The organism is Delftia sp., from assembly GCF_059499305.1.
The window spans coordinates 57,432-111,748 of sequence record NZ_JCABYI010000005.1 but is presented as its reverse complement, the minus strand read 5'-3'; the positions used below and the strand labels follow the sequence as shown (position 1 = coordinate 111,748).

The window sequence follows — 54,317 nt, the reverse complement described above, 5'->3', positions numbered from 1 at the left end:
AGCGACCGCTGCGCGCTGGAGCTGAGCGACGCGCGCGTGGACGTGCTGGGCTATGCCTGCCTGGTGGCCATCATGGCCATGGGCAAGGGCTACCACCGCGTCTCGCAGCAGCGCCTGACCGAGCGCACGGCCAGCAATGGCGCCACCGCCCCGGTGATCACCAGCGCCGGCGCGCTGGTGGAAGCGCTCAAGGTCATGGGCGCCAGGAAGATCGCCCTGGTGGCGCCCTACATGATTCCGCTGACCCAGCTGGTCATGGACTACGTGGCCGCCGAAGGCTTCGAGATCGTGGACTGGCGTGCGCTGGAGATCCCCGACAACCTGGACGTGGGCCGCCACGACCCCGCCAAGCTGCCCGGCATCGTGGCCGGCATGAACTACGCCGACGCCGACGTGATCGTGCTGTCGGCCTGCGTGCAGATGCCCTCGCTGCCGGCCGTGGCCCAGGTCGAGGCCCAGACCGGCAAGCCCGTGCTGACCGCCTCCATCGCCACCACCTATGCCATCCTCAAGGAACTGGGGCTGGACCCCGTGGTGCCGGGCGCGGGCGCGCTGCTGTCGGGCGCCTACCCCTACGACACCGGCAACAGCGCAGCCAAGGCCTGAGGAACACACGCATGACCAGCACCTCCAGCACCCCCAGCACATTCCGCTACGGCGGCAACGTCCATGCCAACGGCATCCGCCAGCACTACCTGCGCTACGGCGGCGCCGAGGGCGAACGCGCGCAGCGCGACGCCGTCATCCTGATCCCCGGCATCACCAGCCCGGCCGTGACCTGGGGCTTCGTGGCCGAGCACCTGGGCCGCCAGTTCGACACCTATGTGCTGGACGTGCGCGGGCGCGGCCTGTCGTCCTCCGGCCCGGGCCTGGACTACAGCCTCGATGCCCAGGCCGCCGACGTGGCCGCCTTCGCCCAGGCCCTGGGCCTGCAGCGCTGGGCGCTGGTCGGCCACTCCATGGGCGGGCGCATCGCCGTGCGCGCCGCGCGCAGCCAGCCGGTGGGGCTCACGCGCCTGGTCATCGTCGATCCGCCGGTCTCCGGCCCCGGCCGCCGCGCCTACCCGGCCGCCCTGCCCTGGTATGTGGACTCCATCCGCCAGGCCACGCTGGGCATGGATGCCGAGGCCATGCGCGCCTTCTGCCCCACCTGGACCGAAGAGCAGCGCCAGCTGCGCGCCCAGTGGCTGCACACCTGCCACGAGCCGGCCATCGTGCAGAGCTTCGAGGACTTCGGCCGTGACGACATCCATGCCGACCTGCCCCGCATCCAGCACCCGCTGCTGCTGGTCACGGCCGAGCGCGGCGACGTGGTGCGCAGCGAGGACGTGGCCGAGTGGCAAGGCCTGGCACCCCAGACCGAGCATGTGCGCGTGCCCAACGCCGGCCACATGATCCCCTGGGACAACGAGGCCGGGTTCTACGTGGCCTTGGGCGATTTCCTCGGCGCGCGGGTGGACTGAATGTCCAACCGCAGCCCACTCCCATCCATCGCGACACCAAGGAGCCGACCATGTCCGTCAGCGATATCGATCTGATCCACGCCTGGAAGCAGGTGCTCACGCTGTCCCGGCTCGAAGCCGGCCAGACCGTCACCGTGCTCACGGGCGCCGACACGCACCCGCAGACGCTGCGCTGCGCCATTGCCGCCTCCAGCGAAATGGGGGCGCGCGTCAACCGCCTGGACCTGCCGCCCGTCAATGCCGAAAAATCACTGAGCCGCGACTCGCTGGCCTACCTGGGAACCACGCCACTGACCGGCAACCCCGCCGCCATCGCCGCGCTCAAGGCCAGCGACCTGGTGCTGGACCTGATGACGCTGCTGTTCTCGCCCGAGCAGCACGAGATCCTGCAGACCGGCACCAAGATCCTGCTGGCCGTGGAGCCGCCCGAGGTGCTGTGCCGCCTGGTGCCCACCGAGGGCGACCGCGCACGCGTGCAGGCCGCATCCAAGCTGATCGAGGCGGCCGGGCAGATGCACATCACCTCGGCCGCGGGCACCGACCTGCGCTGCCGCCTGGGCAGCTTCCCGGCCATCTGCGAATACGGCTTCGTGGACCAGCCCGGCCGCTGGGACCACTGGCCCAGCGGCTTCGTGCTGACCTGGCCCGACGAGGGCGAGAGCAACGGCCGCGTGGTGCTGGACCGGGGCGACATCCTGCTGCCCATGAAGGACTACGTGACCGAGCCCATCGAACTCGTCATCGAAAAGGGCTACGTCACGCGCATCAGCGGCGGCCTGCAGGCCGACATCCTCAAGGAGTACATGGCCTCCTACGAGGACCCCGAGGCCTATGCCGTCTCCCACATCGGCTGGGGGCTGCAGCCGCGCGCCCACTGGTCCATGCTGGCCCACTACAACAAGGAAACCCACATCGGCATGGACGCCCGTGCCTTCGAGGGCAACTTCCTGTGGTCCATGGGCCCCAACAACGAGGCCGGGGGCAGCCGCACCACGGCCTGCCACATCGACATCCCCATGCGCCACTGCTCGGTGGCGCTGGATGGCAAGCCCACGGTCATCGACGGCGTGGTGCAGGACGAGGAAGGACTGGCGCGCGCCGCCAAAAGGTCCAAGCAAGGAAAGGACATCGCATGACAACCGCCACCACCAGCACGCAGAGCGTTCCCACCGAGGGCGTGCAGGGCGACATCTCTGCCTACGCACGCCAGGGCTTCGGCACGCCGCTGCCGCTCAAGGCCCCGTTCGGCCTGCTCATCATCGACTTCGTCAACGGCTTTGCCGACCCGGCCGTCTTCGGCGGCGGCAACATCCCCGAAGCCATCGCGCAGACGCAGCACCTGCTGGCCCATGCGCGCGAGCGCGGCTGGCCCGTGGCGCACAGCCGCATCGTGTTCTCGGACGACGATGCCGACCACAACATCTTCTGCCTGAAGGTGCCCGGCATGCTGACCCTGAAGGAAGACAGCCCCAACAGCGCCATCGTGCCCCAGCTGGCCCCGGCCGCTGGCGAATACGTGGTGCGCAAGAGCACGCCCTCGGCCTTCTTCGGCACCATGCTCGCACCCTGGCTGGCCCAGCGCGGCGTGCAGACCCTGCTGGTGGCCGGCTGCGTGACCAGCGGCTGCGTGCGCGCCAGCGTGGTCGATGCCATGCAGTCGGGCTTTCGCCCGCTGGTCGTGGCCGACTGCTGCGGCGACCGCGCCCTGGGCCCGCACGAGGCCAACCTGTTCGACATGGCCCAGAAGTACGCGGCCGTGATGCCGCTGAGCCAGGCCATCGCCGACACCGACGCCCTCGCCGCAGGTTGATCCCACCGCGCCAACGCGCCTATGGGGCCGGCCCTGCGCAGCCGGCCCCGGAGTGCATAACATGCACAGGGCACGCCTGAAGGCGTGCCCGCGAAGAACACCGCCCCATGAACCTGCCCCAGCCCCAAGCCCTGCACGCACAGCTGCTCGCGCGCGCCGACACCCTGCTCGTGGTGCGCCAGCCCGTGGCGCCGCCGCGCCCTGCGCCCGGCCAGCCCGGCACGGCCACCGACTATGTGCAATCCACGCCCGAGGTCTTCGTGGCCGTGCTGGCCGACGAAGCCGCGCCCCAGGGCTGGCGCGCCCTGGCCTTCAACGGCCATGTGGACCTGGGCACGGGCATACGCACGGCCCTGGCGCAGATCGTGGCGGAAGAACTCGAAGTGCCTTTGGCGCGCCTGGACATGGTGCTGGGCCACACGGCCGCCGCGCCCAACCAGGGCCCGACCATTGCCAGCGCCAGCATCCAGATCTCGGCCGTGCCGCTGCGCCGCGCCGCCGCCCAGGCGCGCGAGCAGTTGCTGGCGCTGGCCGCGCAGCAATGGAATGTGGCGGCGGACCGGCTCCAGGCACGGGAAGGCGTGGTGCGCTTTGCCGATGGCCGCGATGCCCGTGAACTCGGCTATGGCGATCTGCTGCGCGGCCAGCAACTGCAGCTGACGCTGGCCCCGCCGGATCAGGAAGTGAAGCTCAAGCCCGCCAGCGAATACCGGCTCGTCGGCCACGGCGCTGCGCGCGTGGACATCCCTGCCAAGGCCACGGGCGAGCTGAGCTTTGTGCACGATGTGCGCGTGCCCGGCATGCGCCATGGCCGCGTCATCCGCCCTCCACACCCGGGCCGCGACGGCGGCGATTTCATCGGCCGCTGCCTGGTGGCCGTGGAGCGCGACTCCGTGGCCCACCTGCCCGGCAACGTGCAGGTGGTCACCGAGGGCGACTTCGTCGGCGTGGTCGCCGACCGCGAGGAACAGGCCATTGCCGCCATGCGCGCGCTGCGCGTGCAATGGCAGGCCGTGCCGCCGGCGCCCGATCTGTCTGACTTGGCCGCAGCCATCCGCGCCAATCCTGCCCAACACCGTGCGCTGGTGGACCAGGGCACTGTGGACGATGCCTTCGCGGGCGTCGGCACGGGTGCGGCCACCGAACTGCGCCGCAGCTACGTCTGGCCCTACCAGATGCATGCCTCCCTCGGCCCGTCCTGCGCCGTGGCCGATTTCAGCGTGGGCCGTCTCAAGCTCTGGGCCGGCACGCAGAACCCCCACATGCTGCGCACCGACCTGGACCGCCTGCTGCAACTGGGCGAGGACCGCATCGAGATCGTGCGCCTAGAGGCGGCCGGCTGCTACGGCCGCAACTGCGCCGACGATGTCTGCGCCGACGCCGCACTGCTGTCCATGGCCGTGGGCGCGCCCGTGCGCGTGCAGCTCACGCGCGAGCAGGAACACCAGTGGGAGCCCAAGGGCACGGCCCAGCTCATGGACGTGAGCGCGGCCATCGATGCCCGGGGAGAACTGCTGGCCTACGACTTTGCCGTGCGCTACCCCTCCAACGACGCGCCGCTGCTGGCCCTGCTGCTCACGGGCCGCATCCCGGGCGAGCCGCGCACGCTGGAGATGGGCGACCGCACCGCCGTGCCGCCCTACCGCTACGCCAGCCAGCGCATCACCTGCCATGACATGGCGCCCATCGTGCGCTCATCCTGGCTGCGCGGCGTCTCGGCCCTGCCCAATTCCTTTGCCCACGATTGCATGATCGACGAGCTGGCCCATGCGGCCGGTGCCGACCCCGTGGACTACCGTGTTCGCCACCTCGATGACCCGCGCGCCGTCGAGCTGATCGAGGCCACGGCCCGCCACGCGGGCTGGCAGCAAAACCAGCCGGGAAGCCGGGGCCGCCCCGGCGCCGACGGCCTGCTGCACGGGCGCGGCGTGGCCTATGCGCGCTATATCCACAGCCGCTTTCCCGGCTTCGGCGCGGCGTGGGCCGCCTGGGTCATCGACATCGACGTGGACCCCGCCAGCGGCCGCATCGCCGTGCGGCGACTGGTCGTGGGCCAGGACACGGGAATGATGGTCAACCCCGACGGCGTGCGCCACCAGATCCACGGCAATGTCATCCAGACCCTGAGCCGCAGCCTGATGGAGAAGGTCGCCTTCAACGAGCAAGGCGTGGCCAGCCGCGAATGGGGCAGCTACCCCATCATCGGCTTCCGCGACCTGCCACCCATCGAAGTGGTGCTGATGCCGCGCCAGGACGAGCCCCCCATGGGCGCTGGCGAATCGGCCTCGGTCCCCGGCCCGGCCGCGCTGGCCAATGCGCTGTTCGACGCCACCGGCCGGCGCTTCTACGCCGCGCCCTTCACGCCCGACGTGGTGCGCGCCGCACTGAATGCCGCGCCGAACGCCACGCCAGAGACTGCACAACCCGCCTAGTCTTTCAGCGCCCCCGCATGCCGCAGGCACTGCGCGCGCCAACCGGCGTCGTCCTGCAGTTGCAGCGCGGCCTGCAGCGCGCGCGTGGGCGCCACGCCCTGCTGGGCCATGAAGCCTATGGGGGTGACCAATTCGGGCGAGCGCAGTGGCCGGGCCACCAGGCCCGGCATGTGGCGCACCGTTGCCACCATGGCGCCCGGCAGCACGGTGGTCATGCCATCCGTTCCTTGCGCCACGGCCATCACCAGGGTCAGCACGGAGTTGGTTTCCATGGCGGGCTGCACGGAAATGTCCACGGCGGCGAAGGCCTCGTCGATCACCGTGCGGTTGTGCATGTCGGGGGTGAGCAGGCACAGCGGCATGCCGGCCACTTCGCGCCAGGCGATGTCGGCACCAAAGGCAAAGGGCCGGCCCTCGCCCTGCCCATCGCGGCACTCGGGGCACTCGCGGCACAGCAGGTAGTAGTGCTCCTCGTACTGGGGCCAGGACTGCAGGCGCGGTCCGCGCGGCGGCATGCGCGCGCTGTAGCCCAGGGCCAGGTCCAGGGACAGGTCTTCGAGCCCGCTCTCGATCTCGGCCGAGCTCATGGACAGCACCACGGGCGTGATGCCCGGATGGTGCTCGCGCAGCAGGGCCGCAAAGCGCGTGAGCATGGGCATGGCCGTGGGCACGGCCGCCATGCGCAGCTGCCCGCGCAGCGCGCCGGCGGCGGCGCTCAGTTCCTGGCGCAGGCCTTCCTCGGCCCGCAGCATGGCCAGGGCCGTGGCCAGCACCTGATCGCCCTCGGGCGTGAAGCCCGCGAACGAGCGGCCCCGGCGCACGATGACCGTGCCGAACTCCTCCTCCAGCGCGCGCAGCGCATTGGACAGCGCCGGCTGGGTGATGTGGCATGCCAGCGCCGCGCGGCCGAAATGGCGGTGCTCGTTGAGCGCCGCCAGATACCGCATCGAGGTCAGCAGGTTCATGCCGGCGGCGCCAGAAGGGTCAGGTTCCCTGGCTCACCGTGATGGTGGGGAACTTGCTCGTGAAATCGCGCGCCTTGAGCGCCACCTTCACGGCCAGGTCGCGCGCCACCTTCTTGTAGATCTGCGCGGCTTCGCTGTCGGGCTCGGCCACCACGGTGGGCTTGCCGCTGTCGGCCTGCAGGCGGATCTGCAGCGACAGGGGCAGGGCGCCCAGGTAGTCGATGCCGTACTCGGCCGCCATCTGCTTGCCGCCCTCGGCGCCGAAGATGTGCTCCACATGGCCGCAGTTGGTGCAGACGTGGGCCGCCATGTTCTCCACCAGGCCCAGGATGGGCACGCCCACCTTCTCGAACATCTTCACGCCCTTCTTGGCGTCGATCAGGGCGATGTCCTGGGGCGTGGTGACGACCACGGCGCCCGTCATGGGCACGCGCTGGGCCAGCGTCAGCTGGATGTCGCCGGTGCCGGGCGGCATGTCCACCAGCAGGTAGTCCAGATCCTTCCAGTTGGTCTGGCGCAGCATCTGCTCCAGCGCCTGCGTGGCCATGGGGCCGCGCCAGATCATGGCCTGGTCGTTGTTGACCAGGAAGCCGATGGACATGACCTGCACGCCATGGCTTTCCATGGGCTCCATGGTCTTGCCGTCGGGGCTTTCGGGGCGGCCCGAGATGCCCATCATCATGGGCTGGCTGGGGCCGTAGATGTCGGCGTCCAGGATGCCCACGCGCGCGCCCTCGGCGGCCAGCGCCAGCGCCAGGTTGGCCGTGGTCGTGCTCTTGCCCACGCCGCCCTTGCCGGACGAGATGGCGATGATGTTCTTGACGCCCGGCAGCAACTGCACGCCGCGCTGCACCGCATGCGCGGCGACCTTGGACGTGATGTTGACCGAGACATTGCCCACGCCCTCGACGGTCTTGGCCGCCGCGACGAACTGGCCGCGCAGCGCCGGCACCAGGCTTTGCGCCGGATAGCCCATCTCCACGTCGAAGGCCACGTCGGCCCCCGTGACCTGCAGGTTGCGCAGGGCGCGGGTGCTCACATAGTCCTTGCCGGTGTGGGGGTCGAGCACGCTGGAGAGCGCGGCCAAGAGCGCTTGTTCTGTGACTGCCATTGCTTTGATTACTCCTAGAGCCGGATAGTCTATCCAAGGCCCCAAGCCCTCGCCCGCGCGAGACAATGCAGGCCCCGCTGGCTTTGTTCCCATTTCTCCCGCCTTTTTCCGCGAAAGATCCGCCCCGTGAAATTCAAGATGGCCCACAACTCCCTGTTCGCGATCCTGCTGCGCTCGCGCTGGTGGATCAGCATCGCGCTGGCCGCGCTGGTGACCCTGGTGTCCACGGCGCTGCTGCCCAAGGACATCGCGCCGTTCGCCGCCATCACCGCCCTGCCCTTCTTCGGCATAGGCTGCGTTGCCGCCTGGCGCCAGCTGCGCGCGCCCAGCCCCGCCAAGGTGGAGCAGGCCCTGGAGATCGCCGCCCAGCAAAGCTGGCGCGAGTTCGCCGATCGGCTCGATCGCGCCTGGCAGGCCGAGGGCTACACCGTCACCCGCCTGTCCGACAAGGACGGCGCCGACTTCGTGCTGGAACGCGAAGGCCGCACCACCGTGGCCAGCGCCAGGCGCTGGAAGGCCGGCGTGCACGGCATGGAGCCGCTGCGCGCCCTGCTGGCCGCAGGCCAGGCGCGCGATGCGGCCACGGTCTGCTACCTGTCGCTGCAGCCGCCGGCCGAGAATGCAGCCGCCTGGGCCAAGCAGCAGGGCATCGCCCTGATCTCCGGCAAGGACCTGGGCTCCCTGCTGGCCAAGGCCTGATCCCTTCGGGGTCATCCCCTGATCTGATGACGGCCGGCGCGCGGCACACTCCAGGCATGCCCGATGCCGCGCCCTCACCCGACTCCAGCCTCCCTCCCCCCAGCACCGGACTGCTGCTCAGCGGCGGCGGCGCCCGCGCCGCCTACCAGGCCGGCGTGCTGGAGGCCATTGCCGAGATACGCCGCGCCTGCGGCCAGCAGCATGGCCCCAATCCCTTCCCCATCCTGGTCGGCACTTCTGCCGGCGCCATCAACGCGGCCGCCCTGGCCTGCGGCAGCGACCATTTCGACCGGGCCGTGCGCCGCATGTCGCGCATCTGGCGCAACCTGCGGCCCGAGGACATCTACCTGTCCGACTCGCTGAGCGTGCTGCGCAGCGGCGCGCGCTGGCTGACCCTGCTGTCCCTGGGCTGGGCCCTGGCGCGCTGGGGCCGCATGCGCCCGCGCTCGCTGCTGGACAACCAGCCGCTGGGCCGCCTGCTGTCGTGTGGCCTGGTTCCGCTGGAACGCCTGCCGCAATTGATCGCGGACGGCCACCTGCGTGCGCTGGCGGTCTCGGCCTCCAGCTACACCACCAGCGAGCATGTGACTTTCTGCCAGGCGCAGGACCAGCTCCAGCCCTGGGTGCGCAACCAGCGCAAGGCCGCCGCCGCCCAGATCACGCACGCGCACCTGCTGGCCTCCTCGGCCATCCCCTTCATCTTTCCGGCCACGCCGCTGCCGCTGGACGGCGCCACCGAATACTTCGGCGACGGCTCCATGCGCCAGACCGCGCCGCTGGCGCCCGCCATCCACCTGGGCGCCGAGCGCATCCTCGTCGTGGGCGCGGGCCGGCGCACCGAGCCGCCGGCCAGGCCGCCGCCAGAAGGCGCAAGCTACCCGTCGCTGGCCCACATCGCGGGCCACACGCTGTCCAGCATCTTCCTGGACGCCCTGTCCCTGGACGTGGAGCGCGCCGAGCGCATCAACCAGACGCTGGCCCTGATCCCGCCCGCCGACCGCGAACGCAGCCGGCTGCGCCCGCTGCAGTTGCTGGTCATCTCGCCGTCCGAACGCATAGACGCCATCGCCGCGCGCCATGTGGGCCAGCTGCCGCTGCCCATGCGCACCCTGCTGGGCGCCCTGGGCGTGCGCCAGGACGCCAGCGACCCGCGCGGCGCCGCCCTGGCCAGCTACCTGCTGTTCGAGCGCAGCTTCACCCGCGAACTCATGGCCCTGGGCCGGCGCGACGCGCTGGCGCGGCGCAGCGACATAGAGCAGTTCCTGGGCTGGCAGCGCCCGCTGGTCGCCAGCTGACGCCTGCAGCCAACAGGCCTGGCGCAGCGAAGGCCCTCAACAACTCCCCGTATGTCCGCCTGCACGGAAAAGCCATCGCCGCCCCACAACCGCCCAGCCCTTCTAGAATGTCAGGTTCCCCCGAGAAAGCCGCCATCCATGACCGCACGCAAACTCTTTGTCACCACCGCCCTGCCGTACGCCAACGGCAATTTCCACATCGGCCACATCATGGAATACATCCAGGCCGACACCTGGGTGCGTGCGCAGCGAATGCAGGGCAACGCGGTCAACTTCGTGGGCGCCGATGACGCCCACGGCGCGCCCATCATGATTGCGGCCGAGAAGGCCGGCAAGACGCCCCAGCAGTTCGTGGCCGACATCGCCGCAGGCCGCAAGCAGTACCTGGACGGCTTCCACATCGCCTTCGACAACTGGCACAACACCGACGCGCCAGAGAACCACGCGCTGGCCCAGCAGATCTACAGGGACCTGAAGGCTGCCGGCTTCATCGAGACGCGCACCATCGAGCAGTTCTTCGACCCCGAGAAGAACATGTTCCTGCCCGACCGCTTCATCAAGGGCGAATGCCCGCGCTGCCACGCCAAGGACCAGTACGGCGACAACTGCGAGGTCTGCAGCGCCGTCTACGCGCCCACCGACCTGATCAACCCCTACTCGGCGCTGTCCGGCGCCAAGCCCGTGCTCAAGAGCTCGGAGCATTTCTTCTTCAAGCTGTCGGACCCGCGCTGCGTGGAATTCCTGACCGAATGGACCCAGGACGGCCAGCACGTGCAGCCCGAGGTGGCCAACAAGATCAAGGAATGGTTCAGCGTGCGCACCAATCCGGACGGCACGACCAGCGAGGGCCTGGGCGACTGGGACATCTCGCGCGACGCGCCCTACTTCGGCATCGAGATCCCCGATGCGCCGGGCAAGTACTTCTACGTCTGGCTGGACGCGCCCGTGGGCTACCTGGCCTCGCTCAAGAACCTGCTGGACCGCCGTGGCGAGGACTACGAGGCCTACATGGCCGACCCCGCGCTGGAGCAGTACCACTTCATCGGCAAGGACATCATCACCTTCCACACGCTGTTCTGGCCCGCCATGCTCAAGTTCAGCGGCCGCAAGACGCCCACCAAGATCTGCGTGCACGGCTTCATGACCGTGAACAACGGCGAGAAGATGAGCAAGAGCCGCGGCACCGGCCTGGACCCGCTCAAGTACCTGGGCCTGCAGATGAACCCCGAGTGGCTGCGCTACTACCTGGGCGCCAAGCTCAACGGCAAGAATGAAGACATCGACTTCAACCCCGATGACTTCATGGCCCGCGTCAACTCCGACCTGATCGGCAAGTACGTGAACATCGCCTCGCGCGCGGCCGGCTTCATCGCCAAGCGCTTCGACGGCAAGCTGGGCACGGTCAGCGAAGACGGCCAGGCCCTGCTGGCCCAGCTGCGCGGCCAGAGCGAGGCCGTTGTCCAGGCCTTCGAGAACCGCGACACGGCCCGCGCCGTGCGCGAAATCATGCAGCTGTGCGACCGCGTCAACGAATACGTGGACGCCAACAAGCCCTGGGAGCTGGCCAAGCAGGAAGGCATGGACGCCCGCCTGCAGGACGTGTGCACCACCTGCATCGAGGCCTTCCGCCTGCTGACCATCTACCTGAAGCCCATCCTGCCGGCCGTGGCCGAACAGGTGGAAGGCTTCCTGAACGTGGCGCCGCTGCAGTTCGCCGACGCACAGAACCTGCTGGGCGCCGGCCATGCCATCGGCCTGTACAAGCACCTGATGCAGCGCGTGGACGTCAAGCAGCTGGAGGCCCTGTTCGAGGCCCCCGAGCCCGTGGTCGAGAAGGTCCTGCCCGGCGGCGAGGAAATTGCCGAAACCATCAGCATCGACGACTTCGCCAAGGTGGACCTGCGCATCGCCAAGATCGTGGAATGCAAGCCCGTGGAAGGCTCGACCAAGCTGCTGCAGCTCACGCTGGACGTGGGCGAAGGCAAGACACGCAACGTGTTCTCCGGCATCTCCAGCATGTACCAGCCCGAGCAGCTGCAGGGCAAGCTCACCGTGATGGTGGCCAACCTGGCGCCGCGCAAGATGAAGTTCGGCATCTCCGAAGGCATGGTGCTGGCCGCCAGCCACGCCGATGAGAAAAGCAATCCCGGCATCTATGTGCTGGAGCCTTTCCCAGGCGCCACCCCCGGCATGCGTATCCACTGAAGCAAGCCATCCATGTCCCGCAAGCCCTCACGGTCCCCGGCCCTGGGGGCTTTTCTTTGCCTGTGCGCCAGCGCCCTGCTGTCCGGCTGCACCGTGGTGGCCGTGACGGCCACGGCGGTCAGCGTCACGGCCTCGGCCGTAGGGCTGGCCGCGGATGCGGCCGTGGGCACGGCAAAAATCGTCGGCAAGGGAGTGGGCAAGGCCGTCGATGCGATGAGCGATGACGGGGCAGCCGCAGACAACAGCGGCATCACGGTCCGCTACCGCACGCCCGATGGGCAGCCTCTGACGCCCTGAGGCTACTGCCCGGCGTAGCGCCCGGGCCGGTGGCTCACGGCCAGGAACACGCCCATGATCACGGCCGCCAGCACCGACCAGGCCACGCGCTCGAAGGGCACGACCCACAGCGCCAGCAGCACCACGCAGCAGTCGATGGCCATCTGCACTTTGCCGGCGCGGATGCCGTAGCGGTCCTGCAGGTAGAGCGAGGCGATGGTGGCGCCGCCCAGGCTGGAGCGGTGGCGCGCCAGGAACAGCAGGCCCGAGCCCATGAGCAGGCCGCCCGCAATGGCGGCAAAGGCCGGGTGCAGGTAGTCGATGTGGATGAGGCGCGGCCCCATTTCGGTGATCAGCGACAGCGCGCCCACGCAGATGAAGGTCTTGACCGTGAAGGTGCGGCCCACGCGCGTCCAGGCAAACCAGTAGAACGGGATGTTGATCGCGAAGAAGATGAGGCCGAACGGCCAGCCCGTGGCGTAGTGCAGCACGAAGGCCAGGCCCGCCGTGCTGCCCGTCAAAAGCCCCGCCTGGGCGAACATCATCATGGCGATGCCCACGAACAGGGTTCCGGTGAAGAGGGCCTGGACATCCTCGAAGAGGCCATGGCGCAGCGAAGCGGTGGCCGAAACAGGCGCAGCGGGCGCGGCAGCGGGTAGGGAGGGCGTGGACATTGTCGGGGTGATGACAGATCTATCGTCGCAAAGGCCCCGGTTCGGGGCCTTCACCGTACCCATGGGGTGTCATAGGTACAAACCCGGATTCTAGAGACTGTTGCCCCGGCGCGCTGTGGCGTGCAGGGTACAGCGCGCCGCAGGGGCTTGCAGGAGCTTGCAAGGGCCTGTTGTCAGGCTCCGCCGTGCAGTTTCTCGCGGCCGGCGCTGCGCAGCACGCGGCCGTCGGGGCCGAAGGTCACGGTGAACTCCATGTCGCGCGTGGGGGGATCGATGTAGTTCCAGTCCCAGTCGGTTTCCTGCTTGAGCTGGTAGGTGGTGACCTTGGCAGGCTTGCCCAGCATGCGGCGCACCTGCTCCTCGTCCATGCCGGGGCGGATTTTCTCGAAGTTGTGCGGCGCCAGCACCTGGCGCAGCGCGCTCATGCGGCCATCGGTGCCGATGGTGATCATGTAGTTGCGGCTGCCGGCGGGCTGGCGGTTGTACTCGAAGGTGCGCGAGCCGTCCGGCTCCGTCCAGATGCGTTCGGGCTCGCCAAAGCGGGCGCGGACGTCGGCCTCGGTGGACAGGCCTTCTTCGAGTTCCTTGATGTTTTGGGGATCGCAGCCGGGCAGCCCAAGCATGCCCATCACGGCCACGGCAACGCCCAGAAGACGGGAGACTAGGTTCATCGGCGGTGTCCCGGTAAAATCACGCGATTCAAGAGGTTATCAGACTATGTCATTCTTTCGCCGCCCCGATTACCGTTCCGACGCCACGAACTTCATCAACGAGCTGAAGAAGCAAAAGCCCGAGCTGCCCAGCCAGCAGCTGGCCGGCCGCTCGCTGCTGTGGGACAAGGACGTGAACCACGAAGTCTGGGAAGACCTGCGCGCCGGCCGCGTGGACCAGAAGCCCTACGTCTACCAGACGAACTCCTGATTTCGGCTGCAATGACACATCAGCCTGTTTCGCTGTGGCACCGTGCGCATGCAGCTGATGCCTGCGCAGCAAGGCATGGCCGAGGCTGAGTCCGCACTGGCGCCTGCGGGCGCCGGCGCCGCATCCCCCGCTCCTAGCGACGATTCACCGGTCGTGATCGACCAGGTGGCTTTGGCGCGCCTGTACGGCGAGCCGCTGTTCGCCCTGCCGCAGGACCTGTACATCCCGCCCGATGCGCTGGAGGTCTTCCTCGAAGCCTTCGAAGGGCCGCTGGACCTGTTGCTGTACCTGATCCGCAAGCAGAACTTCAACATCCTCGACATTCCCATGCTGGACGTGACGCGCCAGTACATGCGCTATGTCGACGAAATCCGCAGCCGCAACCTCGAGCTGGCGGCCGAGTACCTGCTGATGGCGGCCATGCTCATCGAGATCAAGTCGCGCATGCTGCTGCCGCCCAAGAAGCAGGACGATGGCGAGGAAGCCGAGGACCCGCGCGCCGAACTGGTGCGCCGCCTGCTGGAGTACGAGCAGATCAAGCTGGCCGCCCAACAGCTGGGCCAGGTGCCGCACTACGGGCGCGACTTCCTCCGGGCCCAGGTCCATATCGAGCAGAGCCTGCAGCCGCGTTTCCCCGATGTGGACGTGGCCGAGCTGCAATCGGCCTGGCGCGACATTCTCAAGCGTGCCAAGCTTGTGCAAAGCCACAAGATCACGCGCGAGGAACTCTCGGTGCGCGAGTACATGAGCCAGGTGCTCAAGGCCCTGCAGGGCCGGCGCTTTGTCGAGTTCGAGACCCTGTTCCAGCCAGAGAAGGGATCGACCGTGCTGGTCGTGACCTTCATCGCCCTGCTGGAGCTGGCCAAGGAAACGCTGATCGAGATCACCCAGGCCGAAGCCTTTGCGCCCATCTACGTGCGCCTGGCCTATACGCCCGTCTAGCGGGCACGGATACAGGCACGCGCACACCGACAGGCCGGCACCACCGGCCTCCATGCACCATGACTTACAGCGTCAAAGAAATCTTCTACACCCTGCAGGGCGAGGGCGGCCAGGCCGGCACGCCGGCCGTGTTCTGCCGCTTTGCAGGCTGCAACCTCTGGACCGGCCGCGAGCAGGACCGCGCCAGCGCCATCTGCCAGTTCTGCGACACCGACTTCGTGGGCACCGACGGCACGCTGGGCGGCAAGTTCGCCACGGCCGACGCCCTGGCAGAACGCATCCTGTCTCAGTGGCCGACCGGCGACAGCCGGCACCGCATGGTGGTGCTGACCGGGGGGGAGCCCCTGCTGCAGGTGGACGAGCCCCTGATCGCGGCCCTGCATGCGCGCGGCTTTCGCATTTCCGTGGAAAGCAATGGCACCGTGGCCGCACCCGAGGGCATCGACTGGCTGTGCATCAGCCCCAAGGCGGGCGCCGACTGGGTGCAGCGCAGCGGCCAGGAGCTCAAGCTGGTCTGGCCGCAGCCCGGCTTCGATCTGCAGGCCATCGAGGCCGGCACCCGTTTCGACCACTATTTCCTGCAGCCCATGGACAACGTCCTGCAGGCCGACAACACGGCCGCCTGCATAGCGCAATGCCTGCAGCACCCGGCCTGGCGCCTGAGCCTGCAGACCCACAAGCTCACCGGCATCCGCTGATTTTTGCCATGCAGTTCACCGTTCACCAGCGCTTTTTCTTCGACGCCGCCCACACGCTGGAGCGTGCCATCGAGACCGAGAGCAGCCGCCGCATCCACGGCCACACCTACTATGCCGAGGTCAGCGTCACCGGCCCGCGCAACCCGGACAACGGCATGGTGATCGACCTGGGCTACCTGCGCTCGCGCCTGAAGACCCTGGGCGACGCGCTGGACCACCGCTTCCTCGACGAAATCCCCGGCCTGGGCAAGCCCACGCTGGAAAACCTGTGCCTGTTCATTGCCGATTCCCTGGCCGACCTGCAGCCCGCTCCCAGCCGCATCCGCGTATGGCGCGACAGCATCGGCGATGGCTGCGTGCTGGATCTGGGCTGACCTCAAGCCAGGCCTGCCAGAGAGCCGCCCCCGAAGAGCAACTCCACGGCCATCATGGGTTTGGCGGTTCGCAGATAGACTTGGTGGCTTTTTTTTGCCAGTCCCCGCCACCGTCAAGATCGCGCCCAAGCGCCCCCTCGAGAGACAAAACATGTTCCGCACCCTGCTCAAATCCAAGATCCACCGCGTCAAGACCACGCAATGCGAGCTGCACTATGAAGGCTCCTGCGCGATCGACGAGGACTTGCTGGACGCCGCCAACATCGTCGAGAACGAGCAGGTGCACATCTGGAACATCGACAACGGCGAGCGCTTCGTCACCTATGCCATCAAGGGCCAGCGCGGCAGCGGCATGATCTCGGTCAACGGCTCGGCCGCGCGCCGTGCTGCCGTGGGTGATCTGCTGATCATTGCGTCCTTTGCCCAGGTGCATGAGACCGACGTGGCCGAGCACCGGCCCCAGCTGGTCTTCGTGGACGATGCCAACCGCCAGGTCGAGCTGCGCCACCACGTGCCCACGCAGCAGCTGTGAGCTGCGCTGCGGTGTGACAATCGCGCGATGACTCAATCGCTTGCCGCCCGCAGCCTTGCGGCTGTGTGGCACCCCTGCACCCAGATGAAGCGGCACGAGGCCGCGCCCCCCATCGCCATCGCGCGTGCCCAGGGCCCCTGGCTCCACGACACCGAAGGACGCCGCTACCTGGATGGCGTCAGCTCCTGGTGGGTCAACCTCTTCGGCCACAGCCATCCGCACATCCAGGCCGCGCTCACCGACCAGCTCGCCCGGCTGGACCATGTGATGCTGGCCGGCTTCACGCACGCGCCCGTGGTGGAGCTGTCCGAACGACTGGCCACGCTCACCGGCCTGGGCCATGCCTTCTACGGCAGCGACGGCGCATCGGCCACCGAGATCGCCCTCAAGATGAGCGCGCACTACTGGCGCAACCTGGGCCGCCCCGCCAAGAGCCGTTTTGCCGGCCTGGCCGGCGGCTACCACGGCGAAACCGTGGGCGCGCTGGCCGTGACCGATATTCCCATCTTCCGCGAAGCCTATGCCCCCCTGGTGCGCCTGGCCGACACCGTGCCCAGCCCCGATGCACGCGGCGCGCAAGGCGGCGAAAGCCCGGTCGATGTGGCACGGCGCGCCGCCGAAGGCCTGCGCCAGTGGCTGGAGCAGCACCACGAGACCACGGCCGCCCTCATCGTCGAGCCGCTGGTGCAGTGCGCGGCCGGCATGGCCATGCACGACCCCGAATACCTGCGCCTGGCGCGCGCCCTGTGCGACCGCTACGAGGTGCACCTGGTGGTGGACGAGATCGCCGTGGGCTTCGGCCGCACGGGCAGCATGTTCGCCCACCAGCAGGCCGGCATCCGGCCGGATTTCATCTGCCTGTCCAAGGGCCTGACGGGCGGCACGCTGGCCCTGTCGGCCGTGCTGACCACCGAGGCCGTCTACGCCGCCTTCTACGACGATTCCGTGGCGCGCGGCTTCCTGCACTCGCACTCGTACACCGGCAACCCGCTGGCCTGCCGCGCGGCCCTGGCCACGCTGGAGCTGTTCGAGCAGACCGATGCCATCAACGCCAACCTCGCGCTGGCGCAAACGCTGGACGGCGCCTTCGCCCCTTTGAACCAGCACGCCCGCGTGCGCCACGCACGGCGCCAGGGAATGATCTGGGCCTGGGATGTGCAGACCTCCCTGCCCGACTTCTCGCGTCGCTACAGCGCAGCCGCGCTGGAGCGCGGGCTGCTGCTGCGCCCTATCAGCAACACCCTCTACGCCATGCCTCCCTATTTGCTGGACGAAGAAGCCGTGCAGCACCTGGCCGCCAGCGCGCTGACGGCCCTTGAAGACACCCTGGCCCAGGAGAACCATTCGTGAACGCCCACCGCACCATTGGCTGCTTTGTCACCGGCACCGACACGGGCGTGGGCAAGACCCTGGCCTCCTGCGGGCTGCTGCATGCGCTGGCCCGCCACCATGCCCGCGTGGTGGGCATGAAGGCCGTGGCCGCAGGCGCCGAGCCCGACGGCCACGGCGGCTGGGCCAACGAGGACACGCTGGCGCTGCGCGCCGCCTCCACCCTGGCCGTGCCGCCCGAACTCGACAACCCCGTGCTGCTGCCCGATCCCATGTCGCCGCACATCGCCGCGCAGCGCGCGGGCCGCTCCATAGAGATCGCACACATCGTGGACAGCTACCGGCGCCTGGCCGAACAGGCCGACGCCGTGGTGGTGGAAGGCGCGGGCGGCTTTCTCGTGCCGCTGTCCGACCAGCTCTCGGGCGCCGACCTGGCCTGCGCGCTGGACCTGCCCGTGGTCATGGTCGTGGGCCTGCGGCTGGGCTGCCTGAACCACGCCGCCCTCACGGCCGAGGCCATCCGCGCACGCGGCCTGCGCCTGGCCGGCTGGATTGCCAGCCGCGTGGACCCCGCCATGCTGGTGCCCGAGGAAAACATGGCCTGGCTGCGCCAGCACCTGGACCGGCAACTGCAGGCGCCGCTGCTGGCCGACATCCCCTTCCAGCAGCACCCCGACCCGCGCGCCACCACCTACACCCTGCCGGAGCAATGGCAATGAGCGGCTCCTGGCTGGACGACATCCCCGCGCGCATCGCCGAGCTCGACGCAGCCCACCTGCGCCGCCGCCGCCGCGCCACGGCGCCGCTGCAGGGCGCCGCCAGCGGCGCCCACATGGAGGTGGACGGCCACCCCATGCTGGCCTTTTGCAGCAACGACTACCTGGGCCTGGCCGGCCACCCCACCCTGGTGCGCGCCGCCTGCGCGGGCGCCCAGGCCTTTGGCGTGGGCTCGGGCGGCTCGCCCCTGGTCAGCGGCCACAGCACGGCCAACGCCGCGCTGGAGGAACAGCTGGCGCACTTCGTGCAACTGCCGCGTGCGCTCTACTTCTATGCGGGCTACGCCACCAATGCCGGCATCGTGCCGGCCCTGGTGGGCGCGGGCGATGCCCTGTTCTCCGATGCGCTCAACCACGCCTGCCTGATCGACGGCGCACGCCTGTCGCGCGCCCAGGTCCACCGCTATGCCCATGCCGACCTGGGCGACCTGGCCGCGCAACTGGCCGCCAGCACGGCCCGGCGCAAGCTGGTCATCAGCGATGCCGTGTTCAGCATGGACGGCAATGTGGCCGACATCCGCGGCCTGCTGGCGCTGTGCGAGCAGTACGACGCGCTGCTGCTGCTTGACGACGCGCATGGCTTCGGCGTGCTCGGCCCACAAGGCCGGGGCAGCCTGGCCGAGGCGGGACTGACGGGCGCAAATGCCTCGCCGCGCGTGCTCTACATGGCCACCCTGGGCAAGGCCGCTGGCGTGGCCGGCGCCTTTGTCGCGGGCAGCGACATGCTGGTCGAGTGGCTGCTGCAAAAGACGCGCAGCTACATCTTCGCCACGGCCGCGCCGCCCATGCTGGCCAGCGCGCTGCAGGCCAGCGTGGCCCTGATCGAGGCCGAGGACGAGCGCCGCGAGGCCCTGGCCGAACGCATTGCCGAGCTGCGCGCCGGCCTCACGCCGCTGCTGGCGCGCACGGGCTGGCAGTTGCTGCCTTCGCGCACCGCCGTGCAGGCCCTGGTCATAGGCTCCAACGCCACGGCCCTGGCGGTGATGGAAGGCCTGCGCGAGCGCGGCCTGTGGGTGCCCGCCATCCGCCCGCCCACCGTGCCCGAAGGCACGGCGCGGCTGCGCATCGCGCTGTCGGCCTCCCACACGCGCATCGACGTGCAGCTGCTGCTGACGGCGCTGGACGAGGTCTCGCGCCTGGCCCCACCCCTGCCCTGAATCCCTCTTCACCACCGGAACGGAGACATCCATGCCCCATCTCTACGTCGAATACACCGACAACCTCGCCGGCCTGCCCGGCCAGCAACTGCTGACCGAACTCAACGCCTTCGTCTGCGGCCACCCCAGCATCCTGGACGAGGCCGACGTCAAGGCCCGCCTGCTGCCGGTCAGCCAGTTCGAGATCGGCTCGGCACCGGCCAATCGCGGCTTCGTCCACGTGCAGCTGCGCCTGCTGGCGGGCCGTACCGACACGGCCAAGAAGGAACTGTCCGAAGGCATTGCCGCGGTGCTGCGCCGCCTCACGCCCCAGCCGGCCGGCATGATGGTCCAGCTCAGCGTGGAAATCGCCGACATGGACAAGCCCAGCTACTACAAGGGTCGCCTGTAAGGCAGGCGCCAGGCCTTGTCCGCCGTGAGCACCCGCGCACGCTGCGCACAATGCCTGCGCCCTGAGCGCACCTGCCTGTGCCCCCTGGTGCAGCCGGTGCCGCATGCGGTGCAGTTGCTGGTGCTCCAGCATCCCGAGGAAGAACTGCAGGCCAAGGGCACGGGCCGGCTGCTGCACCTGTGCCTGCCCGCCAGCCGCCTGGCGGTGGGCGAGGCCTTCGAGCCAGCGCAGTTGCAGGCACTGCTGCACGCGCCCTGGCAGGCCGGCGACGCCCCGCGGCAGGCCGTACTGCTCTATCCGGAAACACCGCACGGCGACCAGCTGGGCCTGGCCAGGCAAGCGCCCTGGCCGCAGCCCGCGCCATGCCCCGAGGCCCTGCGCCTGGTGGTGCTGGACGCCACCTGGCGCAAGAGCCGCAAGATGCTCTACCTCAACCCCGGCCTGCAGGGCCTGCCGCGCCTGGCACTGCAGGGCGACCTTCCCGCGTCGCGCTACGGCGCGCTGCGCAAGGCCCATGCGCCGGGCCAGCTGTCCACGCTGGAGGCAGCATCCTGCGCGCTGCAACGGCTGGCGCCTGCCGGCCCGTCGCTGCAGCCGCTGCGCGATGCGTTCGAGGGGCTGCTGTCCCTGCATGCCCGGCACAGGCCCGAATGAAAAAACGCCTCGGGGAACGAGGCGTTTTTCATGGCGGCCGGCCCTGCTTCAGTTTTCCGGCGTGATCTTGGCGAACTTGACCAGTTCGGCGTACTTGCCCATGTCGGTACGGATGATCTGGGCCAGGTTTTCGTCGCCCGTGGGGGCAATGATGCCCGCGCCTTCCAGGCGCGCGCGCATCGCCGGATCGGCCAGGCCCGCCTTCAAGGCCTTCTGCAGGCTGGCCACCACATCGGCAGGCAGGTCCTTGGGACCCGCCAGCCCGAACCAGCCGCTCAGCGCGTAGCCCTTGAGCGCTGCGTTCTCGCCCAGTGCGGGCACGTCCTTCATCATGGCGATGCGGTGGGCCGTGGTCACGCCCAGGGCCTTGATCTTGCCGCTCTGGATGAACGGAGCCGCCACCGAGGGAGAGACGATGGCGAAGTCCAGGTTGCCGCCCGCCAGGTCGCTGGTCATCGCGGCCGAGCCCTTGTAGGGCACATGGACGATGTCCACCCCGGCCATCTTCTTGATCAGCTCGCCCGAGAAATGCGGCGTGGACCCGATGCCCGGGCTGCCGTAGCTGTACTTGCCGGGATGGGCCTTGGCCAGGGCGATGAACTCGTCGAGGGTCTTGGCCGGCATCTTGGTGCCGGCCACCCACAGGTTGGGCAGCACGCCGGTCAGCGCGATGCCGGTCAGGTCCGTGGCCGGATCGTACTTCTGCGCGGCGTTGACGAACTTCGTGCCCGCCAATTCGTTGCTGGAGCCTGCGAGCAGGGTATAGCCGTCGGCCTTGGCACCGACCACGCGCTGCGCGCCCACCACGCCGGCGGCACCGGGCACGTTGTCGACCACGACGGTCGCATTGAGGTGCTTGGCCAGGATGTCACCCACCACGCGCCCCACCAGGTCGACCGAGCCGCCTGCCGCGTAGCCGACGACGACGCGAATGGGCTTGTTGGGATAGGTGGTCTGGGCGCACAGCGGGCCCGCCGCCAGGACAGCCGCGGCGCTGATCAGCGCGCGGCGGGAAATATGGAATTCATGCATGGATCGATCTCAGGGGAGGCAGGCATCAGCCAACAATCAAAATGATATTGCTCAACAATATTCACCGATTGTCTGACATTGCCTTGTGGAATCCATCCCTGAAAACCATGAGTTCCGCCCGTGGCCCTGGCCTGCAATTCAGCGCAGGACCGCCGGCAGCCAGCCGCGCAGGCTGTTGACGAAGGCCCAGGCCTGCACGCGCGGCAGGTCGTCCAGCCGTACCGGGTGCTCCACCACGCGGCCCTCGTCCAGCGCCACCGCGCGGCCCACGCCGGGCAGCAGGCCGCTGGACAGCGGCGGGGTCACCCACCGGCCCGCCAGCAGCACGGCGATGTTGCCGCGCGTACCCTCGGTGATCTCGCCGTCCTCGTTGTGGAGCACGGTGTCGAACACCGAGGCATCGGTGGGCTGCAGGCTGTCGTAGTGCGCGCGGCGCGAGGTCTTGAAACGCACCCAGTCGCCACGCGCCACCGCATTGGCGATGGGCCGGTCTGCCAGCGCCAGCCGAACAGGCGTGGCGGAAGGCGGCAGCGGCGCCGCCTGGGTCTGTATCCGCCCCGTGGCATCCAGCGCCAGGCGCACGCGCCAGTGGCCGCTGGCGTGCGCCTGGCGCAGTTGCTGCAATGTCTGCTCCAGCACGGCATCCGTGCAGGGCCGGCCGAAATGCCGCGCCGCGTCCTGCATGCGCGTCACATGGCGCTGCAGGTGGATGAAACCGCCATCCCGCAGGGCCAGGGTTTCCAGAATGTCGAAATCCAAGTCCGTATCCGCCATGGCTGCACGCCCTTTCACACCTTGTCCAGAAAAGCTCTCTTGTGGCGCCATTCCTGCCATTCGGCAGGCGCCTCGGCGCCCGAGGTGATGCCGCTGCCGATGCCGCAGCGCAGTTCCGTGCCACGCGCCACCACCGTGCGTATGGGCACATTGAAGGTGGCGTGCACGCGCCCCGCGGTGGTGCCGGGCCGCACCACGCCCACGGCCCCGCAGTAGACGCCGCGCGGACCCGATTCCAGCTCGTGGATGAGCCGCATGGCCTGGCGCTTGGGCGCGCCCGTGATGGAGCCGCAGGGAAACAGCGCCGCAAACACGTCCGCCAGGCCGGTGCCGGGCCGCGTGCGCGCCTGCACGTCGGACGTCATCTGCCACACGGTGGGCAGGGGTTCGGCATGGAACAGGCGCGGCACCTGGACGCTGAAAGGCTCGGCAATGCGCGAGACATCGTTGCGCAGCAGGTCCACGATCATCACGTTCTCGGCCCGCTCCTTGGGCGAGGACCGCATGGCCTGGACATTCGCCTCGTCCTGTGCAGGCGTGGCGCCACGCGGCGCCGTGCCCTTCATGGGGCGCGTGAGGATGCGCTCGCCATCCCAGTCGAAGAACAGCTCGGGCGAGACGGACAGCACCTGCTCGTCGCCGCTGTCCATGCAGGCCACGTAGCCGCCGGGCTGGGCACGTCGCAGCGCGGCGAACAGCGATGGGATGTCGCCCAGCAGCCGGCCCATGAACTGGGCCGTGTAATTGATCTGATAGCAGTCACCGGCCGCAATCGCCTCGTGGATGCGCGCAATGGCGGCATCGAAATCGGCACGCTCCAGGCCGGGCTGCCATTGCACCTGAGATTGCACCTGAGGGCCGGTCTCGACCGCGTCCGCGTCTTCAGGCCAGGGCCGGGGGCCGTCGAAGACGGCAAACCAGGCCAGCGGCTCGCCTGGCGGCGTGGCATGCAGGGCGCCGGCGTAGGCCGCGTCAAACGCCGCCGCCGCCTCGTAGCGCACCCAGCCCAGGCACCACAGGCCGGCCTGGGCAGCCTGCTGCACGGCGTCAAGCACACCGCGCACCTGCTCGGGCGCATGGGCTGCCAGGCTGCGCAGCGGCGGCCCGAAGCCATGGCGCAGCCGGGCGGCCGAGCCGTCATGGGGGTTGGGAAAATCGATCAGAAACTTCACAAAACGGCCGTCAACGCATGCTGTACTTGCATCAGCAGCTTCGCTATCGATAGCAGCCACTGACACGGGGCCGCCCAGTGTAGAGCGAGGGAAACAAAAAAGCGCCCCGAAGGGCGCCAAACCAAGCGTCCCGAAAGGACGCTTTCCACCAACAGGCCCGGCACCATGCCGGACCCATATCCATTCACATCACTTCTGGGTGACGGTGTGCTGGCCTTCCAGGCGGGCCACGGCCTCGCGGTAGGCGGGGCCGCTGCGCAGTTGCTGGTAGCGGGCCAGGCCGCGCTGGTATTCGGCCGAGTTGTAGCCGATTTCGCGGTCAGCCGAGGGCGAGGGCAGGTAGGTCATGCCTGCCTGGTGCCACATCTCGAGGTCGGCCAGCACTTCGGCGCGGCTCAGGCCTGCGGTGGCGGAGGACGAGGGGGAAACGGCTTCTTGGGCCATTGCAGTGCCGGCGAGGCCCAGGGTCAGGGCGGCCAGTGCAGCGGAGAGGGTACGCATGTCAGATCCTTTCAAAAGGCCGCTCGGCATTCATTTCCTCACGGCATGGACGTACTATGCGGCGCTGCAGCATTCTTCGTCTGTGCGTTTTCTCACGTGTTTTGGCATCCAGCCCGGGCGGCCCGCTGCCTTTTCACCCGTGCTCCCCTCGACAGAAGGCCGATTCACGCGTTCTAGAAACAGTGTTTTTCGCGGCTTGAAACAGCCGCGACAGACAAGGCTCAGCGCGCTTCCTCGAGCAGCACGCGCAGGCCTTCGACATGGCAGATGCGCAGGTTGCGGCCTTCGCGCCGCAGCAGGCCCAGGCGCACCAGGCGCGACATCTCGCGCGCCACTTCCTCGCGGCTGGAGCCCAGCATCAGCGCCAGGTCGGTCTGCCGGGGTGCGGGCGCCAGCAGGGCCTGCCCCTGGTCGATGCCCGCGCGCTCGGCACGTTCCAGCAACTGGGTATGCAGGCGGCTGCGCACCGACAGCGTTCCCAGATCCACCATGCGGCGCGCCAGCGCCACGGCCAGATCGCTGAGCCGGCCGATGAAGGCGCGCAGGACCTGGGGCTCGTTCATGAGCAAGGCTTCCACATCCTCATGGGCCAGCGAGGCAATCAGGCTGGGGACGCCTGCCTCGACCACCAGGGGCATGGCCGTGCAGCCCGCCTGCTGCTGCGGCAGACCGCCGAAGAACACGCCCTGGGCAATCTCGCCCAGCGTGAGCCCGCGCCCGTTGGGGGCATAGCTGCTGACGCGCAAGCCGCCCTGCACGAGCATGTAGAGACGCTGATCGGTGTACGCGCCCTCCAGCGTCTGGTGCAGCGCCAGATGCTGCCAGCGGCACTGCGCGGCCAGTTCGGCCAGGCGCTCGTCGGACAGGCTTTGCAGCACATGGACCTGGCGCAGGCCCTGCCAGGCCACGGCGGGAAGAAGCGGAGATGTCTGTAAGGAACCGGACATGGTGCAACACCGTTGAAGCGCATCCGCAGGGCCTGTGCGGGCCCTGTCGTCCGTCGCGGGAAGTACAGCATAGCGGGATCGCATAGACTCGTCGCGCGCCGGGAATCGCACTGTCCGGCTCCCCGGATGGCCGCACCGCGCAGCACAGAAAAAAGGGAGGGCTTCATGGAAGCGAGCATCGAATCGGCACGACCACCCGCGCGCCCGCAGGCCACCGTGGCGGCCTGGGCGCAATCCGTGGAACAGGCGATCGCCAGCCAGCAATGGCATGGGGCCTGGCGTGCACTCATAGACGCCGCCCTGCCGGCCGAAACCGCCGTGCAGCAGAGCCTGCTGACTGCGCTGGACGCCTGGGATGGCCTCGCTGCTGATTCCGGCGCAGAGCCCCGCCGCGCGCTGGTGCAGCAGGTTTTCGACGCCCTGCATGCCGCCCATGCCCCGGGCCAGGCGCTGCAGGCCGATTCCGCACCTCCCAGCGCGCACCGTGCATACCGTGCGCACCGCATACTGGGACGGCAACTGGTCAAGCGCTACCGGCGCGGCGGCTTTGCGCTGGGGCCGGTGGATGTGGCCGTGGAGCCCGGCACCATCCTCGGACTGGTGGGCGAGAACGGCAACGGCAAGACCACGTTGCTGCGCCTGCTGGCCGCCGATCTGGCGCCCGACGCGGGGCAGCTGGACTGGGGCGTTCCCGCCGCCGATGCCTACCTGCTGCGCACACAGCTCGCCTATATCCGCCAGCGCCCGGCCGTCTGGAGCGGGCGCCTGATGGACCATCTGCAATTCGCCGCGCGCAGCCATGGCGCCGTGGGCCCACGCAACATCTGCCTGGTACAGCTGGTCATCGCGCAGCTGGGGCTGCGCGCCTTCCGGGGCCACCAGTGGAAACAGCTGTCCTCGGGCTACAAGATGCGCTTCGAGCTGGCGCGCGCCCTGCTGTGCCGGCCGCGCGTGCTGCTGCTGGACGAGCCGCTGGCCAACCTGGACATCAACGCCCAGCAGACCCTGTTGACCGATCTGCAGTCGCTGGCGCGCTCGCCCTGGCAACCCATGGCCCTGGTGCTGAGTTCACAGCAGCTGTACGAGGTGGAAAAGGTGGCCGACCAGGTGCTGTTCCTGGAGCAAGGCCAGCCGCGCAGCGTTCAGCAGAGCTTTGCCGCCATGCAAGGCTGCGCCATCGAGTTCGAGACCGGCTGGGCCATGGCGCAACTGAAACCCTGGCTGGACCAGCTGCCATCCCATACGCACCAGCTCAGCGGCCAGACCCACATCGTGAGTTTTCACGTGCCCTTCACGGCAGCGCAGTTCCTGGCGCAGGCCGTGCAGGCACAGATGCCCGTGCGCTATTTCCGCGACATCACCGCATCCACCCGCCGCCTGTTCGTGAGGGACTGAGCCATGCCACGTTTTTCCGATATGACGAACCGCTGGGACCAATGGGTGCTGATGCGCTGCCCCCTGCTGTGGCAGTTGCGGCTGCACTGGTATCTGCCGCTGGCGCTGCTGTGGTGCGTGCTGGTGCTGGGCATCTGGATGCAATGGATGGCCGAACCCGCGCGCTGGATGGGCTCCCTGCCTGGCGTTGCGTCCACGGCACAGCAAACGCCCGAGCAATTGGCACTGGACATCGGCTCCGTCGTGGCCTGGATCGTGGCGATCGGCCTGGCGCTGTGGTGGTTGCTGCGCGTGCGCATCCACAACCGCTGGCGCGAACACGCCCCCGTGGGCCGCTGGGGCCTGTGGTGGGAGTACCTGTGGGGAGCCTTGTTCCTATCGCTATTGTTCGCGCCTGCGATCGCCTTTTCGCCCATCTATGAAATGCGGATTCAGCGCCAATGGTCGGACACGGATGTCAATGCACAGATCCAGACTGTCGAGCAAGTCGCCGCCCTGGAGGCGCTTGCCGCGCCACGCCAGGCGGCCATGCTCGTGGAATGGATACGTGTGCTGCGCGAGGAAGAGGTCGATCCGGCGAAGTACCCGGGCATCCAGGCCCTGGTCTGGTTGATGCGCGGAGACCAGGCCGCGATTGCCCAGACACTCGAGCGCTACGGCCAGCCATTGCAGGCCAGAGGCTATGTGCGCCAGTCTGCCAGCTCCGCGCAGGACCAGGCTGAGCACCTGCTGGCCAGCTACCGCAGCGCGCTGCAATCCCCCCTGGCCCAGGAATGGCGCGCCTACCTGGCAGCGAACCCGCAACCAGAGACTGGCGAGAAGGTATCCAGAGCGCAGAACTCCAACTGCAAACCAGCCCTGGGTCGCAGCAGGCCTTTGGATCTGGAGCCGGATCCGCGCAAATGCTTCGGTACCTATCTGGCCCAGAGCAACCGTGAGTGGCTCATGCTGCTGGAGAGGTTCGACAGCCGGTGGAGCCCGCCGCAGCATGTGCAATGGCAGCACCCGCGCTACGGCCTGGCCCTGCCGGCCTACCAGGAAAGCCATCTGCGGCGCGCTGACAGGTCCCGCGACGACGAATGGCCAAGGATGTCCCAGTTGCTGGCGGCAGTCAGCGCTGGCTTCTTCCTCGCCTTGGCCCTGGTGCTGGTGCGCCTGATGCCCGCCATGCAGCTGGTGGCCTGGGGCGCATGCCTGGTCCTGACCTTGCTTGGCAGCGTGCTGGCCGGGATGCTGGGAATCACCAACCTCTATGTGCGGGGGCTGTTTCCCGCCGCGCTGATATCGGTCGCCTGGATGCGCATCCGTCTGCTCAAGCGCCCCTGGGCCGGCGCGGTGCTGCTGGCCCTGGGCATGTCGCTGGCCCTGATATGGCTCGCCGCCGCCTGGTCTGAGTGGTCCAGACTGCTGTTGCCACGCCCTACCGGCAGCGCAGGCCCTTGGACGGATACCCAGCACTGGCTGGACCTGCTGATGGGAGCGCCTGCCGTGGCAGCCAGCACGGCCCTGCTCGTGGCCCTGCTGTCTCCGCTGTGGCGCCGATGGCGTGGCCTGCCCGAAAGGTGACGGAACAGCAAAGGACAGCTCAGGGACAGGTGCCCCCCGGCGCGCATCGCATAGACTCGCGGCAATTCCATCCCCCTCCGAGCGCCCCATGACCCAAGCCCCCGTCACCGCCGGCACGCCCTACGGCACCATCCCTCCCGCCTCGCCGCTGCCCCAGCGCCGCCCCGTGAGCCTTCCGCGCCTGGCGCAGATGCGCGAGGCCGGCGAGAAGATCACCATGGTCACCGCCTACGACGCCACCTTCGCGGCCGTGGCCGATGCGGCCGGCGTGGAGTGCATCCTGGTCGGCGATTCGCTGGGCATGGTCTGCCAGGGCCTGCACAGCACCGTGGGCGTGTCGCTGCAGGACATGTGCTACCACACGGCCAGCGTGGCGCGCGGCCTGCACCGCGTGCAGGGCACGGCCTGGCTGATCGCCGACATGCCCTATGGCAGCTACGCCGAAAGCCGCGAGCAGGCCATGCGCAGCGCCTGCGAGCTGATGCAGGCCGGCGCCCACATGGTCAAGCTCGAAGGCGGCGGCTGGACCGCGCCCACCGTGCAATTCCTGGTCGAGCGCGGCGTGCCCGTCTGCGCCCACCTGGGCCTGACGCCGCAGACCGTGCATGCGCTGGGCGGCTACCGCGTCCAGGGCAAGAGCGACGAGGGCGCGGCCACGCTGCGCCGCCATGCGCTGGAACTGCAGGATGCAGGCGCCTCCATGCTGGTGCTGGAGATGGTGCCGGCACAGCTGTCGCGCGAACTCACGGCCGAGCTGCCGCACTGCCACACCATCGGCATCGGCGCGGGCAGCGGCACGGCCGGACAGGTCCTGGTGCTGCACGACATGCTGGGCGTGAACCTGGGCAAGATGGCCCGCTTCGTGCACAACTTCATGGCCGATGCGGGCAGCGTCAAGGGCGCCTTCGAGGCCTATGTGCATGCCGTGAAGAACGGCAGCTTCCCCGACGACAGCAAGCACGCCTGGTAGTCCGGCAGGCTGCACGGTCCGTTTTTCCGCTTCCCGCTTCCCGTTCCCCCGCTTTCCCGCTTCCCCGCTTTCCCATGCAAATCGTCCACTCCATCGCCGACCTGCGCGCCATCCTGGCCAGCAAGGGCCGCCCTGCCTTCGTGCCCACCATGGGCAACCTGCACGATGGCCACCTGTCCCTGGTGCGCGCCGCGCGCCAGCACGGCGACATCGTCGTGGCCAGCATCTTCGTGAACCGCCTGCAGTTCCTGCCGCACGAGGATTTCGACAGCTATCCGCGCACCTGGGCGCAGGACTGCGCCAAGCTGGAGAGCGAAGGCTGCGACCTGCTGTTCGCCCCGCGCGAAGCCGATCTCTACCCCGAGCCGCAGACCTTCAAGATCCAGCCCGACGCGCAGCTGGCCGACATCCTCGAAGGCCATTTCCGCCCCGGCTTCTTCACGGGCGTGTGCACCGTGGTGATGAAGCTGTTCTCGGCCGTGTTCTTCGCCAGCGGCGGCGGCACGGCCGTGTTCGGCAAGAAGGACTACCAGCAGCTGCTGGTGATCCGCCGCATGGTCGAGCAGTTCGCCCTGCCCGTGAACATCGTGGCCGGCGACACGGCGCGCGCCGACGACGGCCTGGCGCTGAGTTCGCGCAACGGCTACCTGAGCCCCGATGAACGCCAGCAGGCCATGGCGCTGTCGCAGGCACTCAAGCAACTGGCCGACGCCACGCGCGCAGGCCAGGCTCCGCTGGCCGAACTGGAGGCATGGGCCATGCAGTCCCTGGCCGCACAGGGCTGGGAGCCCGATTACCTGACCGTGCGCCTGCGCCGTGACCTGCAGCCGCCGGCCGAGGGCGCGCAACTGGCCGGTGCACCCCTGGTGGCCCTGGGCGCCGCGCGCCTGGGCAAGACGCGCCTGATCGACAACCTGGAATTCTGATCCAGCGCAAAACCCTGGCGGCCATGGCGGTCCAAGCTGGATGCCATGGCCAGGAAATTCCCCATCCACCCCGCCCATCCCGAGCGCACCTGCTGGGGTTGCGACCGCTACTGCGCCCGCGACGAGCTGGCCTGCGGCAACGGATCGGACCGCACACAGCACCCGGTGGAGATCTTTGGCGACGACTGGATGGAGTGGGGCCTGCCGCCCGAGCCGGCGGCAGACAACGCAGCCAGCCTGAAGGACGCGGCGCGCTGAAGTCGCCCACCCCACTTCAAGCGACCGCGGCCACCTCGGCGGCGAGCGCGTCCACCAGCCACTGCACCTCGGCCACGGCCGGCCGGTGCAGCGGCAGCAGCGCATGGACCTGGAAGGGAATGGAAAACGCCAGCGGCCGCACCACCAGCTGCGGCCCGGCGCAGGCACGCGCCGTCAGCGGATTGACGATGGCCACGCCCAGGCCATGCTGGACCATGGCGCAGACCGCCACGGCGCTGTGGGTCTCCAGGTGCAGCTGGCGCTGCACGCCGGCCTGCTCGAACACGGCATCGATCTGCTGGCGATAGGGGTCGTCTCGCGCCAGGCTGATGAAGCCCTCCCCCGCAAAGTCGCCCGCCTCCAGCACCGGGCGGGCCGCCAGCGCATGCCCTGCCGGCAGCACGGCCACCTCGTCCATGGCGGGCAAAGCCAGAGCACGCGTGCCGGGCGGCGCCTCGGCCAGTTCGGCCAGGCCCAGGTCGTAGCGCTGGGCGGCCATCCACTCCTGCAGCAGCGGCGCCTCCTGCGTGGCCACGCTGACGGCCACGGGGCCATGCTCCGCATGCAGCCGCGCCAGCGCTGCGGGCAGCAGCGCATGGCTGAGCGCGGGCAGGCACAGCACGTTGATGCGCGCCTGGTGCGGACGCCCCAGGGCCAGCGCATGCTCCACCACCCGATCCAGCCCCTGCCAGCTGCGCTGCACCTCGGCCCACAGCGACAGGGCGCGTGCCGTGGGCCGCAGCCGGCCCTGGGCGCGCTCGAACAGCGCATAGCCCAGCAGGCTTTCCAGGCGCGCCAGTTCGCGGCTGACGGTGGGCTGGGAGCTGTACAGCATCTGCGCCGCCGCCGTGGCGCTGCCGCTGAGCATGAGCGCGCGAAACACCTCCAGGTGGCGATGGGAGATGCGGGGCTCGGGGGACGTGTGCGGCAGCGCGGGGTCTTGCATGGGCAGAGCATATCCAAATCAAATAGACACCATAAGAACAAGCATTGGACTGAATGACCCCCATCCGCCATCATGCGCGGCAGTTCCCCTGAAAGAGACACCATGTCCAATCCCTTCTCGCCCGCCCAGCTCTGGGCCCTGGCCGACCAGCACGGCACGCCGCTGTGGGTCTATGACGCCGCCACCATCCGCGCGCGCATCGCCCAGCTCAAGGCCTTCGACACCATCCGCTTTGCGCAGAAGGCCTGCTCCAACATCCACATCCTGCGGCTGATGCGCGAGCAGGGCGTGAAGGTGGACGCCGTCTCGCGCGGCGAAATCCTGCGTGCGCTAGCCGCCGGCTACGCGGCCGGCCATGGCGACGACCTGCACAGCGACATCGTGTTCACCGCCGACGTGATGGACGAGGCCACGCTGGCCTGCGTGGCCGAGCACAAGGTGCCCGTGAACGCCGGCTCCATCGACATGCTGCACCAGCTGGCCCAGGCCTCGCCCGGCCATCCCGTGTGGCTGCGCATCAACCCCGGCTTCGGCCACGGCCACAGCAACAAGACCAACACGGGCGGCGAGCACAGCAAGCACGGCATCTGGCACAGCGACCTGCTGGCGGCGCTGCAGGCCATCCGCGACGGCGGCCTGAAGCTGGCCGGCCTGCACATGCACATCGGCTCGGGCGTGGACTACGGCCACCTGCAGCAGGTCTGCGGCGCCATGGTCGAGCTGGTGCGCGCCACCCGCCAGGCAGGCCATGACCTGCAGGCCATCTCGGCCGGCGGCGGCCTGTCCATTCCCTACCGCGATGGCGACGCCACCATCGACACCGCCCACTACCACGGCCTGTGGGATGCGGCACGCAAGGACGCCGAGGCCATCGTGGGCCATGCGCTGGGCCTGGAGATCGAACCCGGCCGCTTCCTGGTGGCCGAGTCGGGCGTGCTGCTGGGCCAGGTGCGCGCCACCAAGAATGCGGGCAGCAACCATTTCGTGCTGGTCGATACGGGCTTCAACGAGCTGATGCGCCCCTCCATGTACGGCAGCTGGCACGGCATGGAAGTGCTGCGCCGCGACGGCCAGGCCATGCCCCTGCGCGATGCCGTGGTCGCCGGCCCGCTGTGCGAATCGGGCGACGTGTTCACCCAGGGCGACGGCGGCGTGGTGCTGCCGCGCGCGCTGGCAGGCGCCTCGGTGGGCGACCTGCTGGTCATCCATGACACGGGCGCCTATGGCAGCTCCATGTCCAGCAACTACAACACGCGCCCGCTGGCCGCCGAGGTGCTGGTCGACGGCGACAGCGCGCGCCTCATCCGCCGCCGCCAGACGGTGGAGGAACTGCTGGGTCTGGAGCTGGGCCTGTAACTGGGCATGTAACTGGGCATGTAGCGCGCCAAGCGCCAGGATTTCTGACGCAAAAAAGCCCCGGGGCCTTCCAGCTCCGGGGCTTTTTCATCGCCGGGCCGCCCCAAGATGAAAAGCGGCCCCCTCGGGGGGCAGTGGACCTTGCGCAGCAAGGGGAGCGTGTGGGCCATTTTTCATGGACACCGAAGAATCACTCGCCGCGTGGATCGCGCGCCATCAGGTGCTGCACGGCTTCGGCCGCCTGCAGCCGGCCGTCCAGCAGCTCGACCACGGTTTCGGTGATCGGCATCTCCACATTCAGCAGCCGCGCGCGCGCCAGCACGGTGCGCGCGCTGTACACGCCCTCGGCTACATGGCCCAGCGAGGCCACGGCCTGCTCCAGCGTGCGGCCCTGGGCCAGCAGCAGGCCCACCTTGCGATTGCGCGACAGGTCGCCCGTGGCCGTCAGCACCAGATCGCCCAGGCCGGACAGGCCCATGAAGGTCTCCACCCGCGCGCCCAGGGCCAGGCCCAGTCGCGTCATCTCGGCCAGGCCGCGCGTGATCAGCGCGGCGCGGGCGTTCAGGCCCAGCTGCAGGCCGTCGCACAGGCCGGTGGCAATGGCCAGCACGTTCTTCACGGCACCGCCCACTTCCACGCCCACGATGTCGGCGTTGGCGTAGACGCGCATGGCATCGCCATGGAAGGCCGCGACCAGGGCGTCATTGACCTCGGCATGCCGGCTGGCCGCCACCAGGGCCGTGGGCTGGTGGCGCGCCACCTCGGCCGCAAAGCTGGGGCCGCTGAGCACGCCGCACAGCAGATCGGGCGCCACCTGGGCGCAGACCTCGTGCGCCATCAGTCCATGGGCGGCGGCCGACGCGCCTGCGGGCACGGCCTCGAAGCCCTTGCACAGCCACACCACGGGCGCCCCCACATTGCGCAGGCGGCCCAGCCATTCGCGCAAGGCCGCCATGGGCGTGCCGATCACGATCAGGTCTGCCGCAGCCAGATGGCCGTCGATCTCGCCATGCACCACCTGCAGCGCGGCAGGCAGCGCCACGCCCGGCAGGTAGCGCGCGTTCTCGCCGCTGTCCCGCATGGCCTGCGCCTGGGCAGCGTCGCGCGCCCACAGCGTCACGACACGTCCGTCATCGCGCGAGGCCGCGCTCATTGCCAGCGCCGTGCCCCAGGCGCCTGCACCAATCACCACAATGTTCATATCTGCCCGACGTTGAAGAAGCGACGTTGATGAAAAAAAGAGGCCCTCGGGCCTCTTTTCTTGTACCACAGCGATGCGACGCGCCTGGGCGCAAGTCTCATCGGCCGGGATGGGACCGGCTTACTGCGGCAGCGAGTTGCCGTCCGCCTGGGCGGCTGCCTGCTGCTGCTCGTACATGGCCTGGAAGTTGATCTCGGCCAGGTGCACGGGCGGGAAGCCGGCGCGTGTGACCACGTCGGCCACGTTGCCGCGCAGGTAGGGATAGATGATCTGGGGGCAGGCAATGCCGATCACGCCACCCATCTGGTCTTCGGGCACGTTGCGGATCTCGAAGATGCCGGCCTGCTTGGCCTCGACCAGGAACACGGTCTTGTCCTGGATCTTGGTCTGCACGGTGGCCGTCACGGCCACTTCGTAGATGCCTTCGGCCACGGGAGTCGCCTCGACGCCGAGCTGGATGTCCACGCTGGGCTGCTCCTGCTCCAGCAGGATGGCGGGCGAATTGGGCTGCTCCAGCGACAGGTCCTTGAGGTAGACGCGCTGGATCTGGAAGACGGGAGTGTCCTGTTCGGCCATGGAATCAGTCTTTCTGGGCAAAAAACCCTGGCACGGCGGCCAGGGCATCAAAAAAATCACCAACAAAATGCCCGCTGCCAATAGGTTGCGCAGCGGGCACCTGGGCCTGCATTATGCAGTGCCCGTGTTTCAGCTTTGCAGCATGGGCACCAGGCCACCGTCGGCGTCCAGCGCCATCAGGTCGTCGCAGCCGCCCACATGGTGGTCGCCGATGAAGATCTGGGGCACCGTACGGCGGCCCGTGCTCTGCATCATCACGTCACGCGCGGCAGGGTCGGTATCGATGCGGATCTCTTCGATCTGCTCCACGCCCTTGGACTTGAGGATCTGCTTGGCCCGAATGCAATAGGGGCAGACAGCGGTGGTGTACATCTTCACGGCTTGCATATGCGACTTTCTTCGAGTGGGCGGCTTGCCGGCTGCAGGCGCCGGGGACGCGGCGCAGCGGCTTCCATCGTGATCAACTGGAGGCGCTTCAGGCCTTTTCAACCGGCATGCCGGCATCGCGCCAGGCCTTCAGGCCACCGGCCAGGGCCTGGGCGTTTTCGTAGCCCAGCTTCTTCGCAATGCCTTCGGCACGCGAGGCGCGGTTGCCCTTGGTGCAGATCAGCACCAGCGGCAGGGCCTTGTTCTTCACGGTGGCAGGCAGCTTTTCCTCGAACTGGCCCAGCGGCACATTCTTGGCGCCATTGGCATGGGCGGCCGCGTACTCCTCGGGCTCGGAGACATCGATGACCACGGCCTTTTGGCGGTTGATCAGTTGCACGGCCTGCGCCGCCGTCAGCGAGCCGCCGCCTGCGCCGCGCACCAGGGGCAGCAGCAGCATCACGCCGGAAGCCAGCGCGATCAGGATCAAATACCAGTTATCGATGATGAATTTCACGTCATTCCTTGGGTTGGCAAACCTGTCAATTCTAGAATGCTGGCTTTTGCCCCCGCGACAGCCCAGCTTTGTCGCATCGAGAGACTTAGAAAGCCGCCATGTACAAGCTCGTGCTGATCCGCCACGGTGAATCCACCTGGAACCTCGAAAACCGCTTCACCGGCTGGACCGATGTGGACCTGACCGCCACCGGCGTCGAACAGGCCAAGAACGCCGGCCGCCTGCTCAAGGCCGAAGGCTACGACTTCGACCTGGCCTTCACCAGCGTGCTCAAGCGCGCCACGCGCACGCTGTGGCACACGCTGGACGAAATGGACCGCACCTGGCTGCCCGTGCAGCACAGCTGGCGCCTGAACGAGCGCCACTACGGCGGCCTGCAGGGCCTGAACAAGGCCGACATGGCCAAGCAGTACGGCGACGCCCAGGTGCTGGTCTGGCGCCGCAGCTACGACACTCCCCCGCCGGCCCTGGAGCCCCAGGACCCGCGCAGCGAGCGCAGCGACGTGCGCTACGCCCAGCTGGACCCCAGCCAGGTGCCGCTGACCGAATGCCTGAAGGACACGGTCGCGCGCGTGCTGCCGTTCTGGAACGAGTCCATCGCGCCCGCCATCCTGTCCGGCAAGCGCGTCGTGGTTGCCGCGCATGGCAACTCCATCCGCGCGCTGATCAAGTACCTGGACGGCATCTCGGATGACGCCATCGTCGGCGTCAACGTGCCCAACGGCATTCCGCTGGTCTACGAGCTGGATGCCAATCTCAAGCCCATTCGCCACTACTACCTGGGCGATGCCGAGGCTGCCGCCAAGGCGGCTGCCGCCGTGGCCGCACAGGGCAAGGCTTGAGCCTGACCCGCCTGAGGTGAGCGCCTGCTACGGAAATTGCGCTTGCTGCGCCGTTTTTAGGGAACCACGCGGGCGCTTGCCTTTCCAAGCGGGTGTATATTGACGCGGTTAAAGGGGTGATATGGGCCAGAAAATCAAAATTGCCGGCTGGGTTTCCGTAGGCGTAATCGCCGGAGCACTGACCACGGTTTCCTTGCAGACCGTGGCCCGCGGTGCCATGACCCCGCTGCCGCTGGAAGAGATCCAGCAGCTGTCCGCCGTCTTCGGCCTGATCAAGACCGACTATGTCGAGTCGGTCGATGACAAGAAGCTGATCACCGATGCCATCTCCGGCATGGTGTCCAGCCTCGATCCGCATTCGCAGTACTTCGACAAGAAGTCCTACAAGGAATTCCGCGAAGGCACCTCGGGCCGCTTCGTCGGCGTAGGCATCGAGATCACGCAGGAAGACGGCCTGATCAAGGTCGTCTCGCCCATCGAAGGCTCCCCCGCCTTCCGCGCGGGCCTGAAGACCGGCGACCTGATCACCAAGATCGACGACACGGCCGTCAAGGGCCTGTCGCTCAACGACGCCGTCAAGCGCATGCGCGGCGAGCCCAACACCAAGGTGCAGCTGACCATCCTGCGCAAGGATGAAAGCCGCAGCTTCCCCGTGACCATCACGCGCGAGGAAATCAAGACGCAATCCGTCAAGGGCAAGGTCATCGAGCCCGGCTACGGCTGGATTCGTCTGAGCCAGTTCCAGGAACGCACGGTGGACGACTTCGTGCGCAAGGTCGAAGAGCTGTACAAGCAGGAACCCAACATGAAGGGCCTGGTGCTGGACCTGCGCAACGACCCGGGCGGCCTGCTGGACGCGGCCGTCGCCATCTCGGCAGCCTTCCTGCCGCCCGATGTGACCGTGGTGTCCACCAACGGCCAGCTGGCCGAGAGCAAGGAAACCTACAAGGCCTCTCCCAGCTTCTATGCCCGCCGCGGCATGGGAGACCCGCTGCAGCGCCTGCCCGCCTCGCTCAAGAAGCTGCCGCTGGTGGTTCTGGTCAACGAAGGCTCGGCCTCGGCCAGCGAAATCGTGGCCGGCGCCCTGCAGGACCACAAGCGTGCGGTCATCATGGGCAGCCAGACCTTCGGCAAGGGCTCGGTGCAGACCGTTCGCCCGCTGGGTCCCGACACGGGCCTGAAGCTGACCACGGCCCGCTACTACACGCCCAGCGGCAAATCCATCCAGGCCAAGGGCATCGTTCCTGACGTGATGGTGGACGAGACCCCTGAAGGCGATCTGTTCGCTGCCCTGCGCATGCGCGAGGCCGACCTGGAAAAGCACCTGTCCAGCGGACAGGGCGCCGAAGTCAAGGACGAAGTACGCGAGAAGGCCCGCGAGGAAGCCCGCAAGCGCCTGGAGGAAGAGGCCAAGAAGCCCCTGGCCGAGCGTCGCCTGCCCGAGTTCGGCACCGAAAAGGACTTCCAGCTGCAGCAGGCGCTCAACCGCCTCAAGGGCCAGCCCGTCATGGTCAGCAAGACCCTGACCGAGCGCGAGCCCGAAAAGAAGGAAAACTGAAGAGCTCGGACCGGGTCCGCGCTCCCACCAAGCCGGGCCCGCGCCCGGCTTTTTCACGTCTGGAGACGCGAATGAACGACGATCAACTGCTGCGCTACTCGCGCCACATCCTGCTGGACGAGATCGGCATCGAAGGCCAGGAGCGCATCCTGGCAGCGCATGTGCTCATCATCGGCGCAGGCGGCCTGGGCGCGCCTGCCTCGCTGTACCTGGGCTCGGCCGGCATCGGCCGCATCACCCTGGTGGACGACGATGCCGTGGACATGACCAACCTGCAGCGCCAGATTGCCCACACCACCGATCGCGTGGGCCAGCCCAAGGTGCAATCCATACGCACGGCCGTGCATGCCATCAACCCCGGCATCCGCATCGATTGCCGCCAGCAGCGCGCAGACGATGCCCTGCTCGACGAGCTCGTGCCCCAAGCCACGGTGGTGCTGGACTGCACGGACAACTACCGCACGCGCCACATGATCAACGCGGCCTGCGTGCGGCACAAGGTGCCCCTGGTGGCGGGGGCGGCCATCCGCCTGGACGGCCAGCTCATGGTGATGGACCCACGCGACGAGAACTGCGCCTGCTATGCCTGCGTATTCCCGCCGGAGGCGCAGTTCGAGGAAGTGCAGTGCTCGACCATGGGCGTCTTCGCCCCCGTGGTCGGCGTCATGGGCACGCTGCAGGCGGCCGAAGCCCTCAAGCTGATCGCGGGTTTTGGCACGCCTGCAACAAACCGCCTGACCATGTTCGACAGCCGCAGCCTCGATTGGAGTAGCATGCAAACCACCCGTGTGCCGGACTGTCCCGTTTGCGGCAACAAGGCGTAGGAATCGACTGACTTCCAGGCCGATCCCCCACTGGCACAATCGCCCGCTGTCGCGCAGGACAATGAAGGCCGGGTTCCGCCGGACTCCGATTGCCATCCGCGTCCCTATTGGATACAGCCGTGAAATTGCGCACCTATCTTGTTGAAGACAACCCTACGATCCGCGAGAACCTGATCGCCACGCTCGAGGAACTCGCCGATGTCGAGGCCGTGGGCATCGCCGAGACGGAAAGCGCGGGGACGGACTGGCTTCAGCAGAACCCCGACGCATGGGATCTGGCCATCGTCGATCTGTTCCTGCGCCAGGGCAGCGGCCTGGGTGTGCTCACCGCCTGCCGCGAGCGCCAGCCGCACCAGAAGATCGTGGTGCTCAGCAACTACGCCACCCCTGACATCCGCAGCCGCTGCGCCCAGCTCGGCGTGGATGCGGTCTTCGACAAGTCCAATGAGATCGATGCACTCATGGACTATTGCATGAATATCGACGCCGCATCGCTCAATCAACTCAAAACAGCCTGAACCCAAAACACGGCATTTTTACTCTCCATCAAAGAAAAAGGCTGCACGACTTGATAATCGTGCAGCCCGTATTTTCTATTGACTGGGAATCAGTCGATCAGCCGGTTTTTCAGCGCGTAATACGTGAGATCGCTGTTGGATGACAATCCCATTTTCTCCATAAGCCGCGTGCGATAGGTACTGACCGTCTTCACGCTCAGCGAGAGCGATTTCGCAATATCACCTGCCGTTTCGCCGCGCGCGAGTTTGAGGAAGACCTGGAACTCACGCTCGGACAGCTGTTCATGCGCTGGCGCGTCATCCTTGCGGTTGAGCTGCTGGGCCAGCAGGTCGGCCACGGCCGGCGTCAGGTAGCGGCGGCCCAGGGCCACGGTGCGGATCGCTTCGGCAATCTCCTGGGGATCGCATTCCTTGTTCAGGTAGCCGCTGGCGCCCTGGCGGATCAGGTTGATCGCGTAGTGCTCCTCGGGATATCCGCTCAGGATCAGGATGCCCATGTCAGGGGCCTTGGCCCGCAGCATGGCCAGCGCATCGATGCCGCTTTGCCCGGGCATGGACAGGTCCATCAGCAGCACGTCGATCTCGTGGGCTCGGACCAGGTCGATGGCCTCACGGCCATTGGCGGCCTCACCGACTACACGCAGGTCCACATGTTCCGAGAGAAACTGACGCAGACCCGAGCGCACAATTGCATGGTCGTCCACAATGCCGATTCTGATCATGAATACCTCTTTTTCGGGGGACCAGCAGGAACGCCGGTCGTGCAAACAATATATGGTAACGGCCGGGGCAGGAACTGCTCCGGCTGCCGATAACACGAATTATGCAGAATATCGGCGAAGATCTTGTAGGTGAGAGGATGCTTATGCGTTGGATAAATTTCCGAAGAATTGCGATCAGCCTGGCATTTGCCATCGTTGCGGCCGTGCTGCTTGTCAGCATTAACGAGGCCAGCTACAAGCGCTCGACCAAGGCGCTGGAGGCCATGACCCAGACCCAGGCGACCCGCTCGGAAATCAGCCAACTGCTGCGGTTGATGCTCGATGCAGAGACCGGCCTGCGCGGCTACCTGCTCACGGGGGAGGAGCGCTACCTGGAGCCCTACAGCAAGGCGATCACGGCCATCAACTACAACATGGACGAGTTGCGCCAGATCTTCATCTACGACCCCCAGGAACTGGCCATCTTCACGCCGCTGGCCCGCCAGGTCGAGCGCAAGATGAGCGAGATGGAGTTGAGCCTGCGCCTGTACCGCCAGGGCAACGAGGAAGCCTGGCGCTTCGTCATGTTCACGGACGTGGGCATGGAGAACATGGATGCCATCCGGGACTACACAGGCAAGCTGCTGTCAGGCATAGACGAGCGCTCGGCCAAGAACCTGCAGGATATCGAGCACACGCTGTCGCTGTCGCGCATAGGCATTGCCACGGTGACCGCGCTGGGCGTGCTGGGCTTTTTCATGTACCTGCGCCAGGCCCACGCGCTGCAGCAGGCCCATCAGCGCGAGCAGGAAATCCAGCGTGACGAGCGCAACCGCCTTGAAGCCCTGGTGCGCGAACGCACGGCCACGCTGACGGAGCTGGCCAACCACTTGCAGCAGGTGCGCGAGGATGAGCGCGGCCACCTGGCGCGCGAGCTGCACGATGAACTGGGCTCGCTGCTGACGGCGGCCAAGCTCGATGTGGCCCGGCTCAAATCCAAGATCGACCTCAGCGCCCCCGACGTGGGAGAGCGCGTCAGCCATCTGGTGGAGACGCTCAACAGCGGCATTGCCCTCAAGCGCCGCATCATCGAGGACCTGCGTCCTTCGTCCCTGTCCAACCTGGGCCTGACCACGGCGCTGGAAATCCTGGCACGCGAATTCGGCGAGCGCAGCGGCATCGAGGTCACAGCGAACCTGGAGCAGGTGGAGCTGCCGGAGTCGACCCAGCTCACGGTCTACCGCATCGTGCAGGAGTCGCTGACCAATATCGGCAAATACGCCAAGGCCAGCCACGTACTGGTCTCCGTGCACAACTACCCGACCTATGTGACGGTGCAGATCCAGGACGATGGCGAGGGCTTCGAGACCTCGGCCATGCGCCCCAACTCCCACGGGCTGGCCGGCATGCGCCATCGCGTGGAGGCGGCAGGCGGGCGGCTGACCGTCTCCTCCGAACTGGGCAAGGGCACGGCCATCTCCGCCGTCATTCCACTGAGCCCGGCATCCGCCTGACCACGACGCATCGCCTGCACGCACAACCCCTGCCCGGCACCGCCCTGGCAGGGGTTTTTCTTGATGGGCACTGCGGGCCGGCGCTTTTCCTACACCCGCCCCCTGCCTAACCCTGACGCCATGCCACGCCGGGCACCGTCAATCCGGCCTCGGGCGGCTCGGTACAGTCAATCGCATGGGAACAGCACTCGGCTCCTGACAGCCAGATGCCGTTTCTTGGCAACGAACAACCAAGGAGTTCTACATGCTGCACTACGCCATCGTGTTTTTCGTGATCGCTCTCGTCGCCGCCATCTTCGGCTTTGGCGGAATTGCGGCAGGTGCTGTAGGCATCGCCAAGATCCTGTTCTATATTTTCGTGATCATGGCTGTAGTCACCTTTGTGATGAGCCTGATCAAGAAGTAGCGGCGGCGCCGCCTTCAGCCACCTGCCAGCCCAAGCCCGCCTCCGGCGGGCAGCCAGCCCGGCAGCCCGACCGCCTTTCCCATTCATGCAAGTTTTGAGGAGATAGAACCAATGAGCCAAGCCGAGAAAGCCGTGAACAAAGCCGCCGATACCGCCAAGGACGTTGCCCAGGACGTAGCAGACACTGCCAAGGAAGCCGTCAACACCACGCGCCGCACTGCAGCAAATGCTCTGGACAAGGCCGAGGAAGGCGTGAAGTCCATCGAGCGTGAACTGAATCCCGTCATCGACGACCTCGCGGCACGTGCCCAGGAACTGGCCACGCGCGGAATCAACTTCTGCGCCGACAGCTCCGACCGCGCCCGCCGCCAGCTGCAATCTGCCACGGAAGCCACCACGCGCTACGTCATCGAGCAGCCTGGCCGCTCCATGCTGCTGGCAGCAGCCACGGGCGCAGCCCTGGCCACCGCGTTCTTCATGAGTTCCCGCTCGCGCAAGTGAGCTGCAGCCCAGCCCCCCGAGTTCCCTCGACTACCGTTTCCCTCAATTTCTTGTCCAAGAAAGAACTGACCATGCAAAAGTACACCCGTGCCATCGCTTTCGCTCTCGTCGCCGGCGCCACCGTGCTCGGCACCACCGCCTGCTCCGTGGCCCGCGACCAGCAGACCGTGGGTTCGTATGTGGATGACGCCGGCATCACCACTGCCGTGAAGGCCAAGATGGCAGAGGACAAGAGCGTCTCGGCCACCTCCATCAGCGTCGAGACCCTGAACGGCACGGTGCAACTGTCGGGCTTTGCCAAGTCGGAGTCGGAAAAGGCCCGCGCTGCCGAGATCGCACGCACCACCAAGAACGTGCGCGAAGTGCGCAACAGCATCGTGGTTCGCCCCTGATGCAGGCCCCCATGGGGCCATCGAAAGGCCGGTGTCATCCGGCCTTTTTTCATTGCAGGGCCACCCCGGTGAAAACCACCCTTGGGGGAATCTGACCTTGCAGCGCCAGGGCGACATGGGAATCATTTTTCATGACGCCAGGGCATACGGCGTAAAGTGACCGACATGCGAGTTTTCAACTGCGATGCCTGCGGCCACCCGGTTTTCTTCGACAGCGTTCAATGCGTGCACTGCGGCGCCACCCTGGCCTTCCTGCCAGAGCGACTGCATGTGGCCTGCCTGCGACCGGTTTTCGGCGCGCGGGACAGCGCGCTGTGGGAGAGCCTGTCCTCCCTGGGCGCAGGCAAGCCGCCAGGCCGCCTCTACAAGATGTGCAGCCACCGGGGACCTGTGGGCCAGTGCAACTTCGCCCTGCCCGCCGACGACCCCCACGCGCTGTGCGAATCCTGCCGCCAGACACGCTGGCTGCCCGATCTGTCAGACCCGGCCAATGCCTTGCGCTGGACCAAGATCGAGGCGGCCAAGCGCCAGCTGTTCTATACGCTGGCCCGCCTGGGCCTGGGCCCCAGGCCTGGAGAGGACGGGCCGCGCTTCGAGCTGCTGGCCGACCTGCCCGGGCAGGCGCCGGTGATGACCGGCCATGCCAACGGCACCATCACGCTGAACGTGGTGGAGGCCGACGATACCGAGCGTGCCCGGCGCCGCCAGGCGCTGCATGAGCCCTACCGGACGCTGGTGGGCCATCTGCGCCATGAGTCCGGCCACTTCTTCTGGGACAGGCTGGTGGTGGGCGCGGGCCGTATCGAGGAATTCCGCCGCCTGTTCGGCGACGAGCGCCAGGACTATGGCCAGGCCCTGCAGAACTACTACGCACGCAGCCCGCTGGATGGGCAGTGGCGCGACAACTTCGTCAGCGCCTATGCCACCTCCCACCCGTGGGAAGACTGGGCCGAAAGCTGGGCCCACTACCTGCACATGGTGGATCTGCTGGAGACTGCGGCCAGCTATGGCACCTGCATCACCTTGCCAGGAGGCGCAGGCACGGCGGCGGGCATGGGAACGCCGGCCGCGCTGTGCGTGCAGGACCCGTTCGCGGTCCCTGCCCGGCCGGACTTCGGCACCATGCTGGACCAGTGGGTGCCGCTGACGCTGCTGACCAACAGCCTCAACCGCAGCCTGGGCCACGGGGATGCCTATCCGTTCGCTCTTTCAATGGGCGCGCGGCGCAAGCTGGAATTCGTGCATGCGGCCGTGAATGCAAGTGCCGCCACGCAGAGCGCCTGATACCGTGAACTCGTCATGGGGGCGGGCCAAGGCGCCTGGCCGACCTCCCTCTCTCAAGGAGCGCGATTGGCCTGCACCTTCTCAAGCAGTCGCGTGCGCACGTTGGGCGAGACGAACTTGTCGATCTCGCCATCCAGCGTGGCGATCTCGCGCACGAAGGTGCTGCTGATGAACTGGTAGCGGTCGCTGGGCGTGAGGAAGACGGTTTCCACCTCGGGCATCAGCGTGCGGTTCATGCCGGCAAGCTGAAACTCGTAGTCGAAGTCGGTGACCGCACGCAGGCCGCGCACCATGGCCTTGCCGCCGCGCTCGACCACGAAGTCGCGCAGCAGGCCATGAAAGCTCTCGACCTGGACATGGGGATAGATGGACACGGCCTCGCGCACCATCTCCATGCGTTCCTCGAGATTGAACATGGTCTTCTTGTGGTGGCCGGCCGCCACGGCCACGATGACGTGGCTGAACAGCTGGGTCGCACGGCGCACCACGTCTTCGTGGCCCAGCGTGATCGGATCGAAGGTTCCGGGGTAGACGGCAATCACGTCGTGGCTCATGGCGTTCACTTTCCTTGGCTGCGCGTGCCCTGGTCCGGCACGGATGGCGCATTATGCATTGCACTGCAGCATGGCCCGTCGGCTGCGCGACAGCCGCATTCCTGCGCTGGAACACGGCTGCGGCGCCAGCCTACTCGTCCTGCGCGGCCTTGCGCAGCAGATGGGCGTGGACGGCACCCGCCTTGAGATGGCGGAACAGCTGCAGGCCGCCAGCCTCGGCCAGTTGCTCCTCGGTCCAGGCCTGGGGCGCCTCCAGATAGACATAGCCCTGGGCGGAGACGGCCAGCGCAGCGGCCTTCAGCGCAGGCTCGAACAGCTCGGCATGGTCGAACGGCGGATCGATCAGCGCCAGGTCCAGCGTGCCCGGCGCCACCTGGCGCAGGCAGCCGATGCCATCGCCGCGCAGCACGCGCACGGACTGGGCGTCCAGGCGCTCGCGCAGGCGCTGCAGCTGCAGCACCAGGGCGGCGTCCTGCTCGTTCATCAGCACGCTGGTCGCGCCGCGCGATGCGGCCTCGAAGCCCAGCGCACCCGTGCCCGCGAAGGCGTCCAGGCAGTGCCAGCCCGTCAGGTCCTGGCCCAGCCAGTTGAACAGGGTCTCGCGCACGCGGTCCGGCGTGGGGCGCAGGCCCGGGCGCTGCGCCACGGGCAGACGCGTGCGGCGCCACTGGCCGCCGATGATGCGGACCTCGCCCGCACCCGAGGGTGCCGGCTTGCCCGCCTTTGCCTTTGCGGCCGGCGCTGCGGCAGGCGCCTTGGGCGCCGCGGCCTCGGCCGTGGCCTTTTCCAGCCAGCGCTTGCCGGCAGGGGTATGCAGTTTGATGCTGTTGCGGCTCATTGCTTGCCTCCCACGACGACGGTCACCATGCGATCGGGCTGCAGCATTCGCTGCATGGCCTCGCGCACATCACGCACGGTCAGCGCCTGCACGCGCTCGGTCCAGTGCTCCAGATAGTCCAGCGGCAGGCCGTTCCACGCGATGTTGGCCACATTGCCCAGCAGCTTGCGGTTGCTGTCTATGCGCAGCGCAAAGCCGCCGATCAGATTGTCCTTGGCGGCCTTGAGCTCCTTCTCGGTCGGGCCGTCGGCGACAAAGCGGCGCAGCGTGTCCTGCGACACCTTCAAGGCCTCGGCCGCCTGGTCGGGGCGTGTCTGCAGGGCGATCGTGAAGGCACCCGCGTCCAGGCCCGGCGAGAAGTCGCTGTAGACGCTGTAGCTCAGGCCGCGCTTTTCGCGCACTTCCTCGGTCAGCCGTGAGGTGAAGCCTCCGCCGCCCAGGATGTGGTTGCCCACGAGCACGGCCATGAAGTCCGGGCTGTTGCGTGCAATGCCGGGCTGGGCGATCAGCACCTGCGCCTGGGCCGAGGCGAAGGGGATGTTCTCGTTGACCGGCGCCTTGAGCGCCTGCACCTTGGGCACGTCGGGCAGCGGAGCGCAGGCGCCCGCATCCTGGCCCTGCGCCGCCTGCAGCGGAGCCAGCAGTTGCTGCACCAGCTGGTCGGCCTGCTCGCGGCTGACGGCGCCGACGATGCTGACCTTGGCACGGCAGGCGGCGATCAGCCGGCGGTGGAAGGACTGCATGTCCGACAGGTCGATGCGCGACAGGCTCTCGGCCGTGGCACGCGCACCGTAGGGGTGGGTACCGAACACGCCCTGGCTCAGGGCCTTGCCGGCCACCGTTCCGGGGCGCGTGTCCGATTCCTTGATGGCCGCAGTCCAGCGCTCGCGCTCGCGCAGCCACACATCCTGCGGCCAGCTGGGGCTGGCGATCTGGCGCGCGGCCAGGGCCACGGCGCGCTGCAGCAGCGCAGGCTCGGTCAGGGAGCGCAGCCCGTAGCTGAAGCTGTCGCGGCCCGCCTGGGCGCCAAAGCTGGCACCCAGATCGGCCCAGGCCTGGCCCAGGCCGTTTTCATCGAGAGCAGACGCGCTGCCCTGGGCCGTGACGCCCTTGGACGCCATCAGCGCCACGGCGCTGGCCAGGCCGACCTGGTTGGCGGGATCGCGCCGGCTGCCGGCGTCGAAATCCATCTGCACATCGACCATGGGAATGCCCGGGCTGTCCACCAGCCAGACCTGCGCCCCGCTGGGCTGGGTCCAGTGCTGGATGGGCAGCAAGGCCCATGCGGACGTGGCGCCAAAGCCCAGGCCCACGCTTGCCAGCACGGAGCTGGCCACCATCTTTTTCATGTTCTTCATCTTCACTCCAGCGTGCTTCGGGGGCATCAATGCAGGGGTCCGCCAATGCCGGCACCCGCGTCGGTGCGGCGGGGCTTGCCGCCTTCAGGCAGGGGCTGCGGCACCAGGGTGCCCACCGTGAGCTGGTCATCGCCAAAGTACTTGGCCGCCACGCGCTTGACGTCATCGGGCGTGATGGTGCGAAGCTGGGCCAGCAACTGGTCTTCCGCATCCAGCGGCATGCCCTGTATCCAGTAATTGCCCAGGCTCTGGGCCTGGCCCATGACCGAGTCGCGCTCATAGACATTGGAGGCCATCCATTGCGTCTTCACGCGCTCCAGTTCGGCAGGCTCGACGCCGTCCCTGGCGACCTTGGCCACTTCGGCGCGCAGCGCGGCCTCGACCTCGGCCGCAGTCTTGCCCGTGGCGGGCACGCCCGTCAGCATGAACAGGCCGGGGCCGCGGCTCATGAGCGACATGGAGCTGCCCGCGCCGTCGGCCACGCGGCCTTCGCCCTGGACCAGGGCCCGCTCCAGGCGGGCGCCGTCATAGCCGTCGAGCACGGCCGAGAGCACCAGCAGCGCCAGCGCATCGCGGTCATCGGCCTGCAGATCGCTGACGCGCGTCAGCGAGGGCGCACGGAAGGCCAGTGCCACCAGGGCCTGCTCGGCCGGCTGCTTGACCTCGATGCGGCGGATGCCGATCTGCGCAGGCTCGGTGCGCGGCTTGCGCACCGGCACGGCGCGTGCGGGAATGCTGCCGTAGTACTTCTCTGCCCAGGCGCGGACCTTGGCAACGTCCACATCACCGGCAATGACGACGGTGGCATTGCCGGGCACATACCAGCGGCTGTGGAAATCGCGCACGTCGCCGGGCGTCAGGGCGTCCAGATCGCTCATCCAGCCGATCACGGGCCGGTGGTAGGGCGAGGCCATGAAGGTCGCCGCCATCAGTTGCTCCATGAGCACGGCGCGCGGCTGGTCCTCGGTGCGCATGCGGCGCTCTTCCTTGATGACCTCGATCTCCTTCTTGAACTCGCTGTCGGGCCAGTGGTTGTTGGCGAAGCGGTCGGATTCGAGCTTCATCACTTCCTCCAGCCGGCTGGACGGGATCTGCTGGTAGTAGCCCGTGTAGTCGCGGCTGGTGAAAGCGTTCTCCTGGCCGCCCAGGGCCGCCACCCGGCGTGAGAACTCGCCGGGCGCCACCTTGCGCGAGCCCTTGAACATCATGTGCTCGAGCGCGTGGGCCACGCCCGAGGTGCCGTCCACCTCGTCGATGGCGCCCACGCGCACCCAGACCATGTGCACGGCCGTGGGCGCGCGCCGGTCGGGCTGCACGATGAGCTGCATGCCGTTCTTCAGGGTGAATTGCTGCGCTGCTGTGGCGGACCGCTGGCCGCCTGCGGCCTGGCTGGCCACCGTCTGCAGCAGTGACGAAGGGGAGGAAGAGGATGCATCCGGGGCTGCCAAAGCAGCCCCGGTGCCCATGCAGGCCATTAAGCCCAGGAGGGTGAGTGCATGTTTCATAGAATGCTGTGATTCTAAGAACCTGCCGATGTTCAGTTTTTTCAAGAAAAAGCCCACCCCCTCCTCCGCCGAGATTTCCCCGGCGGACAGCAGCGCCGCGCCTGAAGAGGCCGGCATTCCCGCAACCCCGCCGCAGGACCGCGCCCCAGACCTGCCCCCTGGCACGCCTGCCCCACCGGCCGCAGCCGACACCGGCAGCGCCTGGTGGCGCAAGCCCTTCGGCGGCGGCAAGGGCGATGCCGCCCCGCCTGCCGCACCCACTGCACCCACTGCTGCTGCTTCCACGCTCGCGCCTGCCGACTTCATTGCCGCACCCGAGCCCACGGCCAAGCCCGAAGCCGAAGGCGCCAGCCGCCAGAACTGGATGCAGCGCCTCAAGGCCGGACTGCGCAAGACCGGCAGCAGCATCGCCACGGTCTTCACCGGCACGCAGATCAACGATGCGCTGTACGAAGAGCTGGAAGACGCCCTGCTGATGGCCGACACCGGCGTCAAGGCCACCGAGCACCTGCTCACCGACCTGCGTCGCCGCGTCAAGGAAGCCAAGGCCACCGACCCCGCCGCCGTCAAGGCGCTGCTGGCCGATGCACTGGCCGACCTGCTGCGCCCGCTGGAAAAGCCGCTGATCATCGGCGAGCACCAGCCTACCGTGGTCATGGTCGCTGGCGTCAACGGCGCAGGCAAGACCACCTCCATCGGCAAGCTGACCAAGCATCTGGCCGACGAAGGCCAGAGCGTGCTGCTGGCTGCCGCCGACACCTTCCGCGCCGCCGCGCGCGAGCAGCTCGGCGTCTGGGCCAACCGCAACACGGTGGAGATCGTCAGCCAGGAAGGCGGTGATCCTGCAGCCGTGAGCTTTGATGCCGTCACCGCCGGCCGCGCCCGCAAGAAAGATGTGGTGCTGGTGGACACGGCGGGCCGCCTGCCCACCCAGCTGCACCTGATGGAAGAGCTGCGCAAGATCCGCCGCGTGGTCACCAAGGCCGATGCCACGGCACCGCACGAGGTGCTGCTGGTCATCGACGGCAACACCGGCCAGAACGCGCTGGCCCAGGTGCGCGCCTTCGACGATGCACTGCAGCTCACGGGCCTGATCGTCACCAAGCTCGACGGCACGGCCAAGGGCGGCGTGCTGGCCGCCATTGCCCAGGAACGGCCGATCCCCGTGTACTTCATCGGCGTGGGCGAAAAGGTCGAGGACCTGGAGACCTTCAACGCCAGGGAATTCGCGCAGGCGCTGCTGTCCTGACAATCTGTTCAGAGTTTTCTCGACAGGCGCCACAGGAAGGCGGAATGGATGAATTGCGGGCTGGCGCTCAAGCCGCTCTCCGCTCATCCATTGGGGAGTGACCGCTCAACGAAGAGCTCTCCAGCCTCAACCTCTGACGCACTCAACCGCTTCGGGACTGATCAGGCCAGGCCCTACCGGGTTAGCTCATGTGACTTGCCGCAAAAGCCCAGTAACTTCGCCACAGGCGACAGCGTGGGCGCGGCAAAGACCAGAAAGGGCATGCCCTTCAATCACCGAAGCAGCCACTCATCGTCACGTGGCAATTGACGAATCTCTTCGGCCAGTCAAAGCAGCACTTCCGCCAGTGCTCGGTAGCACCGACAAGCCCGTCCTTGCTTCGGACGGTCAGAAATCCTAGCTCTTCCTCACTGACGCCGGCTGGCAGGCCTTGCGGTGCACCACCGCACTCATCTCTGGCCTCCGATGTGGAGAACGCATTTTTTCCCGTCGCTCCACCTTTGCGTGCGGGTGAGCGTACGGCCCATGCCTCGGCAAGCGCACCAACTCTGTTGAGTGCCTGTGCGAAAACTCGGCAACAGACTCTTCAGTGCGACCTGCCTTCGATATGCCAACTACGGCGTGTGCCGCGCATCATTTCAAGCATATTCTCCCGCTCTGCCACCCCCCACTTTTCGGGGCTCGTAAAAGCACATAAGTGTTTTAAACCAGCCGATTAGGCTACTTGCTGGCTGCAGATGGCAAGTTCAGGCCAATTTATGTGGCTTGCAAACCAATCAGAAACAAACCATCGATGGCGGAGATGGCTTGGTCACTGTCTTCCTGCTGCCTTCCCAACCAGATGCCTCTCAATTTTTCGCACCCTTCCATATCTTGACCCAAGATTGTATGTTGGTATACCATCACTCAATTCGCAAGAAAGTCCAACAGACATGAAACGGCAAGCCTCTAAAGCAGGTACAGACACAGACAGACCTGCATTGACAGACATGGGAATTCCGCGAGGCAGTATGGCCGTAGAGCGTGTGAATCCAACGCTCCGACAGCTGGCACTTGAGCAATTGAAGCGCGCCATTGTGGAAGGCCAACTTCCACCTGGATCACGCTTGGTAGAACGCAAGCTGTGCGATCTCCTTGATGTGAGCAGAACGATAGTTCGTGAAACCCTGGGGCAATTGGAGGCAGAAGGGTGGATCACAAAGCAGCCCTATAAAGGCCCGATAGTCGCCGTTATCGATGAAGACGGCATTCGCCAGATCTTTGAAATGCGTGCAGCCGTTGAAGGCTATGTGGCGGCACTGTGCGCAGAGCGAGCCACCATAGAGCAAATCGAGCGCCTGGATGTCACAGTGAAAGCGATGAGTGAAGCGCAGATTTCGGGCGATGTCGGGGCTCAGATCGAGACCATCGAGGAGTTCTACGAAGTTCTCCTGGATGCAGCCCAAAATTCGCTGATGGCAAGCTATCTTTCTTCACAAAGGAGCCGCCTCGCACGCCTGCGGAGACTCTCACTTTCTCACAGCTCACGGGCCTCAGAAAGCACAGAAGAAAAACGCGGCATCCTCGCCGCCATCCGCAATCGCGACCCAAAGAAGGCCCAGGCCCTTGCCGAGCAGCATATCTGGAATTCTTCGAGAAGCCTGCTGGCGGCTATACGCAGGGGCCTATGAAATCGCTCTTTCAAAACTGGCACGCAAGATAAGCCACCATCTATAGCCATACTATTCTCAGATAGCATCAGGAAATAAAGACCCAGCATCACCTTTTCATAACAATCACGCTATGCGTGCTTGTTGAGAAAATCAGTTCTTTCTCTGAATTGCTTACTGGAATTGCGCATTCTGCAAATCGATTTCAATATCTCTGTATTTAAGAAAATCTTTATCTTAAGAGTATTTTTCGAGTTGCAAATTCTACGCATTGACCACATACTGCTTTCTCCGCAGCATGCGGATAAACGGCAGCAAGGATACCTGGATGATGCCGAGCTCTCCTCGCGCGGGCACCCCAGAAGAAACGCTCTACGCAGGCCTCATGTTCTATCTCGAGTCTCTGTCTTCAACCGTTCAATAAATCTTCAAGAGAGCAAAATTTCTCTAATCAGCAAATGAGCATTGCTGTGCATTACCAAATAATCCACAACAATGTAAGAATTTACTCTACGCCCCATTTACCCATCCCTCCTCCATATTCATGCTTGAATCCATTCAAGGTTTTTCTTGGTTATGGGTTCCCATAACCCTGTTCGCCGCTCTCGCTCAAACGGTACGAAACACAGCGCAGCGCAGCCTGACACAGGAGCTGGGCGCGCTATCGGCCACGCTGGTGCGTTTTCTGTATGGCCTACCTTTTGCCATGTTGTGGCTGGCACTGCTGTATCTGGTACCAGCAAAGCCATACGCTGTACCTTCGATCACGCCGATTTACCTTGGCTGGATTGCATTGGGCGCTTTTTTCCAATTGGCTGGAACGGTCGCTTTGCTGCTGGCGATGAAGGAGCGCAACTTTGCCGTGGCTGTCACTCTGACAAAGACAGAGGTGCTGCAGCTAGCTCTGTTCGCATCGGTTTTTCTCCATGAACTTCCAACACCGCTGGCGTTGGCCGCAATGATCGTAGCCACAATCGGTATGCTGCTGCTGTCCCTGCCGCCACGCGAACAGTTGCTCTCACCGTCCGCGTGGCTCAACCGATCTGCACTTTATGGCCTGGCTTGCGGCTCCTGCTTTGCAGTTGCAACAGTAGGATTTCGAGGAGGGTCGCTGGCACTTGGCGCCGAAACGGCATGGTTATCTGGCGCCTGGGGCGTGCTGATCGCACAGTCGATGCAAACCGTCGGCATGGGACTTTGGATCCAGTTGCGCACAGCTCAAGGTCTGGCACCTATTTTTCGAGCTTGGCGCATCTCGCTGCTTGCCGGTTGCATGGGGGCAGCCGCTTCAATTGCCTGGTTCACGGCCTACGCCATGCAAGGAGCATCACCTGTGCGCACTTTGGGAATGATCGAGGTCGTTTTCAGCTACCTGGTTTCGCGCCGCGTGTTCAGCGAAAGCTTCAGTCGAGCAGAGAAGATAGGCATGGGCCTGATGCTGTTGGGCTTAGTGGTGACTTGCCTACAGGCCTGACATGCGGTGGCAGCAAGACCTGCTCGTGGAGCTGTCGTCCTGCGGCTTGGCATCGACTGCATCAGCTCCCCTGTTGATGCGCTTTGACCCATTCTCTGGAGTGGACCTACGGGAGCGCGCTGCGCTCCTTTTTTCATGGGCATGCGAGCGCAGCGAAGGCCCAGGCATGCAGGCAAGGGTTTTCCCTTGATTCGAATCAAGCCGCAGGTTTTATGCTTTGCATTGATTTATAAGAAGAACGTTGTTTTATACAAGAAACAATCGATAGCCCTCAGGCATTTCTTTTGCTTGTACCTGCCTTGCCTTGTTCCCCGGAGTTCCCCATGAAAGCCCCCACCTTGCTCGGCGCTGCCGCCTTGCTGGCCGCAGCCGCATGCCAGAGCGCCCTGGCCCAGGATGCCGCCGCGCAGCAGCAGCTGGCCGCCAAGCCTTTCACCATCGTCGCGCCCTTTCCGCCCGGAGGCCCGGTCGATGCGCTGGCCCGCCTGCTGTCCACGGGGTTGGCCGAGCGCTACAAGCAGACTTCGGTGGTGGAGAACAAGCCCGGGGCCAACGGCAATATCGGCATCGACATGGTCAAGCGTGCCGCGCCGGACGGCCATGCGCTGCTGGTCGTGCCCCAGGGCAACCTGACCATCAATCCCACGCTGCTGGCCAGGCCCGGCTACAGCGTGGAGACGGACTTCGCTCCCGTGGCTTCGCTGGCCAAGGCGGCCAATGTGATCGCCGTGCACCCCGGCGTGCCCGCCAAAACGGTGCAGGAGCTGGTGGCCCTGTCCAAGGCCAGGCCGGCCACCATCAGCTATGCCTCGCCCGGCGTGGGCTCCAGCCTGCATCTGGCCGGCGAGCTGTTCAAGCAGCAGACCGGCGCCGACATCCTGCACGTGGCCTACAAGGGCACGGCGCCCGGCCTCAACGATGTGCTGGGCGGCACGGTGCCGATGATCGTGGGCAATGTGCCCGCGCTGCTGCCGCATGTGCAGTCGGGCAAGCTGCGCGCGCTGGCCGTGACCGACCCGGCGCGCAGCAAGTACCTGCCCGAGGTGCCCACGCTGGCCCAGGCGGGCGTGCCGGGCATTGCCATCTCGTCCTGGTACGGCGTGATGGCGCCCAGGAAGACGCCGCCGGCCGTGCTCAAGCAGCTGGAAAAGGATATTCAGGAGATCTTCAGCACGCCGGCCGTGGTCAGGCAGCTGGACCTGCAGGGGATCGAGCCCTGGGTGGTCACGGGCAGCGCCTTCGGCGAGCTGATCCGCAAGGAGACAGCGACCTGGGTGCCCGTGATCAAGGCCGCCAACGTCACGCCGCAGTGATGCGGGGCGCGGCGGCCCTTTCTGCAGTGTCCGCCACGTCCCGGGTCGAGACCTGGGAGCGCAGCCACTGCGCATAGTCGGCCATGCAGCGCTCGGTGCGCATGGTGATCTGCGGCACGCTGTAGCTGTGCTCGGCGCGCAGCAGCCGGGCCAGGCGCTCCAGCACGTCGGGCAGGGTCTTGCAGACCAGCCGCCACTCGGGCGTGGCGTGCATCTCGCCCTCCCACACGTAGTGCGAGGTGATGGCCTCCACCTGCACGCAGGCCGCGGCCTGCTGCTGCACCAGGCTGCGCGCCAGATGGGCGGCCTCCTCGGCGCTGGGGACGGTGGTGGCCACCACGCACAGCGTGGACCAGGGCGAGGCGGGGTTCTTGGCGGAAGTCATGGAGGCGTAGTCTACGGTTGCGCGCTGCAGGCCGGTACTGGCCTTTGCGGCGTCAGGCCATCAGCCCCTTTTGCCGCGCCTGCAGCCGCGCCAGGCCCAGCAGCGCATCGGTGAAGGGCGTGTCCACGCCGCACAGCTGCCCCATTTCGCGCACCGCGCCCACCAGGGCATCGAGTTCCACGGGCTTGCCCGCTTCCACGTCCTGCAGCATGGAGGTCTTGAAGGCGCCCAGCTTGAGCGTGACC

General features: G+C 67.1%; 59 protein-coding genes (2 of these 59 cut by a window edge). 38 read left to right on the top strand and 21 right to left on the bottom strand.

The features are described from left to right. The 5 genes from AC5I49_RS05425 to AC5I49_RS05405 all read left to right on the top strand — a co-directional run. Positions 1–606, top strand: the 3' portion of a protein-coding gene (locus tag AC5I49_RS05425) for a maleate cis-trans isomerase family protein (RefSeq protein ID WP_016449031.1). It extends 183 nt beyond the left edge of the window; the window shows 606 of its 789 coding nt (coding positions 184–789); its start codon lies beyond the left edge, outside the window; it ends in the stop codon at positions 604–606. Between the two features lie 11 nt (positions 607–617). Continuing rightward, positions 618–1,463, top strand: coding sequence for an alpha/beta fold hydrolase (locus tag AC5I49_RS05420; protein ID WP_074923075.1), 846 nt, complete (start codon positions 618–620; stop codon positions 1,461–1,463). Positions 1,464–1,513: 50 nt separating this feature from the next. Continuing rightward, positions 1,514–2,599, top strand: a complete 1,086-nt coding sequence (locus AC5I49_RS05415; RefSeq protein WP_012203775.1) for a 2,5-dihydroxypyridine 5,6-dioxygenase NicX family protein — start codon at positions 1,514–1,516, stop codon at positions 2,597–2,599. Then, entirely contained in the window at positions 2,596–3,273 is a 678-nt protein-coding gene (locus AC5I49_RS05410; RefSeq protein WP_016449034.1) for an N-carbamoylsarcosine amidohydrolase, read from the top strand. The genes AC5I49_RS05415 and AC5I49_RS05410 overlap by 4 nt, the downstream gene beginning before the upstream one ends. A 107-nt stretch (positions 3,274–3,380) precedes the next feature. Further along, positions 3,381–5,705: a xanthine dehydrogenase family protein molybdopterin-binding subunit gene (locus AC5I49_RS05405; protein WP_495788955.1), complete on the top strand. Its 2,325-nt coding sequence runs from the start codon at positions 3,381–3,383 to the stop codon at positions 5,703–5,705. On the opposite strand, the gene AC5I49_RS05400 is transcribed toward AC5I49_RS05405, so the two are convergent. Both AC5I49_RS05400 and apbC read right to left on the bottom strand, forming a co-directional pair. Next, entirely contained in the window at positions 5,702–6,670 is a 969-nt protein-coding gene (locus AC5I49_RS05400; protein WP_016449036.1) for a LysR family transcriptional regulator, read from the bottom strand. The two genes, AC5I49_RS05405 and AC5I49_RS05400, sit on opposite strands and share 4 nt — an antisense overlap. A gap of 19 nt (positions 6,671–6,689) precedes the next feature. Further along, positions 6,690–7,781, bottom strand: a complete 1,092-nt coding sequence (gene apbC / locus AC5I49_RS05395) for an iron-sulfur cluster carrier protein ApbC (protein WP_012203771.1) — start codon at positions 7,779–7,781, stop codon at positions 6,690–6,692. Between the two features lie 138 nt (positions 7,782–7,919). On the opposite strand from apbC, the gene AC5I49_RS05390 reads away from it, so the two are divergent. The 4 genes from AC5I49_RS05390 to AC5I49_RS05375 all read left to right on the top strand — a co-directional run bounded on the left by AC5I49_RS05390 (position 7,920) and on the right by AC5I49_RS05375 (position 12,277). Further along, positions 7,920–8,480: a restriction endonuclease gene (locus tag AC5I49_RS05390; protein ID WP_016449037.1), complete on the top strand. Its 561-nt coding sequence runs from the start codon at positions 7,920–7,922 to the stop codon at positions 8,478–8,480. 56 nt (positions 8,481–8,536) lie between these two features. Then, positions 8,537–9,775: a patatin-like phospholipase family protein gene (locus AC5I49_RS05385; protein WP_016454164.1), complete on the top strand. Its 1,239-nt coding sequence runs from the start codon at positions 8,537–8,539 to the stop codon at positions 9,773–9,775. Between the two features lie 138 nt (positions 9,776–9,913). After that, positions 9,914–11,980: a methionine--tRNA ligase gene (gene metG, locus AC5I49_RS05380; RefSeq protein ID WP_017404253.1), complete on the top strand. Its 2,067-nt coding sequence runs from the start codon at positions 9,914–9,916 to the stop codon at positions 11,978–11,980. A gap of 12 nt (positions 11,981–11,992) precedes the next feature. After that, positions 11,993–12,277, top strand: coding sequence for a hypothetical protein (locus tag AC5I49_RS05375; RefSeq protein ID WP_017404252.1), 285 nt, complete (start codon positions 11,993–11,995; stop codon positions 12,275–12,277). Positions 12,278–12,279: 2 nt separating this feature from the next. On the opposite strand, the gene AC5I49_RS05370 is transcribed toward AC5I49_RS05375, so the two are convergent. Together AC5I49_RS05370 and bamE are read right to left on the bottom strand one after the other, a co-directional pair. Continuing rightward, positions 12,280–12,930 (bottom strand): YitT family protein, encoded by a 651-nt coding sequence (locus tag AC5I49_RS05370; protein WP_016449041.1) that lies wholly within the window; start codon positions 12,928–12,930, stop codon positions 12,280–12,282. 173 nt (positions 12,931–13,103) lie between these two features. Next, positions 13,104–13,601 carry an outer membrane protein assembly factor BamE domain-containing protein gene (gene bamE, locus AC5I49_RS05365; RefSeq protein ID WP_016449042.1) on the bottom strand — a complete coding sequence of 166 codons (498 nt, stop codon included), beginning with the start codon at positions 13,599–13,601 and terminating at the stop codon, positions 13,104–13,106. 46 nt (positions 13,602–13,647) lie between these two features. Here bamE and AC5I49_RS05360 point away from each other — a divergent pair, with 46 nt between their 5' ends. The 10 genes from AC5I49_RS05360 to AC5I49_RS05315 all read left to right on the top strand — a co-directional run bounded on the left by AC5I49_RS05360 (position 13,648) and on the right by AC5I49_RS05315 (position 20,704). Beyond that, positions 13,648–13,851 (top strand): DUF3460 family protein, encoded by a 204-nt coding sequence (locus AC5I49_RS05360; protein ID WP_016449043.1) that lies wholly within the window; start codon positions 13,648–13,650, stop codon positions 13,849–13,851. Between the two features lie 75 nt (positions 13,852–13,926). Continuing rightward, positions 13,927–14,793 (top strand): segregation and condensation protein A, encoded by an 867-nt coding sequence (locus AC5I49_RS05355; protein WP_495788961.1) that lies wholly within the window; start codon positions 13,927–13,929, stop codon positions 14,791–14,793. A 59-nt stretch (positions 14,794–14,852) separates the two neighbouring features. After that, complete coding sequence (gene queE / locus AC5I49_RS05350; RefSeq protein ID WP_495788954.1) at positions 14,853–15,491, top strand: 7-carboxy-7-deazaguanine synthase; 639 nt, start codon at positions 14,853–14,855, stop codon at positions 15,489–15,491. 8 nt (positions 15,492–15,499) lie between these two features. Further along, positions 15,500–15,865, top strand: a complete 366-nt coding sequence (locus AC5I49_RS05345; RefSeq protein WP_016449046.1) for a 6-pyruvoyl trahydropterin synthase family protein — start codon at positions 15,500–15,502, stop codon at positions 15,863–15,865. A 151-nt stretch (positions 15,866–16,016) separates the two neighbouring features. Continuing rightward, on the top strand, positions 16,017–16,397 hold the full coding sequence (gene panD, locus AC5I49_RS05340) for an aspartate 1-decarboxylase (RefSeq protein WP_016449047.1): 381 nt from the start codon (positions 16,017–16,019) through the stop codon (positions 16,395–16,397). A 27-nt stretch (positions 16,398–16,424) separates the two neighbouring features. Beyond that, a complete protein-coding gene (gene bioA / locus AC5I49_RS05335; protein ID WP_043790593.1) occupies positions 16,425–17,747 on the top strand; it encodes an adenosylmethionine--8-amino-7-oxononanoate transaminase in 1,323 nt (440 codons plus the stop codon). Beyond that, positions 17,744–18,445: a dethiobiotin synthase gene (gene bioD / locus AC5I49_RS05330; RefSeq protein WP_043790591.1), complete on the top strand. Its 702-nt coding sequence runs from the start codon at positions 17,744–17,746 to the stop codon at positions 18,443–18,445. Before bioA ends, bioD begins: the two co-directional genes overlap by 4 nt. Next, on the top strand, positions 18,442–19,659 hold the full coding sequence (gene bioF / locus AC5I49_RS05325; RefSeq protein ID WP_043824586.1) for an 8-amino-7-oxononanoate synthase: 1,218 nt from the start codon (positions 18,442–18,444) through the stop codon (positions 19,657–19,659). Before bioD ends, bioF begins: the two co-directional genes overlap by 4 nt. 31 nt (positions 19,660–19,690) lie before the next feature. Beyond that, the gene (locus AC5I49_RS05320; protein WP_012203756.1) at positions 19,691–20,050 is read left to right on the top strand and encodes a 5-carboxymethyl-2-hydroxymuconate Delta-isomerase; all 360 of its coding nucleotides are present in this window, start codon (positions 19,691–19,693) and stop codon (positions 20,048–20,050) included. Between the two features lie 15 nt (positions 20,051–20,065). Then, positions 20,066–20,704: a tRNA-uridine aminocarboxypropyltransferase gene (locus tag AC5I49_RS05315; RefSeq protein WP_160853975.1), complete on the top strand. Its 639-nt coding sequence runs from the start codon at positions 20,066–20,068 to the stop codon at positions 20,702–20,704. 48 nt (positions 20,705–20,752) lie between these two features. On the opposite strand, the gene AC5I49_RS05310 is transcribed toward AC5I49_RS05315, so the two are convergent. From AC5I49_RS05310 to AC5I49_RS05290, 5 genes are all read right to left on the bottom strand, one after another. Next, a complete protein-coding gene (locus AC5I49_RS05310) occupies positions 20,753–21,736 on the bottom strand; it encodes a Bug family tripartite tricarboxylate transporter substrate binding protein (protein ID WP_495788953.1) in 984 nt (327 codons plus the stop codon). A gap of 138 nt (positions 21,737–21,874) precedes the next feature. After that, positions 21,875–22,495 carry an aminotransferase class IV gene (locus tag AC5I49_RS05305; RefSeq protein ID WP_495788952.1) on the bottom strand — a complete coding sequence of 207 codons (621 nt, stop codon included), beginning with the start codon at positions 22,493–22,495 and terminating at the stop codon, positions 21,875–21,877. A gap of 29 nt (positions 22,496–22,524) precedes the next feature. Further along, complete coding sequence (gene pabB, locus AC5I49_RS05300) at positions 22,525–23,682, bottom strand: aminodeoxychorismate synthase component I (RefSeq protein ID WP_160853971.1); 1,158 nt, start codon at positions 23,680–23,682, stop codon at positions 22,525–22,527. Between the two features lie 189 nt (positions 23,683–23,871). Beyond that, on the bottom strand, positions 23,872–24,183 hold the full coding sequence (locus tag AC5I49_RS05295; RefSeq protein ID WP_016449055.1) for a DUF4148 domain-containing protein: 312 nt from the start codon (positions 24,181–24,183) through the stop codon (positions 23,872–23,874). 221 nt (positions 24,184–24,404) lie between these two features. Beyond that, complete coding sequence (locus tag AC5I49_RS05290; RefSeq protein ID WP_046239504.1) at positions 24,405–25,130, bottom strand: Crp/Fnr family transcriptional regulator; 726 nt, start codon at positions 25,128–25,130, stop codon at positions 24,405–24,407. A 165-nt stretch (positions 25,131–25,295) separates the two neighbouring features. Between AC5I49_RS05290 and AC5I49_RS05285 the strand changes: the two genes are divergently transcribed. The 5 genes from AC5I49_RS05285 (at position 25,296) to AC5I49_RS05265 (ending at position 30,245) form a co-directional block, all read left to right on the top strand. Beyond that, positions 25,296–26,525 carry an ATP-binding cassette domain-containing protein gene (locus AC5I49_RS05285; RefSeq protein ID WP_495788951.1) on the top strand — a complete coding sequence of 410 codons (1,230 nt, stop codon included), beginning with the start codon at positions 25,296–25,298 and terminating at the stop codon, positions 26,523–26,525. A gap of 21 nt (positions 26,526–26,546) precedes the next feature. After that, positions 26,547–28,091: a hypothetical protein gene (locus tag AC5I49_RS05280; protein WP_495788950.1), complete on the top strand. Its 1,545-nt coding sequence runs from the start codon at positions 26,547–26,549 to the stop codon at positions 28,089–28,091. An 88-nt stretch (positions 28,092–28,179) separates the two neighbouring features. Continuing rightward, positions 28,180–29,061: a 3-methyl-2-oxobutanoate hydroxymethyltransferase gene (panB, locus tag AC5I49_RS05275; protein WP_012203749.1), complete on the top strand. Its 882-nt coding sequence runs from the start codon at positions 28,180–28,182 to the stop codon at positions 29,059–29,061. A 74-nt stretch (positions 29,062–29,135) separates the two neighbouring features. After that, positions 29,136–29,987, top strand: coding sequence for a pantoate--beta-alanine ligase (gene panC, locus AC5I49_RS05270; protein WP_016449059.1), 852 nt, complete (start codon positions 29,136–29,138; stop codon positions 29,985–29,987). Positions 29,988–30,032: 45 nt separating this feature from the next. After that, entirely contained in the window at positions 30,033–30,245 is a 213-nt protein-coding gene (locus AC5I49_RS05265; protein ID WP_016454156.1) for a DUF3079 domain-containing protein, read from the top strand. Between the two features lie 16 nt (positions 30,246–30,261). On the opposite strand, the gene AC5I49_RS05260 is transcribed toward AC5I49_RS05265, so the two are convergent. After that, positions 30,262–31,191: a LysR family transcriptional regulator gene (locus AC5I49_RS05260; RefSeq protein WP_495788949.1), complete on the bottom strand. Its 930-nt coding sequence runs from the start codon at positions 31,189–31,191 to the stop codon at positions 30,262–30,264. Between the two features lie 102 nt (positions 31,192–31,293). Here AC5I49_RS05260 and lysA point away from each other — a divergent pair, with 102 nt between their 5' ends. Next, the gene (gene lysA / locus AC5I49_RS05255; RefSeq protein WP_061288232.1) at positions 31,294–32,547 is read left to right on the top strand and encodes a diaminopimelate decarboxylase; all 1,254 of its coding nucleotides are present in this window, start codon (positions 31,294–31,296) and stop codon (positions 32,545–32,547) included. 190 nt (positions 32,548–32,737) lie between these two features. Here lysA and AC5I49_RS05250 read toward each other — a convergent pair whose 3' ends face one another. The 4 genes from AC5I49_RS05250 to AC5I49_RS05235 all read right to left on the bottom strand — a co-directional run bounded on the left by AC5I49_RS05250 (position 32,738) and on the right by AC5I49_RS05235 (position 35,207). Next, positions 32,738–33,748, bottom strand: a complete 1,011-nt coding sequence (locus AC5I49_RS05250; protein WP_126312522.1) for an NAD(P)H-dependent glycerol-3-phosphate dehydrogenase — start codon at positions 33,746–33,748, stop codon at positions 32,738–32,740. 120 nt (positions 33,749–33,868) lie between these two features. Further along, entirely contained in the window at positions 33,869–34,324 is a 456-nt protein-coding gene (gene secB, locus AC5I49_RS05245; protein ID WP_013803924.1) for a protein-export chaperone SecB, read from the bottom strand. Between the two features lie 129 nt (positions 34,325–34,453). Beyond that, entirely contained in the window at positions 34,454–34,711 is a 258-nt protein-coding gene (grxC, locus tag AC5I49_RS05240; RefSeq protein WP_016449064.1) for a glutaredoxin 3, read from the bottom strand. A gap of 88 nt (positions 34,712–34,799) precedes the next feature. Continuing rightward, positions 34,800–35,207: a rhodanese-like domain-containing protein gene (locus AC5I49_RS05235; RefSeq protein ID WP_495788948.1), complete on the bottom strand. Its 408-nt coding sequence runs from the start codon at positions 35,205–35,207 to the stop codon at positions 34,800–34,802. Positions 35,208–35,305: 98 nt separating this feature from the next. Between AC5I49_RS05235 and gpmA the strand changes: the two genes are divergently transcribed. The 4 genes from gpmA to AC5I49_RS05215 all read left to right on the top strand — a co-directional run bounded on the left by gpmA (position 35,306) and on the right by AC5I49_RS05215 (position 38,949). Continuing rightward, on the top strand, positions 35,306–36,049 hold the full coding sequence (gene gpmA, locus AC5I49_RS05230) for a 2,3-diphosphoglycerate-dependent phosphoglycerate mutase (protein ID WP_034366077.1): 744 nt from the start codon (positions 35,306–35,308) through the stop codon (positions 36,047–36,049). A 121-nt stretch (positions 36,050–36,170) separates the two neighbouring features. Further along, on the top strand, positions 36,171–37,607 hold the full coding sequence (locus AC5I49_RS05225) for a S41 family peptidase (RefSeq protein ID WP_016449067.1): 1,437 nt from the start codon (positions 36,171–36,173) through the stop codon (positions 37,605–37,607). Positions 37,608–37,678: 71 nt separating this feature from the next. Then, a complete protein-coding gene (locus AC5I49_RS05220) occupies positions 37,679–38,431 on the top strand; it encodes a HesA/MoeB/ThiF family protein (protein WP_017404230.1) in 753 nt (250 codons plus the stop codon). 119 nt (positions 38,432–38,550) lie between these two features. Beyond that, a complete protein-coding gene (locus AC5I49_RS05215; RefSeq protein WP_013803928.1) occupies positions 38,551–38,949 on the top strand; it encodes a response regulator in 399 nt (132 codons plus the stop codon). Positions 38,950–39,038: 89 nt separating this feature from the next. Here AC5I49_RS05215 and AC5I49_RS05210 read toward each other — a convergent pair whose 3' ends face one another. Then, complete coding sequence (locus tag AC5I49_RS05210) at positions 39,039–39,671, bottom strand: response regulator (RefSeq protein ID WP_012203736.1); 633 nt, start codon at positions 39,669–39,671, stop codon at positions 39,039–39,041. A gap of 143 nt (positions 39,672–39,814) precedes the next feature. Here AC5I49_RS05210 and AC5I49_RS05205 point away from each other — a divergent pair, with 143 nt between their 5' ends. The 5 genes from AC5I49_RS05205 (at position 39,815) to AC5I49_RS05185 (ending at position 43,747) form a co-directional block, all read left to right on the top strand. Next, positions 39,815–41,164 carry a sensor histidine kinase gene (locus AC5I49_RS05205; RefSeq protein ID WP_016449069.1) on the top strand — a complete coding sequence of 450 codons (1,350 nt, stop codon included), beginning with the start codon at positions 39,815–39,817 and terminating at the stop codon, positions 41,162–41,164. Positions 41,165–41,408: 244 nt separating this feature from the next. Beyond that, a complete protein-coding gene (locus AC5I49_RS05200) occupies positions 41,409–41,570 on the top strand; it encodes a DUF1328 domain-containing protein (protein ID WP_013803930.1) in 162 nt (53 codons plus the stop codon). Between the two features lie 111 nt (positions 41,571–41,681). Next, positions 41,682–42,071: a hypothetical protein gene (locus AC5I49_RS05195; protein WP_016449070.1), complete on the top strand. Its 390-nt coding sequence runs from the start codon at positions 41,682–41,684 to the stop codon at positions 42,069–42,071. Positions 42,072–42,142: 71 nt separating this feature from the next. Beyond that, a complete protein-coding gene (locus AC5I49_RS05190) occupies positions 42,143–42,463 on the top strand; it encodes a BON domain-containing protein (RefSeq protein WP_012203732.1) in 321 nt (106 codons plus the stop codon). A 165-nt stretch (positions 42,464–42,628) separates the two neighbouring features. Then, a complete protein-coding gene (locus tag AC5I49_RS05185; protein WP_495788947.1) occupies positions 42,629–43,747 on the top strand; it encodes a zinc-binding metallopeptidase family protein in 1,119 nt (372 codons plus the stop codon). A 53-nt stretch (positions 43,748–43,800) separates the two neighbouring features. Here the strand turns inward: AC5I49_RS05185 and coaD are convergent, their stop codons facing one another. The 4 genes from coaD to AC5I49_RS05165 all read right to left on the bottom strand — a co-directional run bounded on the left by coaD (position 43,801) and on the right by AC5I49_RS05165 (position 48,002). Then, positions 43,801–44,301 (bottom strand): pantetheine-phosphate adenylyltransferase, encoded by a 501-nt coding sequence (gene coaD, locus AC5I49_RS05180; RefSeq protein WP_016449072.1) that lies wholly within the window; start codon positions 44,299–44,301, stop codon positions 43,801–43,803. A 130-nt stretch (positions 44,302–44,431) separates the two neighbouring features. Next, positions 44,432–45,139, bottom strand: a complete 708-nt coding sequence (gene rsmD, locus AC5I49_RS05175) for a 16S rRNA (guanine(966)-N(2))-methyltransferase RsmD (protein WP_495788946.1) — start codon at positions 45,137–45,139, stop codon at positions 44,432–44,434. Continuing rightward, a complete protein-coding gene (locus AC5I49_RS05170; RefSeq protein ID WP_495788945.1) occupies positions 45,136–46,497 on the bottom strand; it encodes a M16 family metallopeptidase in 1,362 nt (453 codons plus the stop codon). The genes rsmD and AC5I49_RS05170 overlap by 4 nt, the downstream gene beginning before the upstream one ends. A 26-nt stretch (positions 46,498–46,523) precedes the next feature. Continuing rightward, positions 46,524–48,002, bottom strand: a complete 1,479-nt coding sequence (locus tag AC5I49_RS05165; protein WP_016449075.1) for a M16 family metallopeptidase — start codon at positions 48,000–48,002, stop codon at positions 46,524–46,526. Positions 48,003–48,030: 28 nt separating this feature from the next. Between AC5I49_RS05165 and ftsY the strand changes: the two genes are divergently transcribed. From ftsY to AC5I49_RS05145, 4 genes are all read left to right on the top strand, one after another. Continuing rightward, a complete protein-coding gene (ftsY, locus tag AC5I49_RS05160; RefSeq protein ID WP_047326032.1) occupies positions 48,031–49,251 on the top strand; it encodes a signal recognition particle-docking protein FtsY in 1,221 nt (406 codons plus the stop codon). Between the two features lie 932 nt (positions 49,252–50,183). After that, entirely contained in the window at positions 50,184–50,921 is a 738-nt protein-coding gene (locus AC5I49_RS05155) for a GntR family transcriptional regulator (RefSeq protein ID WP_495788944.1), read from the top strand. A gap of 523 nt (positions 50,922–51,444) precedes the next feature. Then, a complete protein-coding gene (locus tag AC5I49_RS05150; RefSeq protein WP_016454141.1) occupies positions 51,445–52,374 on the top strand; it encodes a DMT family transporter in 930 nt (309 codons plus the stop codon). A 323-nt stretch (positions 52,375–52,697) separates the two neighbouring features. After that, positions 52,698–53,687 carry a Bug family tripartite tricarboxylate transporter substrate binding protein gene (locus AC5I49_RS05145; RefSeq protein WP_203399901.1) on the top strand — a complete coding sequence of 330 codons (990 nt, stop codon included), beginning with the start codon at positions 52,698–52,700 and terminating at the stop codon, positions 53,685–53,687. Here AC5I49_RS05145 and cutA read toward each other — a convergent pair. Both cutA and AC5I49_RS05135 read right to left on the bottom strand, forming a co-directional pair. Then, complete coding sequence (gene cutA / locus AC5I49_RS05140; protein WP_016454139.1) at positions 53,674–54,072, bottom strand: divalent-cation tolerance protein CutA; 399 nt, start codon at positions 54,070–54,072, stop codon at positions 53,674–53,676. The genes AC5I49_RS05145 and cutA overlap by 14 nt on opposite strands. Positions 54,073–54,124: 52 nt before the next feature. Beyond that, a protein-coding gene (locus AC5I49_RS05135) for a 2-dehydropantoate 2-reductase (protein WP_495788943.1) crosses the window boundary here: on the bottom strand, positions 54,125–54,317 show its 3' portion. 833 nt of this gene lie beyond the right edge of the window; the window shows 193 of its 1,026 coding nt (coding positions 834–1,026); its start codon lies off the right edge, out of view; it ends in the stop codon at positions 54,125–54,127.

What these genes read in the sequence shown, in the direction of transcription:
- AC5I49_RS05420 (WP_074923075.1), top strand. Translation starts at nt 618, where the DNA reads ATGACCAGCACCTCCAGCACCCCCAGCACATTCCGCTACGGCGGCAAC.
- AC5I49_RS05415 (WP_012203775.1), top strand. Translation starts at nt 1,514, where the DNA reads ATGTCCGTCAGCGATATCGATCTGATCCACGCCTGGAAGCAGGTGCTC.
- AC5I49_RS05410 (WP_016449034.1), top strand. Translation starts at nt 2,596, where the DNA reads ATGACAACCGCCACCACCAGCACGCAGAGCGTTCCCACCGAGGGCGTG.
- AC5I49_RS05405 (WP_495788955.1), top strand. Translation starts at nt 3,381, where the DNA reads ATGAACCTGCCCCAGCCCCAAGCCCTGCACGCACAGCTGCTCGCGCGC.
- AC5I49_RS05400 (WP_016449036.1), bottom strand. Translation starts at nt 6,670, where the DNA reads ATGAACCTGCTGACCTCGATGCGGTATCTGGCGGCGCTCAACGAGCAC.
- apbC (WP_012203771.1), bottom strand. Translation starts at nt 7,781, where the DNA reads ATGGCAGTCACAGAACAAGCGCTCTTGGCCGCGCTCTCCAGCGTGCTC.
- AC5I49_RS05390 (WP_016449037.1), top strand. Translation starts at nt 7,920, where the DNA reads ATGGCCCACAACTCCCTGTTCGCGATCCTGCTGCGCTCGCGCTGGTGG.
- AC5I49_RS05385 (WP_016454164.1), top strand. Translation starts at nt 8,537, where the DNA reads ATGCCCGATGCCGCGCCCTCACCCGACTCCAGCCTCCCTCCCCCCAGC.
- metG (WP_017404253.1), top strand. Translation starts at nt 9,914, where the DNA reads ATGACCGCACGCAAACTCTTTGTCACCACCGCCCTGCCGTACGCCAAC.
- AC5I49_RS05375 (WP_017404252.1), top strand. Translation starts at nt 11,993, where the DNA reads ATGTCCCGCAAGCCCTCACGGTCCCCGGCCCTGGGGGCTTTTCTTTGC.
- AC5I49_RS05370 (WP_016449041.1), bottom strand. Translation starts at nt 12,930, where the DNA reads ATGTCCACGCCCTCCCTACCCGCTGCCGCGCCCGCTGCGCCTGTTTCG.
- bamE (WP_016449042.1), bottom strand. Translation starts at nt 13,601, where the DNA reads ATGAACCTAGTCTCCCGTCTTCTGGGCGTTGCCGTGGCCGTGATGGGC.
- AC5I49_RS05360 (WP_016449043.1), top strand. Translation starts at nt 13,648, where the DNA reads ATGTCATTCTTTCGCCGCCCCGATTACCGTTCCGACGCCACGAACTTC.
- AC5I49_RS05355 (WP_495788961.1), top strand. Translation starts at nt 13,927, where the DNA reads ATGGCCGAGGCTGAGTCCGCACTGGCGCCTGCGGGCGCCGGCGCCGCA.
- queE (WP_495788954.1), top strand. Translation starts at nt 14,853, where the DNA reads ATGACTTACAGCGTCAAAGAAATCTTCTACACCCTGCAGGGCGAGGGC.
- AC5I49_RS05345 (WP_016449046.1), top strand. Translation starts at nt 15,500, where the DNA reads ATGCAGTTCACCGTTCACCAGCGCTTTTTCTTCGACGCCGCCCACACG.
- panD (WP_016449047.1), top strand. Translation starts at nt 16,017, where the DNA reads ATGTTCCGCACCCTGCTCAAATCCAAGATCCACCGCGTCAAGACCACG.
- bioA (WP_043790593.1), top strand. Translation starts at nt 16,425, where the DNA reads ATGACTCAATCGCTTGCCGCCCGCAGCCTTGCGGCTGTGTGGCACCCC.
- bioF (WP_043824586.1), top strand. Translation starts at nt 18,442, where the DNA reads ATGAGCGGCTCCTGGCTGGACGACATCCCCGCGCGCATCGCCGAGCTC.
- AC5I49_RS05320 (WP_012203756.1), top strand. Translation starts at nt 19,691, where the DNA reads ATGCCCCATCTCTACGTCGAATACACCGACAACCTCGCCGGCCTGCCC.
- AC5I49_RS05310 (WP_495788953.1), bottom strand. Translation starts at nt 21,736, where the DNA reads ATGCATGAATTCCATATTTCCCGCCGCGCGCTGATCAGCGCCGCGGCT.
- AC5I49_RS05295 (WP_016449055.1), bottom strand. Translation starts at nt 24,183, where the DNA reads ATGCGTACCCTCTCCGCTGCACTGGCCGCCCTGACCCTGGGCCTCGCC.
- AC5I49_RS05290 (WP_046239504.1), bottom strand. Translation starts at nt 25,130, where the DNA reads ATGTCCGGTTCCTTACAGACATCTCCGCTTCTTCCCGCCGTGGCCTGG.
- AC5I49_RS05285 (WP_495788951.1), top strand. Translation starts at nt 25,296, where the DNA reads ATGGAAGCGAGCATCGAATCGGCACGACCACCCGCGCGCCCGCAGGCC.
- AC5I49_RS05280 (WP_495788950.1), top strand. Translation starts at nt 26,547, where the DNA reads ATGACGAACCGCTGGGACCAATGGGTGCTGATGCGCTGCCCCCTGCTG.
- panB (WP_012203749.1), top strand. Translation starts at nt 28,180, where the DNA reads ATGACCCAAGCCCCCGTCACCGCCGGCACGCCCTACGGCACCATCCCT.
- panC (WP_016449059.1), top strand. Translation starts at nt 29,136, where the DNA reads ATGCAAATCGTCCACTCCATCGCCGACCTGCGCGCCATCCTGGCCAGC.
- AC5I49_RS05265 (WP_016454156.1), top strand. Translation starts at nt 30,033, where the DNA reads ATGGCCAGGAAATTCCCCATCCACCCCGCCCATCCCGAGCGCACCTGC.
- AC5I49_RS05260 (WP_495788949.1), bottom strand. Translation starts at nt 31,191, where the DNA reads ATGCAAGACCCCGCGCTGCCGCACACGTCCCCCGAGCCCCGCATCTCC.
- lysA (WP_061288232.1), top strand. Translation starts at nt 31,294, where the DNA reads ATGTCCAATCCCTTCTCGCCCGCCCAGCTCTGGGCCCTGGCCGACCAG.
- AC5I49_RS05250 (WP_126312522.1), bottom strand. Translation starts at nt 33,748, where the DNA reads ATGAACATTGTGGTGATTGGTGCAGGCGCCTGGGGCACGGCGCTGGCA.
- secB (WP_013803924.1), bottom strand. Translation starts at nt 34,324, where the DNA reads ATGGCCGAACAGGACACTCCCGTCTTCCAGATCCAGCGCGTCTACCTC.
- grxC (WP_016449064.1), bottom strand. Translation starts at nt 34,711, where the DNA reads ATGCAAGCCGTGAAGATGTACACCACCGCTGTCTGCCCCTATTGCATT.
- gpmA (WP_034366077.1), top strand. Translation starts at nt 35,306, where the DNA reads ATGTACAAGCTCGTGCTGATCCGCCACGGTGAATCCACCTGGAACCTC.
- AC5I49_RS05225 (WP_016449067.1), top strand. Translation starts at nt 36,171, where the DNA reads ATGGGCCAGAAAATCAAAATTGCCGGCTGGGTTTCCGTAGGCGTAATC.
- AC5I49_RS05220 (WP_017404230.1), top strand. Translation starts at nt 37,679, where the DNA reads ATGAACGACGATCAACTGCTGCGCTACTCGCGCCACATCCTGCTGGAC.
- AC5I49_RS05210 (WP_012203736.1), bottom strand. Translation starts at nt 39,671, where the DNA reads ATGATCAGAATCGGCATTGTGGACGACCATGCAATTGTGCGCTCGGGT.
- AC5I49_RS05205 (WP_016449069.1), top strand. Translation starts at nt 39,815, where the DNA reads ATGCGTTGGATAAATTTCCGAAGAATTGCGATCAGCCTGGCATTTGCC.
- AC5I49_RS05200 (WP_013803930.1), top strand. Translation starts at nt 41,409, where the DNA reads ATGCTGCACTACGCCATCGTGTTTTTCGTGATCGCTCTCGTCGCCGCC.
- AC5I49_RS05195 (WP_016449070.1), top strand. Translation starts at nt 41,682, where the DNA reads ATGAGCCAAGCCGAGAAAGCCGTGAACAAAGCCGCCGATACCGCCAAG.
- AC5I49_RS05190 (WP_012203732.1), top strand. Translation starts at nt 42,143, where the DNA reads ATGCAAAAGTACACCCGTGCCATCGCTTTCGCTCTCGTCGCCGGCGCC.
- AC5I49_RS05185 (WP_495788947.1), top strand. Translation starts at nt 42,629, where the DNA reads ATGCGAGTTTTCAACTGCGATGCCTGCGGCCACCCGGTTTTCTTCGAC.
- coaD (WP_016449072.1), bottom strand. Translation starts at nt 44,301, where the DNA reads ATGAGCCACGACGTGATTGCCGTCTACCCCGGAACCTTCGATCCGATC.
- rsmD (WP_495788946.1), bottom strand. Translation starts at nt 45,139, where the DNA reads ATGAGCCGCAACAGCATCAAACTGCATACCCCTGCCGGCAAGCGCTGG.
- AC5I49_RS05170 (WP_495788945.1), bottom strand. Translation starts at nt 46,497, where the DNA reads ATGAAGAACATGAAAAAGATGGTGGCCAGCTCCGTGCTGGCAAGCGTG.
- AC5I49_RS05165 (WP_016449075.1), bottom strand. Translation starts at nt 48,002, where the DNA reads ATGAAACATGCACTCACCCTCCTGGGCTTAATGGCCTGCATGGGCACC.
- ftsY (WP_047326032.1), top strand. Translation starts at nt 48,031, where the DNA reads ATGTTCAGTTTTTTCAAGAAAAAGCCCACCCCCTCCTCCGCCGAGATT.
- AC5I49_RS05155 (WP_495788944.1), top strand. Translation starts at nt 50,184, where the DNA reads ATGAAACGGCAAGCCTCTAAAGCAGGTACAGACACAGACAGACCTGCA.
- AC5I49_RS05150 (WP_016454141.1), top strand. Translation starts at nt 51,445, where the DNA reads ATGCTTGAATCCATTCAAGGTTTTTCTTGGTTATGGGTTCCCATAACC.
- AC5I49_RS05145 (WP_203399901.1), top strand. Translation starts at nt 52,698, where the DNA reads ATGAAAGCCCCCACCTTGCTCGGCGCTGCCGCCTTGCTGGCCGCAGCC.
- cutA (WP_016454139.1), bottom strand. Translation starts at nt 54,072, where the DNA reads ATGACTTCCGCCAAGAACCCCGCCTCGCCCTGGTCCACGCTGTGCGTG.